This is a genomic window from Pseudomonas sp. Q11 (genome assembly GCF_024494355.1).
In the GTDB taxonomy this organism is placed as follows: domain Bacteria; phylum Pseudomonadota; class Gammaproteobacteria; order Pseudomonadales; family Pseudomonadaceae; genus Aquipseudomonas; species Aquipseudomonas hefeiensis.
In genome coordinates this window covers 1-57671 of sequence record NZ_JAKNQY010000025.1, presented here as the reverse complement: position 1 = coordinate 57671, position 57671 = coordinate 1, and the positions used below count along the sequence as shown (strand labels likewise).

Below are 57671 nucleotides of genomic sequence, written 5' to 3'. Positions count from 1 at the left end.
CATGGCCAACGAACTGGCCTTTGATCTGGACGGCGCGCGCCGGAGTTTTGCCCTGGGAATCCAGCAGATGGTCGAGCTGAGTGAGCTGCTGGCGAACCGTGCGCTGGACATCGCTGTGCCGCGCCAAGTGTTCCCCTCCCTTCAAGCCAAGTGACAAATGATGGAGAGGGAAACTTATCCCCTGTGGGAGCAAGGCTTGCCCGCGATACAGACGACACGGTTTCAGGGACCGAGGTGCCTTCATCGCGGGCAAGCCTTGCTCCCACAAATAAAACTCTCGCCACAATGGTGCCCATCCAGGCAGGAAGAGTTAAACCGGCTTGGATTTAAGATTTCGCGCATACCACGGCCGTTGCGGCACGCGGCGAAACAGCTCGGAGAGTTTTTTGTCATCGCTGCCGAAGGTGATGCGCAGCGCCAGCTTCATGGTTTCCGGGTCCATCTCCACCGAGCGTCCGGCCTGTAGCCCCGGTGTGGTGCTGCAGCCGTGGGTAACCGGGCCCAGCCAGGGGTCGGCGATTTCTACCCAGCGGCCGGGGGCGAACCAGGGCACGCCGTTGACTTCCAGGCGGCCCACTTCTCCCGGATGGAAACGTTCGTGGGCCCGGAACCAGTCTTCGAGGCGGTCGTCGATCCAGCCGTGGAAGGCCCAGAACACCGGGTTCACATGGGAGGAAAACGGGTCGCCCAAAAAGTCATTTTCCGGTTCGTACCAGCGCTTGGCGAAATCGGCCGGGTCGCGGGCGAAGGGCACCGGGTGGCCGTTGGAAGGATCGCGAGGCACCGAAGCCCAGCGCATGTGCAGCCAGTCATGCAGGCCCAGTTCCACTTCCGAACCAAACTGGCCGAGGGTCAGTTTCGACAGGTAGCGCGGGTCGCGGTAGCGCGACTCCCAGACCTGGAAGTTGCTGTGATAGGTCTCGGCAGTCTTGATGTCACTCACCCATTGGGCGTACTGCTCGTCGCCGCTGGCCAGCCAGGTGGGCGGCAACGCCGTGCCATCGTGGTTATCGAAATACCGGGCAAAGCCCAGGCGATCACGCTCCAGCTCCGGTTGCGGCAACGGGAAGCGCGGCCACGACGGCAGCGGCTGGAACGAACGGGCCGTGCCGAGCATGTGCCGGTGCATGAAAAAGAAGTCCACGCCCGAGCCGTTGCGATCCTTGCGCTTGCCGCGAGCGTCACGTTCATGGTCCCGCGGGCCAGGCTGCCAGCCGATGCCACGCAGGGCGTTGCGCTTGTCTTCGTCCAGGCTGTGCCATTTGTCCCGCGAGGCGTGCCAGAGCTGATGGAACAGCCGATGCTCCGGCGACACCAGCCAGGCCAACAACGGCGGGATCAGCGGTGTGCGTTCCCGGGCTTCGGGGAACGGCAGCTTGCGGGCGATGAACTGATGGTCGAGTTCCGGCAGCGCCAGCGGGCGATCCAGGCGCAACACGCGACCGCTGAGGGTCGCGGTGCCGGCATTGCCGAAGCCGGCCCAGACCTCGTCCAGGGTCATGATGAATTCGTAGTCCGGTGCCCCATGCAAGACACCGATCAGTCGCCAGCTCAGTTGCCTCGGGTCGGTGCCGGCCAAATCCCCCAACACCCGATAACGAGGTTCATCCCCCGCACGCAGGCGTTCGGCGGTATCGAGGAAACCCACCAGGCCACGGCCCTTGTGGCCGATGTCGAGGAACACTTGCAGATCGTCCTGGGGCAAGCCATCGAGACCGGCATCGCGCCCGGTGAAACGAATGGTCCAGATCCCCCGCAGCGTATCCGCCCGGCGCTGCCCCTCCACATCCGCCACATCGAACGAGGCCTCGCCGGGGGTGACGGTGGGGTCCGGCCGGGTCAGTTCGCGATGCCCGTAATACACCGCAGGCACGGCGGCACCGGTCAGCGCCAGGCCCGCCAAGAACCATCGTCGAGAAATCGTCATTGCCTTACCTGTGTTCGGCCCTGGGGTGGGCGTTATCCAAGCTAGAACGATGGGGGGGCTGACAAATTTATAGGCGCTGTGAGGGCCTCATCGCGAGCAGGCTCGCTCCCACAATGGTTCCGGGTACATTCGGCAGAGACGGGTCAACTGCACGGTCGCCTTCGCGAGCAAGCCCGCTCCCACATTGGAACTGGGTACATTCGTTAGAGCCTGGTCGGCTGCACGGTCGCCTCGCGAGCAAGCTTTGCTCCCACAGTGCAATTCAACACAGTCACCGCAATTCAACACGGTCACCTGTGGGAGCAAAGCTTGCTCGCGATGGGGCCATCAGGCTCAGCTAAATTTCCCCGCCGATCACTCGTTCTCCCCAGATAGCAAAGCCCCCCGCAGCGAACCTGACTGAGATCGGCAATGACAACACCACGTTCGAAAAAAGCTCTTTTCATCGGCGTGCCCCTGGCCCTTGCACTGGTGGTCGGTGGCGGCCTCGCGGCCTGGGACCATTGGTGGCGAGACAACCCCGGCTACCCGGTCAAGGTAATGAAAGAAGCCAGGGAGTTGCACGAACGCCTGCTGTCCTTCGACAGCCATATCAGCGTGCCGCTGGATTTCGGCACCGCCGGCAACGAAGCGGACAAGGACGGTAGCGGCCAGTTCGACCTGGTGAAAGCCAATCGCGGACACCTGTCCGGCGCGGCGCTGACGATCTTCGGCTGGCCGGAGCTGTGGAACGGCCCCAACGCGCCGCACAAACCCACCGCCGGCTTCGTCGAGGAAGCGCGCAACCAGCAGGAAGTGCGCTTCAAGATCATCACCGGCATGGTCCGCGACTTTCCCAACCAGGTGGCCATCGCCTATACCCCGGATGATATGCGTCGCCTGCATGGCGAAGGCAAGTTCGCGATTTTCATCAGCATGCTCAACGCCTATCCCCTGGGCCATGACCTGAGCCTGCTGGACCTGTGGACGGCGCGCGGCATGCGTATGTTCGGCTTCAGTTACATCGGCAACAACGACTGGGCCGACTCCTCCCGCCCACTGCCGTTCTTCAACGACTCACCCGATGCCCTCGGCGGCCTGTCGGAGATTGGCAAGCAAGCGGTGACGCGCCTGAACGACCTGGGCGTGATCATCGACGTGTCGCAGATGTCGACCCAGGCCCTGGAGCAAGTTGCGCAACTGAGCCGCACGCCCTTGGTGGCCTCGCATTCCGCGCCTCGGGCGATGGTGGATATCCCGCGCAACCTCAGCGACAAGGAAATGCAGCTGATCAAGGCCAGTGGCGGCGTGGTGCAGATCGTCGGTTTCTCCCAATACCTGCGCCCGCTGACGCAAAAGACCCAGGACAAACTCAACGACCTGCGCCAACGTTTCGACCTGCCACCGTTGCCCAACCTGGCCATGGCGCTGATGCCGGGCGATCCGATCATCGCCGCGTGGCCGGAACAGAAATTCGGTGAATACGCCGGCCAGCTCTACGGCATTCTGGAGGAGGAACCCAAGGCCAGCCTCAAGGACCTGGGCGACGCCATCGATTACACCGTGCGCAAGATCGGCATCGACCATGTCGGCATCAGCTCGGACTTCAACGAAGGCGGCGGCGTCAAGGGCTGGGAAGACGTGGGCGATATCCGCAACGTCACCGCCGAGTTGCTGACCCGCGGCTATTCCGAAGCCGACATTGCCAAGCTATGGGGCGGTAACTTCTTGCGAGTCTGGGAGCAGGTCCAGAAGTCGGCCCGACCGGTGGCATCGAACCACAAGGCCGCCCAGCCATGAATGAGCGCCGTACCTTTCTCAAGCAAGCCGGGATCCTCGCCGCCGGCCTGCCGCTGGCCACCCATCTTCCCGCCCCGGCCATTGCCGATCCCCTGCCGCCATTGCCCCGGGACAAATGGGCGCAGTTGCGCTCGCTGTTCAATCAGGATCCGGACTACCTGCACTTCTCCAATTTCCTGATTACCACCCACCCTCGCCCGGTGCATGACGCCATTGAAAAACACCGGGCCGCCCTGGATAAAAACCCCGGCCTGCTGATGGACTGGGACCTGGGCGTCACTGAAAAGCGCGAGGAAAACGTGCGCCTCTGGGCCGGCCGCTACCTGCAAGCAAACCCTGCGCAGATCGCCCTCACCGGCAGCACCACCGAAGGCCTGGCGATGATCTACGGCGGCGTCCATGTGCGGGCCGACCAGGAAATTCTCACCACCGCCCACGAACATTACGCCACCCATACCATCCTTGATTTGCGCAGCCAACGGGACGGCACCCGGGTGCGCAAGATCAAACTGTTCGAGAACGCCCACAACGCCAGCCACGAGGAAATCCTGAGCGCCATTGACCGCAACATCCGCCCGCAAACCCGCGTACTGGGCATGACCTGGGTGCATTCGGGCAGCGGCGTGAAGCTGCCGATCGACAAGATCGGCGCGCTGGTGGACAAGCACAACCAGGGCCGCAGCGATGAGCAGCGCATCGTCTACGTGGTAGACGGCGTGCACGGCTTCGGTGTTGAAGACCTGAGCTTCCCGGCGATGAATTGCGACTTTTTCATCGCCGGCACCCACAAATGGATGTTCGGCCCGCGGGGCACCGGCCTGGTGTGCAGCCGCAGTGAAGAGCTCAAGTACGTCACGCCGATCATCCCGACCTTCTCCGAAGCCACGGCGTTTTCCACCACCATGACGCCCGGCGGCTACCACGCCTTCGAACATCGCTGGGCGGCAGACGAAGCGTTCAAGCTGCACTTGCAACTGGGTAAGGCCGAGGTGCAGGCGCGCATTCACGCGCTCAATACCTACCTGAAAAAACAGCTGCTGGCGCTGCCGCAAATCGAGCTGGTCACGCCCATTAGTCCGGACGTGTCGGCCGGTTTCACCTTCTTCCGGGTCAAGGGTCGCAAGAGCGATGAGATCGCCGCCTACCTGATGCAAAACCGGGTGATCGCCGACGCCGTGCATCGCGATGCCGGGCCTGTCATTCGAACCGCGCCGAGCCTGCTCAACACCGAAGCCGAGATCGATCGCTTCATGGGCTTGCTGGGCAAGACACTCTGAACCTGACTTTATCGAGAGAGATGGATGAACAGTTTTCCGTTGAAGCTATTCCCGACACTGGCCCTCGCCGCCCTGCTGCCCTCTGGCGCCCAGGCGTCGCAACCGGGCCAGGTCTTTCGCGACTGCAAGGACTGCCCGGAAATGGTCGTGCTGCCCACAGGCACCTTTCAGATGGGCACCCCGGAAGATGAAGTGGGACGCGAGCCCGACGAAGGTCCGATGCACCCGGTGACCTTCGCCAAACCGCTGGCGATCAGCCGCTTCCAGGTCTTGAAGGGCGAATGGTTCGCCTACCTGCGCGACACCGGGTACTCGATGCCCGACGGCGATAAACGTCCCGGTCGCGCGTGCAAGGCCGGCATCCCGGACTACCAGGGCAGTGACCCGCGCAAGCAATACACCGACCGGCATCCAGCGGTGTGCATGAATTTCGAAGAGGCCAACGCTTACGTGGCCTGGTTGTCGAAAAAAACCGGCAAGCCATACCGCCTGGTCAGCGAGTCTTTGCGCGAGTACGCCGCACGCGGCGGCACCAACGGGCCGTTCCCCTTCCCGTTCGACGAGGGCAAGGAATACAGCATCGCCCAACACGCCAACACCTATGGCGCGGCCGACGGCTACAACTTCACCGCCCCGGCCGGCAGCTTCGCGCCCAACGCCTTCGGCGTGTACGACATGCACGGTAACGTCTACGAGTGGACGGCCGATTGCTATAACGAAAACTACGTCGGCGCCCCGAGTGACGGCAGCGCCTGGCTGACCGGCAAATGCGAGTTCAAGCGTATCCGCGGCAACGACTGGGGCGAGGCACCGGTGTTCTCCCGCTCCGGCAACCGCAACGCGCTGGTGCCGGGCAATCGCGGTGACTGGATTGGTTTTCGGGTGGCGCGGGATATGTAGGCGCCCCTGTGGGAGCAAGGCTTGCTCGCGATGAGGCCGGCACATCCACCATCTTCAACGACTTTAACCCCGCCTTCGCGAGCAGGCTCGCTCCCACATTGGATCTTCAGCAGACACAATATCCGTGTGCACCCGGAATCCTTCTGTGGGAGCAAAGCTTGCTCGCGATGACGCAGGCACATCCAACCTCCTCGCAAACTGACCCGCCGCTTTCGCGAGCAAGCCCGCTCCCACAATTGGATTGAGTCCCCCCGCAAGAACAGGTCGGCTATAAGGCCGCCTCGCGTCGGACGTTAATCTCGGCGCCCCGTTAACCACGCTGGCCGAACGCAGGCATTGCGCAGTGGGAACCTTGGCAAAGAAAACGGTGCTTTCCCGTCTCGAAAAGCGCCGTTTCCTTAAGTGAACAGCATTACCCACAAAGCAGGTCTATTTCACTCTCGCGAGGATCAGAACTGCGGTTTGTACGTCACGCTGAACATCAGGTTGCGTGGATCACCGAAGTTGTTGTTGCCATTGATCTGGTTGTAGGCGGACGTAATGTACGTCTTGTCGAACAGGTTGTTGGCGTTGACCGCCAAGGCGATTTCCGGCGTCAGTTGGTAGCCGACGCGGGCGTTCCATACGGTGTAACCCGGGACTTCACGATCGTAGTCGTAAACCATCGTGTGGCTCTGGGTGGTGAAGCCCAAGCCGGTGCTGACACGGCTCCAGTCGCCGGTGAACTGGTAGTTGCCCCACACGCGCAGCATGTGTTTCGGCGTCCAGGTGCTGAAAATACTCCCTTCATTGTCCGGGTCCTCCAGGTACTTGGTGGTGTTGTAGGTGTAACCCGCGAACAGCTGCAGGTTGTCTATCACTTCACCACTGATTTCGGCGTCGATACCCTGGCTGCGCACTTTGCCCGAGGCTACCGAGCAACCCGAGCCGCCACACCCCGAACCACCGTCGTTGATGGCACGGTTCTCATGGTCGTAGCGGAAGATTGCCAGGGAGGTATTGACCCGACCGTCCATCAATTCGCCTTTGAGGCCGACTTCGTAGTTGGTGCCGACTATCGGCTTGAGCACCGAACCGTTGGCATCGCGATTGGTCTGCGGCTGGAACACGTCGGTATAACTGGCATACACGGCCCATTCGCGGCTCAGGTCATAGATGATGCCCGCGTAGGGCGTGACCACTCCGGTTTCAGTTCCGGTGCTTGGCGCGTTGCCTGTGATACCGGCTGAGTTTTCGGTTTTCGACTTGTAGCTGTAGTCATACCAGCTGACCCGGGAACCCAGCACCAGCGTCAGATCGTCCACCGGCTTGACGCGCCAGGTACCGTACACGCCCTTCTGGCGGATATCGTATTTGCTGAGGGTGCCTTGGCCGCCCGCGGCGATCAAACTGTCGTAGCTGATGTCCGGACGGTCATTGTCAATGTCGAAGATGGAGTCGCTGGTGTTGTTGAATGTACGGGCGTAGCGGTCATCGGTTTCCAGCTGGGAATAGTTGCCGCCCAGCATGACTTCCTGCTCCATCGACAAGGCTTCGAACTTGCCGGTCAGGTTCATGTCGAGACCGACCTTCGTGGACTGGAAATCGGTCAGGAAGTCGGCATATTGCACGCCGCTGCCATCAGGCAGGAGACCACCACCCCTTTGGACGCGCTGGTTTTTCGCCTGGTTGTCTTCGCTCATGTGCACCGCGCCGACCTTGAACGCCCAGTCCTCATTGAAGCGGTGCTCCAGATCGGCGTAGAGGGTGGTGACGTCGATTTCGGAGCGGTTCCAGCGCGCCCCCGTGTAGGTCGAGCGCGACACGTCCGGCATCCTGCCATCGGCGTAGCGTGGCAGGCCGCGAATGTTGCCCCGCGATTCGCCGTTGGATTGGCTGACCGCGAAACCCAGGGTGGTGTCTTCGCTCAGGTCGACGTCCAGCGCGCCGTATAGCGAATGGGTCTTGCTCCACGCATGGTCGACGAATGAATTGCTCTGGTCTTCGTCGACGACGATGCGACCGCGGATGTTGCCGGCCTGGTTCAGCGGGCCGCCGGCGTCCAGTTGCAGACCGTAGTGATCCCAGGAGCCGGCCTTGCCGGTCAGGGTCACGGTCGGTGCGTTCTGGCCACGCTTGCGCACTAAGTTGACGGCACCACCGGGGCTGCCCGTGCCTTGCAGCAGGCCGGAGGCGCCGCGCATGATTTCCAGGCGATCGAAGAAGATCAGGTCCTGAGTCGCCCAGTTGCCCAGCGAATAGGTGTTACGCGGGATCGGCACACCGTCGTACTGCCAGTCGTCGATCTGGAACCCGCGTGACGACAGGATCATGCCTTGGCCAACGCCCTGCAGGCCGACGATGCCGGTAGTCTGGTTGACGGCGTCCTTGAGGTTGACCAGGTTCTGGTCATCCATCTGCTTGCGTGTCATTACGGTGACCGACTGAGGAATTTCCTTGATGGTATGGGTGCCCTTGCCGATGGTCACGGCGTTACTGGTGTATGACTTGCTGCCTTCGGTCGTCGCCGCCAGCTCCTGTGCTTTGACGGTGGTCGCGCCCAGCTCAAGGGACCCAGTGGCAGAACCGCGCAGCAGCATCAGGGTATTGCCCTCAATGCTGTAGCGCACGCCGGTGCCCTTGAGCAATTCGGTGAGGGCCGCCTGCGGGCTCATCTTGCCGCTGACACGGTTGCTTTTCAGCCCGGCCATATCGCCAGCGTTGTAGATCACTTGTTGGTTGGTCTGCTGACCGAACGCTTGCAGTGCCTGGGGCAGCGATTGCGCAGGAATGTCGATGCTGACGTCTTCAGCCATCACCTGAGCGCTGAGTGGCAGCAGGCAGACCAGCCCCAGACCGGTCAACACCCGGCGCGAACGCAGGCCGCGGGACATGACGAGTGCCTTGAACAGAGGTTTCAACTCATGAATGGATGACATCGTGCTCTCTATTATTGGTAGAAGTAAAAGTCCATGGGGCCGAAGGGCCCGCCGCTCGCCAGCACGAGAGAACCCGCACGGTCGATTGCCCCTGGGTAATGTGTCAGTGCGGGGCCGACCGGCCCCTCCCCGGGCACGGTCATCCGGCTGGACGACGGCGAAATCTTTGCTGAACAAACCCGGTGCCTGAGCGTCCTGCCCGACCCGATTTGTCCACATACCTAAGTAAGACGCAGCACCTGCCAAAACCGGAATGATTTTACTTATCATTCGTGAAGAGGATTCAAAAAAGACCGGCTTTGTTGGGCGCCGGCCTTTTTAATCCTGGATTCCATGAACACAGCCAATACCAGGGCTGCGAACACAACTGTGGCGAGGGAGCTTGCTCCCTCGCCACAGGTATTTTGCTCATCCGGAGCATCGCTAAATTCCCCTCCCATCCAATCGTTCTACAGGTGGGCGGGCCCCAAACCGGCGTGCCGCCGTCCTCCAGCCCATGCGGTGAATGCCCCGCGATGGCCTTCGCTCTTTTCATCTAGCAGGGAAACCTCCATGAGCCAACCAAAACGCGGGGTGATCAATGAATTGTTCACCCTGCTCAAACCCTTCCGGCTGATTGTCATCGGCGCCATCCTGCTGGGCATGGTCGGAGGCCTGAGCGTGACCGTGCTGCTGGCGACCATCAACCAAGTGCTGCACGCCGAAGGCGGGCTGAGCCACACCGTGGTGGGCGTGTTCGCCGGGTTATGCCTGCTGGCCCTGGTCAGCTCCATCTGTTCCGACATCGGCACCAACTACGTCGGCCAGAAGATCATCGCCAAGCTGCGCAAGGAGCTGGGCGAAAAAGTCCTCTCGGCCCCTATCGAGCAGATCGAACGCTACCGCAGCCATCGCCTGATCCCGGTACTGACCCACGACGTCGACACCATCAGCGACTTCGCCTTCGCCTTTGCCCCGCTGGCCATTTCTTTCACGGTCACCCTTGGCTGCATGGGGTATCTGGCAATGCTGTCGTGGCCGATGTTTCTGATGATGGTCGTGGCGATTGTGATCGGCACCGTGGTCCAGTACATCGCGCGGGGCCGCGGGATCAAAGGGTTCATGCAGGCCCGCGACGCCGAAGACGAGCTGCAAAAGCACTACAACGCCATCGCCGCAGGTGCCAAGGAGCTGCGCATCCATCGCCCGCGCCGGCATCGCATGTTCGTCTCGGGCATCGAGCACACCGCCGACAAAATCTGCGACACACAGATCCGCTCGGTAAATACCTTTGTGATCGCCAAGACCTTTGGCTCGATGTTGTTTTTCGTGGTGATCGGCCTGGCCCTGGCCCTGCAATCGCTGTGGCCGAGCGCCGATAAAGCAGTGATGAGCGGCTTCGTGCTGGTGCTGCTGTACATGAAGGGGCCGCTGGAACATCTGATCGGCACGCTGCCGATTGTCAGCCGCGCGCAGATTGCCTTCCGACGCATTGCCGAACTGTCGGAACAGTTTTCCTCCCCCGAACCGCATTTGTTGCTCAGCGACCAGGGCAACGGAACAACGCCAGTGCAGAGCCTTGAACTGAGCAATGTGTCCTACAGTTTCCCGGCGGTGGAAGGCGCCACGCCGTTCCGCCTGGGGCCGGTGAACCTGAAGATCGACCAGGGTGACATTGTGTTCATCGTCGGTGAAAACGGCTGCGGCAAAACCACCCTGATCAAGCTGCTGTTGGGCCTGTACGCGCCGCAGCAGGGCGAAATCCGCCTCAACGACCACGTGGTGACGGCCGTGACCCGCGACGACTATCGCCAGTTGTTCACTACGATTTTTGCCGATTACTACCTGTTCGACGACATCGTGCAGGGCGACACCCATATCCCGGACGACGCCAATAAATACCTGCAACGCCTGGAGATCGCCCACAAGGTCAGCGTGCGCGACGGCGCCTTCACCACCACCGACCTGTCCACCGGCCAGCGCAAGCGCCTGGCGCTGGTCAATGCGTGGCTGGAAGAACGCCCTGTGCTGGTGTTCGACGAATGGGCCGCCGACCAGGACCCGACCTTCCGGCGGATTTTCTACACCGAGCTGCTGCCGGACCTCAAGCGCCTGGGCAAGACCATCATCGTGATTTCTCATGATGACCGGTATTTCGATGTGGCGGATCAGTTGGTGCGGATGGAGGCCGGGGAGGTGATCACCGAGCTCCAACCTGCCTGATTGAGAAAAATTCGTAAAAAACACCGTTGAGCTTTTCTGGTTTTGGAAAAGCTCAACGTCTTACTTACAGCTAATGGAAATAGTTCTCATCACCACTTAAAGAGTAGAAGAACAATGCCCGCACCGCACGGACTTAACCCTCTCGCCAAGGCTCTGCTAATCCGCCGCTCATTTCGACCAAACCTTTCGACCCTCTGCGCGATGGCGCTCACCTTGCCGATGATCGGCCATGCCCACGCACAAGTCGTGGCGATCAACATTCCTGCTCAGGCGCTGGGGAGCGCCTTGCAGGAATTCGGTCGCCAGACCAACCTGCAAGTGCTTTACAGCCCGAACGATGTCAGCGGCGTGCGCAGCACGGCTGTGAGCGGCGACCTGGAACCGGCGGCGGCCATGGCCCAGTTGCTTCAAGGCACCCACATCACCTATAGCGTCCAAGGCAACAGCGTGACGTTGCAGAGCCGCAGCAACGGTGCCGGCCTGGATCTGGCGCCAATCAATATTTCAGGGACCCAGGAGTCGGCGTGGGGGGCGGTCGATGGGATCGTCGCGAAAAGAACCGGTACGGGCAGCAAAACCGATACACCGCTCAATGAAATACCGCAAACCGTAAACGTCATCACCCAGGACGAAGTCAAGCTGCGCGGCTCGCAAAGCGTGACCGAAGCCCTGCGTTACACCGCCGGCATGACCGGTGGTGGCTTCTCCGACCGCGTGACGATCTTCGACGAACCGACCTCCCGTGGCTTCATCCCCACACCGCTGTACCTCGACGGCCTGCACCTGCCCTACGGCGGTGGCAGCACCGGCGGCGCGCTGCAAATCGACCCGTACACCCTGGAGCGCATCGAAGTGCTCAAGGGCCCGGCCTCGGTGCTTTACGGCCAGAACCAGCCGGGCGGTATCGTCAATATGGTCAGCAAGCGCCCCACCGCCATGCCGTTGCATGAAGTGACCTTGGGCGCCGGCGATAACGACCGCAAGAAGCTCGGCTTTGACCTGGGCGGCCCACTGGATGATCAGGGCGAGTTTCTCTACCGCCTGACCGGCATGGTGGAAGACTCCGGTTCGGAAATCGACTACGTCGAAAGCAACCGTATGCTTTTGGCACCCAGCCTGACCTGGAACCCGAGCGACGCTACCAGCATTACAATCTTCGCCCAGTACCAGAAAGACCACGACACCCCGTCCGCCCAGGGCCTGCCCGCCTCCGGCACTGTGTTGCCAAACCCGAACGGCAAGTACAGCCGCTCGACGTTCTTTGGCGAGCCGGATGTGAACAAGTATAACCGCGAGCAATTTGTCGTCGGCTATGAGGCGTCCCACGAACTCAACGACGTCTGGACCCTCAAGCAGACCGCCCGCTATGCCCAGGTTGATGACCAGTATGTGGATACGCTGCACGGTTATGGTTTCATCGCCAACCCCACCACAGGCGTCAATGACCAGCGCTACATGCGTCGCTACGGTGTGGACTGGTCGCAAACCAACAAGGTCTACAACATCGATTCCACCGCCCAGGCCAAATTCAAGACCGGTGAGCTGGACCACACCGTGCTGCTGGGCGTGGACCACTACCATTTCGAATCCAAGTTCCTCGGACTGTATGACCGCAGCGCCGCGGCCATCGACATGTACAACCCGGTGTATGGTGGGCAGATCAACTTCACCTCGCCCCATCGTTGGGATAACACCATCCGCCAGACCGGCCTCTATGTTCAGGACCAACTCAAATGGGACAAATGGTTCTTTACCGTCGGCGGGCGCTACGACTTCGCCGACACCGATAACAAACAGCCCCTGGCGGGCACCAGCAGCAAAACCCGAGATGAGAAATTCAGCGGCCGGGCCGGTTTCGGCTACCTGTTCGACAACGGTCTCACGCCTTATGTGAGCTACTCCGAATCCTTCATGCCCGTCAGTAACACGAATATCTCCGGGCCCGCGTTTGAACCGACCACCGGCAAGCAATACGAAGCGGGTATCAAGTACGAACCCAAGGACATCGACGGTTTTATCCAACTGTCGGTCTATGACATCGTGCAGGAAAACGTCGTCACTAGCGTTTTGGGAGCCGAATACGGGGTCAGTGAGCAGTCCGGCGAAATGCGCTCCCAGGGCATCGAGCTGGAAGGCAAGATCAACCTCAATGAAAACATCCGGATGATCGGTTCGGTGTCGCGCAACGACATCGAGTACACCAAGGACAACGATGGTCGCCAAGGTCGTCACCCGGCCAGCGCCCCGCCACTGACCGCCTCGGCCTGGATCGACTACACCTTCACCGGCGCCAGCCCCCTGGCCGGTTTCGGCGCAGGCATCGGCGCCCGTTATGTGCGCCAGAGCTACGGCACCGATTATGAAGGTGCGTTCCAGATCCCGTCCTACACGGTGTACGACGCCATGATGTCCTATGACTTCGAGAAATCTCCCCTGCGCATCAAGGGCGTGAGTGTGCGGATGAACATGGAAAACCTCGAAGACAAGAAGTACGTCGCCAGCTGCCGTAGCGACTGGGACTGCTACTACGGCCAGGGCCGCACCCTGACCACGGACCTGACCTATAACTGGTAGAGCTTGCTGCCTGTCACGAGGGGTTTGTAGCAGGCACAGAACAACGGGGAGAGCGGGCTCGCGATGGTGGTTTGCCTGAGCTGGTGATGTTGGATGTGCCGCCGCCATCGCGGGCAAGCCTTGCTCCCACACCGGTTTTTTCAGGGTTAACCAATTCGGTATCCACCGAAAATCCCTTGTGGGAGCGAGCCTGCTCGCGAAAGCGCTGGATCAGCTTGCATCCATGCTGAATATGCCGCCACCATCGCAGGCAAGCCTTGCTCCCACACCGGTTTTTCAGGGTTAACCAATTCGGTATCCACCGCAAATCCCTTGTGGGAGCGGGCTTGCTCGCGAAAGCGGTGGGCAGCTTGCAAGTATGTTGGATGTGCCGCCGCCTTCGCCAGCAAGCCCGCTCCACAGGGAGTTTGTGGCAGGAAAAACCCGTGAAGCGCAGCTGCTTTCAGCAAACAAAAAACGCCGACCTTTCTGTCGACGTTTTTTGTTATGCATCATTCACCAGCGTTCACGTCACCCGGCAAACACCGCCACCAACCGCTGGGCAATATGCTGCTGAGCCTCTTCAGCATCGTCGACAATGGCGCCCATGCGGATGAAGTCATGGGTCATACCTGCGTATACCTTGAGCTCTACCGCCACCCCGGCCTGCTGCAAGCGCTCGGCGTAGGCCATGCCTTCGTCGTGCAACGGATCGCACTCGGCGAGGACCAGCAGCGTCGGCGGCATGTGAGCTGGAATGTCGGCCAACAGCGGCGAGAAGCGCGGGTCATGGCGGTCATCCGCAGCGCGCTGGTAATGCTCATAAAACCAACTCAACGAATCCTTTTCCAGCAGATGCCCTTCGCCATACCGCGCGATGGACGCCGTGCTGCGACTGGCGTCGGTGACCGGGTAAATCAGCACTTGCAACAACGGTGGCGTGTCCAGCGGTTGCGCCGCCAGCACCGTAGCGAGGCTGCCTCCAACGCTGTCGCCAGCCACGGCCAGACGCCGCGCATCAATGCCCAACCGCCCCGACTCGGCCACCAACCATGCCCAGGCGTTCAGGGCATCGTCGGCGGCGGTGGGGAAACGAAACTCCGGCGCCAGTCGATAGGCCACAGACACCACCACACAATCGGCCATGGCTGCCAGATTACGGCACAGCGAATCATGGGAGTCGAGGCTGCCGACCACATAGCCGCCACCATGAAAATACAACAGCGCCGGCCGGGCCAAGCCTGCATCCAGCAAAGCGTTGCTGTACAGGCGAGCCGACAGATGTGCGCCGTCGCGGGTCGGAATTCGCAACGCTTGGACCACTTCCAGCGCCTCGCCGCCGGCATCCATCAACAGCGAGGACTGATCAAACTGTTCACGAGCCTCGGCCGGGCTCATCCGGTGCATGGGCACGCGTTTGCCGCTGGCGCGGCCATTGCCGACCAATTCCAGGAACGCGGCGATATCAGGGTTCAACGACATTAGACACACTCTCCAAGCCGGCCAGGCACCAGGCCCGACCGGCTACAGGTTCAGGAAAAGACTTCTGATTCAACGATCTCGGCAAGGATTTCTTCAGCCCCGGCCAGGAAAGTTTCGTCTCGAGGGATCTGGAAATGCCCACAGTCGAGCTGTTCGCCTTGCACCGATTGCTGCAACTGCGCGGCCAGTTCAAGGGCTTCGGCCTCGCGACCCGGTGTCCACCAGCACGTCGGTTCCACCGCCACGGCCGGGCACCGGTCCAGTTGCAGCGAAAGCTGCTTGAGACGGCGGGCGACGCTGAAGACATGAGCCAACTCATCGACCCCCAAGGCGACGTAGGTCGATGCCACGCCTTCGCCCGCCATCGCCGTCGACAACAGCGCACGCAGGTTCGTCGGTGTCTCCTCGCCCTCGATCGACAGCGCCAGCCTGGCCTCGGGCAACGTCACCCGCACGAAGTCCCGCAGGTCAGCGCGCCAATCATCCACGGCGTGGCGGTTGACCGCGACCGAAGGCACGAAGCTGTCCACCAAACCGACAAACTCGACCCGCTGCCCGTCCCGTTCCAGTTGCGCAGCCATCAGCAAAGCCAGAGTGCCCCCCAAGGACCAACCCAGCAGGTAGTACGGCCCTTGAGGCTGGCGCTGACGAATCTGCGCCACATAGGCGCTGGCCATCGCTGGCAGCGACTCATCGCGCCACGTCGGATCCAGCAGCATGGACGACTGCACCGCCAGCACCTGACGAATGCCGCTCAGGCGCCGGGCCAGGGGTTCGTAGTCGAACACCGTGCCGAAGCCGGCGTGAATGCAGAACAGCGGCGCGGTATTGCGGACCTCTGCGCTCATCGCCAGCAACGTCGACGGCACCGATGCCTCGCCCTGCAGGCCGGCCACCAATTGCGCGATGGTCGGCTTTTGCATCAGGTCGCGTAGTTTCAGACTCAAGCCTTGGGCCTTGAGCGGTCGGCTGCGCGCCACCACTTGCAGGCTGAGGATCGAGTCACCGCCCAGTTCGAAGAAGTGGTCGGTCACACCGATGCGCTCGATTTTCAGCACATCCTGCCAGACCTGCACCAAGGCTTTCTCAAGCTCGGTGCGTGGCGCGACGTAGGCCTGCCGTGATTGATCGGTGCCAGGATCCGGCAGGGCCTTACGGTCGAGTTTGCCGTTGGGGGTCAACGGCATGCGTTCAAGCAACATCAGATGCGCCGGCACCATGTAGTCCGGCAGGCTCGCTTTGAGTTGCTCACGCAAACGTTCGCACAGATTCCTGGCCGACGTCTCGTCGCCGGGCAGCACATAGCCGATCAATTGCTTGCCGCTGGCGCCGTCGCGAGCGACCACCGCTGCGTCGCGCACACCGGGTTGCTGCTTGAGACGGGCTTCGATTTCCCCTGGCTCGATGCGGAAACCGCGGATCTTCACTTGCTGATCGATGCGGCCCAGATAGTCGATGGTGCCGTCCTCACGCTGGCGCACCAGATCGCCCGTGCGGTACAGACGGCCGCCATCAGCACTGAACGGGTCGGCGACAAAACGCTCGGCCGTGTTCCCCGTCCGGCCCAGGTAACCCCGGGCCAACGCGCCGCCCAGGTAGAGCTCACCGGCAACACCGGACGGCAGGCGATTGAGGTCGCTGTCCAGCACGTAGCCGCTGCGCTGGCCCACCAGGCTGCCGATGGGCGCATAGGCCGCACCGCATTCATCCTCGGCACCGGCCTTCCAGATCAGCGGCGTGACAACGGTTTCCGTCGGGCCGTAGCCGTTGATGATGTAGCGAGGCTTGAGCGCGCGCCTGGCCAGTTCGAAACTCGCCGCCGGCACCGCATCACCGCCGAAGCAATAGACGCGCACCGCCGGCGGGTTGCCCTGCTGCTCGGCGTGTTCGGCCAACTGCTGCAGGTACACCGGCGGGAACGCCGCCACGGTCACGCAGTGTTCATGCAAGGCGTTGAAGGTCTGTTCGGCGGTCCAGAGGCTGTCATCACGGATCAGCAAGCGCCCGCCGTGGGTCAGGGTGGTCAGCCAACGCTCATGGGCGCCGTCGAAGGCGAAGGACATGAAGTGCAATTCGCAATCGGCCGCGCTCATTTCATAGCGTTGGCCGATGGCCTGGCAATGCATCGCCAGGGCGCCATGGGCCACGCCGACACCCTTGGGCAGGCCGGTGGAACCGGAGGTGTAGATCACGTAAGCGAGGTTATCGGGGTGCACCGTCACCTGGGGCACCGTGCCCGGTTGGGCGTCGAGGTCCAGACGGTCCAGCGCGATGACGTGCACATTGTCCTGTGTCGGCAACACGGTATTCAGGCTCGAATCGCTGAGCAGCAAGGCGATGTCCGAATCACGCATCAGGTAGCTCAACCGTTCACGCGGATAGGTCGCATCCAGCGGCACGTAGGCGCCACCGGCCTTGAGCACCGCCAGCAGCGCGACAATCATCTGCTCGCTGCGAGGCAGGGCGACGCCAACCCGCACATCCGGGCCGACGCCCTCGGCCATCAACGCATGGGCCAGGCGATTGGCCTGGGCATCGATCTGCCCGTAGCTGAACCGCCGGCCATCGAAGATAACCGCTGTCTGTTCGCTGCATTGTGCCGCCCATTGGCCGATGCGCTGGTGCACCGGCAACGTCGCTGGCAATTGCTCGCCTGGCACGGAGACCAGCGCCTGGCCGGTGACCAGGCCAATGCCGCCCAAGGGTCGCGCCGCGTCCTCGCACAGGGCCGCCAGCAAACCTTCCAGATTGGTGCGGATACCTTCCACCGTGGCCCGGTCGAAATGCTCGCGCAGGAACATGTATTCGATCACCAGCCCTTCTTCCAGGGTGACCATCAGGTCCATCGGGAAGTTGGTCAGGCCGGCGCTGCTGCTTTCGCCAAAGCTCAGCGAGTCGTCGCGCCATTCACGCAGCGCCTGGTCGATGGGATGGTTTTCGAACACGATGATGCTGTCGAACAGCGACTGTCCGGCACGACCGGCCCAGCGCTGGACATCGGTCAACGGCGTGTATTCGCGTTCGCGCATGTCCAGGTTGTAATCCTGCAAGTCCCGCAGCCATTGGCCAACCGGTTGCTCGCAGCGCACTTCCTGGATCACCGGCAAGGTGTTGATGAACAGGCCCAGAATCGACTCCGACGCCGGCAGACTGGCCGGTCGGCCCGCCACCGTGGCGCCAAACACCACGCAGCGCTGGCCACTGTAGCGACTGAGCAGCACCAGCCACGCGCCTTGCACCAAGGTGTTGAGGGTGACTTGCTGGGAGCGGGCGAAGGCTTTGAGCTGTTCGGTCCGGGCTTGACCCAGGCGACTGTACAGCGCCTCATGTCCGCTGCCCTGCCCCACTTTCCTCGGCACGCTATCGGCCAGGTAGGTCGGCTCGTCAAGGTCGGCCAGGTGCCGGCGCCAGAAACTTTCCCCGGCGGCGGTATCCTGCTGGGCAAGCCAGTTGATGTAGTGGCGGTACGGCACCGCCTCGGGCACATCGCGGCCCGAGTAGTGACTGAGCACTTCACCGATCAGTTGGGAACTGCTCCAGCCGTCGATCAGGATGTGGTGATAGGTCCAGATCAGTTGATGGCTGTCCTCACCGACGCGCACCAACACCAGACGCTGCAACGGTGGGCAATCCAGGTCGAAGCCCTTGGCCCGCTCGCGGTCGGCCAGTTGTTGCAGGGCATAGTCAGGAACGTCCTGGTCGCGCCAGTCCAGCAAGCTGATCGGCAACGCCGCATCGGCCAGCACGAATTGCAACGGCTCGGCCATGTCCTGCCAGAGAAAGCCCGTGCGCATGATGTCATGACGCCGGCTCACCGCTTCCCATGCGGCCTTGAAGCGCGCCGGGTCCAGGCCCTGGACCGGAATGCTCAACTGGTTGATGTACAGGTCTGCTTCCGGCGCATTCAAGCCCAGGAACAACATCCCCTGCTGCATCGGTGACAGTCGATACAGCCCGTCCAGTTGGCCTTGGGGCAGCGGCAGCTCGCGTACCTGCTCGTCCGTCAGCCCGTGCAACGGCATTTCCACCAGCGCGGCGGCGGGCGGCGTGGAGCCTTCACCCGCCAGCACCCGCTCCGCCAGTTGCCGGATGCTGGGTAACTGGAAGATGTCTTTCGGGCTCAGGTCGATGCCTTGTTCACGGGCACGACTGACCACCTGGATCGAAATGATCGAATCGGCGCCCAGGGCAAAGAAGTTGTCGGTGGTGGAAATCAGCTCCAGGCCCAGCACGGCCTGCCAGATATCCACCAGCGCATGCTCCGTGGCGTTGGCTGGCGCGACGTACTGCCCGACCGCCAGGTCCAGTGCCGGCAGGCGCTTGCGGTCAAGCTTACCGTTGGGGCTCAACGGCATCTGTTCAATCCACACGTGGTGGGACGGCACCATGTAGTCCGGCAGGCTTTCAGCCAGCCACGCGCCCAGTTGCTCGTTCAGCGAGTCGTTCGCGCCGGGCTCGGCCGGCACCAGGTAGGCCACCAGTTGCTGACTGCCCGCCACGTTCTGAGCCACAACCACCGCTTCACGCACGGCGGCATGCGCCATCAGGCGCGCCTCGATCTCACCCAACTCGATGCGCAGCCCGCGCAACTTGACTTGATGGTCGATACGGCCCACGTACTCGATCACACCATCGGCGCGATACCGCGCCAGGTCACCGGTGCGGTACAGGCGCTGCCCATCGCCGAACGGGCTAGCCACGAAACGCTCGGCGCTCAAGCCCGGACGACGATGGTAACCACGGGCCAGGCCCACGCCCCCCAGGTACAACTCGCCAGCCACACCAACGGGCAACGGGTTCAGGCCGCTGTCGAGGATGTAGGTGGACAGGTTGGCAATCGGCTGGCCGATGGGCACGCTGTCACGGCCTTCTTCACGACAGGTCCAATGGGTGACGTCGATAGCCGCTTCAGTCGGGCCGTACAAGTTGTACAACCCGGCGCCTGGCAGCTTGGCGAACACCTGCAACTGCGCCTCCACAGGTAGCGCCTCGCCGCTACACACGATGCGCGTCAGGCTGGTGCAGCAGTGGACATTGGCGTCCTGCAAAAATGCCTGGAGCATCGACGGCACAAAGTGCAGCGTGCTGACCTGCTCGCGGTTGATCAGTTCGATCAGCCGGGCCGGATCCCGATGGTCCCCCGGTGCCGCTACCACCAGGCGTGCGCCGACCATCAGCGGCCAGAAGAACTCCCATACCGAGACGTCGAAGCTGAACGGCGTCTTCTGCAAGACCGTGTCCGCTGGCGTCAGCTCATAGGCCTGTTGCATCCACAACAAACGGTTGGTCAAGGCCCGATGGGCGTTACCGGCGCCCTTGGGCTGGCCGGTGGAACCGGAGGTGTAGATCACATAGGCCAGGTTCGCCGGGCTGCAAGCCACCTGCGGGTCAACGCTCGGATACGCGGCAAACGCCGCGCCCGAAGGTTCCAGGCACAGGCGCGGCAGGTCTTCGGGCAGCGGCAGATCGCCCAGCAGACGCTCCTGGGTCAGCAGCAGGCCGATGCCACTGTCGGCAATCATGTAGCTGAGGCGTTCGCGAGGGTATTCCGGGTCCAGTGGCACGTAGGCGCCGCCGGCCTTGAGGATCGCCAGCAGACCGACCACCATTTCCAGGCTGCGCTCCACCGCGATGCCCACCAGCGTGTCCGGCCCGACCTGCCGCTCGATCAGGGCATGGGCCAGTTGATTGGCTCGGGCGTTGAGCTGGCCGTAGCTCAACGATTGCTCGCCGAACACCAATGCCGTGGCGTGGGGGGTGCGTTGGGCCTGGACTTCGATCAGGCTGTGCACGCCCTGTTCCAGGGCGAACGGCACGGCGGTGGCGTTCCACTGCTCGATCACTTGCGCTTGCGAGGCATCCAGCAACACCAGCTCGCCCAGGGTCGTATCGGCCGATTGCGTCATCTGTCCCAGCAGGTTGCCCAACAGGGTGCTCAATTGCTCGACCACGCCATCGGCAAACGCCTCGCGCCGATAACTGTATTGCAACGACAGCGTGTCACCGGCATTGACCACCACGGTCAACGGATAGTTGGTCTGCTCGTGATTATTGATGTGGCTGAAGCGCAGTTGCCCGGGGGCACCCTGCTCCAGCGCCTGGGACACCGGGTAGTTCTCGAACACCAGGATGTTATCGAACAGCGCTTCGCCGTTCTGGCCGGCCCAACGCTGGATATCGAACAGCGGCGTGTGTTCATGCTCGCGCAGCGCCAGGTTCTGCGCCTGGACACTTTGCAGCCACTGGCCGACGGTCTGCGCGGGGGTTGGGCTGGCGATCACCGGCAGCGTGTTGATAAACAGGCCGATCTGCTGTTCGACGCCGACAAGTTCGGTCGGGCGTCCAGCCACCGTGGCACCGAAGACCACCGTCTGCTGGCCGGTCAGGCGTTGCAGCAACAGCAGCCAGGCGGCCTGGATCAAAGTGTTGAGGGTGATTTTCTGCTGCCGGGCGAATTCACCCAGCAGGCGCGTCTGCCCTGCTTCGATCAATTGATAACGCTCGCCATGACCCTCCCGCGCCTGATCGCCGGCCGGTCGCTGGATGGCGTGGGCCAGTCGCGTCGGTTCTTGCAGGTTCGCCAGTTGTGTTGACCACCACGCCTGGCTGACCAGCGTATCCTGGCGCTGCAGCCAGTCGATGTAGTCGCGATAGCGCCCGGCCGTGGCCGGCACCGGCTGGTCAGCGTAGCGCTGGAGCACTTCGCCCAGCAGCTGCGAATTGCTCCAGCCGTCCATCAGGATGTGATGGTTGGTGTAGATCAGGTGGCAGCGCAGGTCGTCCAGTTGCACCACGGTCATGCGCAGCAGTGGCCCTTGGGTCAGGTCGAAGCCCCGGGCCTGTTCGGCCTGGGCCAGCGCGTCGAGGGCCGCACGGGTGTCACCGCGCTCACGCCAGTCGAGCACGGTGAACGGCATGTCGAGCTGTTTATGCACCACTTGCACCGCCCGCTCCAGCCCTTGCCAGACGAAGCCGGTGCGCAGGATATCGTGGCGGTCCACGGCGCCCTGCCAGGCACGCTGGAAGCGTTGCGGGTCCAGGCCTTCGACATCGAGGCGAACCTGGTTGATGTAGTCGCCGGCCGCCTGCTCATAAAGGCTGTGGAACAGTATGCCTTGCTGCATCGCTGACAACGGATAAACATCGATGATCTGCTGCGCCGGCATCGGCAAGCCGTCAATCTGCGCCTGGGTCAGGCCCGCCAGCGGGAAGTCCGACGGTGTCAGACCCAAGCTGTCGGGCTGGACACAATGAGCGATCAACGCAGCCAGCTCGTCAGCATATTCCCGGGCAAGGCGCTCGATGACCTGTGGGTGGAAGCGTTCGCAGCTGAAATTCCAGCCGACACTCAATTCGCCGCCATACACCTGGCCGTTGAGGGTCAGCCAATTGCCCATCGGCGCGTCGGCGCTCTGGTCGAGACCGGCGTTTTCGTGGGCCGGGGTGAACAGCGCCCCGTCGTCACCTTCGAAGCTGCCGTCGAACTGGCCCAAATAGTTGAAGGTGATTCGCGGGGTCGGCAGGCCAGCGAGGGTTTGCCGCACCTGCTCGTCACCGCAGTAGCGCAAGGCGCCAAAACCAATGCCCTTGTTCGGGATCGAGCGCAGCTGTTCCTTGATCCGCTTGATCGAATCGCCTGACCCGAGCAATGGCGTCAGCCGAACCGGGAATACACTCGTGAACCAGCCCACGGTGCGGGTCAGGTCGATGTCATCAAACAGCTCTTCGCGGCCATGGCCTTCCAGCTGGATCAGCACCGAAGGCTGCCCGGTCCAGCGCCCGATGACCCGCGCCAGGGCGGTCAGCAACAGGTCGTTGACCTGGGTCCGATAGGCACTCGGGGCCTCTTGCAGCAATTGTCGGGTCAGGGTCGCATCGAGCCGCGTCATGACCGTGGCTTGCAGATGATTCTGCTGGCCGGCGTCGATCCGCTCGCAGGGCAGATCGGTGCTGATGTCCTTCAGGCAGTCCTGCCAGTACGTCAGCTCCTGCTGCAATACCGGGCTCGCGGCGTAGCGCTGAAGGTGTTCGCTCCAGTCCTTGAAAGCGCTGGTCTTGGCCGGCAGTTTCAACGGCTGTCCGTCGAGTAACTGCTGATAAGCGTTCTGCAAGTCTTCCAGCAGAATGCGCCAGGACACGCCGTCCACTGCCAGGTGATGAATCACCAGCAACAGACGCTGGCTGCCGTCAGCCAGGTTCGCCAGCACCGCCCGCAGCAGCGGGCCGTTTTGCAAATCAAGACTGCGCTGCGCCCGGTTGCCCAGGGCTTCGAGTTCGGCGGTGTCGCTGAGATCGGCCTGCCACAAGCATTCGTGGGACAACCGCTCGACATCTCGATACTCGGCCACCCAGCCGGCGTCCCGGGCGGTGAAGCCCAGGCGCAGCACGTCGTGGTGAGTCACCAGCGCTCGCAGCACCTGCTCAAGTTTGTCCGCCTCGAGGGCCACGCGCGGCTTGAGCAGCACCGATTGGTTCCAGTGGTGACGCTCGGGAATGTCGTCCTCGAAGAACTGCTGCTGGATCGGCAACATCAATGCCTGGCCCTGCACCGGTTGCTGGTCCACCCGGGCCTGGTCATCCTCGAGCTGCGCCACCAGGGCCAGACGCTGGACGGTCTGGTGCTGGAACAGGTCCTTGGGGCTCAGGCGAATACCGGCCTGACGGGCGCGGCTGACCACCTGGATCGAGATGATGGAGTCGCCGCCCAGCTCGAAGAAGTTGTCGTCCAGCCCCACTTGCGGACGTTTCAACACCTCTTGCCAGATAGCCGCCAGGCGCTGTTCCAGCTCGCTTTGGGGGGGCTGATAGGTCTGTTGCACGGCGCTTGCGTCCGGCGCTGGCAAGGCGTTGCGGTTGAGCTTGCCGTTGGCAGTGAGTGGCAGGCGCTCCAGCAGCAACAGGTGCGCCGGCAGCATGTGGTCAGGCAAGGTGGCCTTGAGCTGGGCCCGCACGTCGTCGCGCCATTGGTTTTGCGACGCCGGGTCGCTGAGCAAATCGGCGTCAGTTGGCACCAGGTAGGCGACCAATTGCGGCCCGCTCAGGCCCGGCACCGCCAGCACAGCGGCTGCGCGGATTGACGCCTGTTCCAGCAGCCGGGCTTCGATTTCACCCAACTCGATGCGGAAGCCGCGGATCTTCACTTGATGGTCAATACGACCGACGTATTCGATGATGCCATCGGCCCGATACCGCGCCAGGTCGCCGGTGCGATAGAGCCGGCCACCCTCGCCGCCAAACGGGTCCGGGATAAAGCGCAGGCAGGTCAGGTCGGCACGGTTCAAATACCCCCGCGCAAGACCGGCACGGCCGATGTACAACTCGCCGATGCAACCGGCGGCCACCGGGTTCAGGCCGCCGTCGAGCAAGTACCACGACAGGTCGGCAATCGGTTCGCCAATAGGGCTGCTGACCTCGCCCTGCAAATCGGCCTCGGTCAGCGGACGGTAGGTCACGTGGACCGTGGTCTCGGTAATGCCATACATGTTGATCAACTGCGGCGTGCGCTCGTCGAAACGTTCGAACCATGGCCGCAGACTCTTGACCTCCAGCGCCTCGCCACCGAACACCACGTAGCGCAGCGACAGTTGTGGCGCGTCCGGGGGCGCCACGCAGGCCACTTGCATCAGCGGTTTGAAGGCGGATGGGGTCTGGTTCAGCACCGTGACTTTTTCACGGCAAAGCAAGGCATAAAAATCTTCCGGCGAGCGGCTGGTGTCATACGGCACCACCACCAATCGGCCGCCGTACAGCAGCGCCCCAAAAATTTCCCAGACCGAGAAGTCGAACGCAAAGGAATGGAACAGGCTCCAGACGTCGTCCGCACCAAAGCCGAACCAGCCTTCGGTGGCCTCGAACAGGCGCAGCACGTTGTGATGAGCGAGCAAGGTGCCCTTCGGCTGCCCGGTGGAACCGGAGGTGTAGATCACGTAGGCCAGGTTGTCCGCGCTCATCGCCACGGCCGGATTGGCATCGCTATAGCCGGCCCGGTCTTCATCAATCAACAGGCTTCGCACGGTGTCCGGCACCGGCAGGCGACCGAGCAGATAACGCTGGGTCAACAGCAGCCCGATGCCGCTGTCGGCGATCATGTAGGCCAGGCGATCTTCGGGATAGCTCGGATCCAGCGGCACATAGGCGCCACCGGCCTTGAGAATCGCCAGCAGCCCCACCAGCATCTCCAGGCTGCGCTCCATGCCCAGGCCCACACGTACGTCCGGCCCGACGCCGGCTTCGATCAACTGATGAGCCAGGCGGTTGGCCTGCTCGTTGAGCTGGCCGTAGCTCAGGTGTTGGTCCAGATAACTGACCGCCACCGCTTCGGGCGAATGCAACGCCTGGGCTTCGATCCGCTGATGCAGACACTGCTGACTCGGGAAGTTCGCCACCTGTGGGTTCCAGAGACAGAGCGTGGCTGCCTGTTCGGCGCTGTCCAGCAATGGCACCTGGCTGATGCGCTGCCCGCAATCGGTGATCAGGGCCTGTAGCAGGTTCGTCCAGTGCTGCCCCATACGCTCGATGGTGGCAGCGTCGAATAGATCGGTGGCGTAGGTCATTTCAGCCCAGACCTGATCCGCCGACTCAAAGGTATCCAGGGTCAGGTCGAATTTGGCTGTATCAGTGGCCCAGGTCAGGGCCTGCACATCGACATGCGCGAGTTGTGCCACGCCCTGCCCTTGACGCGGATGACGGGTCTGGTGGTTATGCATCACCTGGAACAGCGGGCTGTGGCTGAGACTGCGCTCCGGTTGCAGGGCGTCCACCAATTGTTCGAATGGCAGATCCTGATGGGCCTGGGCACCGAGCACAGTCTCGCGCACCTGTTGCAACAGGCTGCGCAGGTTTTGCTGGCTGTCGATGTCGGCCTTGAGCACCTGGGTGTTGACGAAGAAACCGATCAGCCCTTCGGTCTCGACCCGATTGCGGTTGGCCACCGGCACGCCGACACGAATGTCGGCCTGCCCGCTGTAGCGGTGCAGCAAGGCCTGGAACGACGCCAGCAACAGCACGAACAGGGTGACGTTTTCACGCTGGGCCAGTTGCTTGAGGCCGTCGGTCAAGGAGGCACTCAAGGGGATTTCATGGCGCGCGCCCCGATAGTTTTGTTCGGACGGACGTGCACGGTCGGTGGGCAGCTCCAGTAATGGTTGGTGGCCACCCAACTGCGCTGTCCAGTAATTCAATTGACGATCACGCTCGCCGGCCTCCATCCATTGCCGCTGCCAGGCGGCATAGTCAGCGTACTGCACCGGCAATGCCGGCCAGATGCGTGGCTGCCCGGCACTGAAGCCCGCGTACGCATCCATCAGCTCATCGATCATCACCTGCATCGACCAGCCATCGGAGACGATGTGGTGTTGGGTCAGCACCAGCACATGGTCATCGGCGGCCAGGCGTAACAGCCGGACCCGCATCAGCGGCCCCTGTTGCAGGTCGAACAGGCGTCGGGTTTGCTCGACGACCAAGGCCTTGAGCGCGTCCTCGTCGAGGTTCGCCGGCACGGCTTGTACGGCGATTTCCAGCGCAGCCGCCGGGTCGATGACCTGCCATGCCTGCCCGTCTTGCTGGACGATGCGCGTGCGCAAGGATTCGTGGCGCGCCACCAGCGCGTCGAAGCTGCGCTGCAACGCCGTCAGGTCCAGCGCGCCGCGCAGGCGCAACGCCGCTGGAATGTGGTACGCGCTGCTGGTCGGTTCCAACTGCCAGAGGAACCATTGGCGTTCCTGGGCGTAGGACAACGGCATCAATCGCTGGCGCGGCAACGCCACCAGCGGCGGCTCCTGATGGGCCTGCTCCACTCCCAGGGCCGCGACGAAATCCTCCAGCACACTGTGTTCGAACAGGGTGCGCAACGGTACCTGGACCTTTAACGCCTGGCGTACCCGGGTCACCACTTGGGTCACCAGCAGTGAATGGCCGCCCAGCTCGAAGAAATGATCGTTCAGGCCCACTTGTTCAAGCTTGAGCACGTCCTGCCAGATCCCCGCCACGATGTGTTGGGTGGCGGTGCGCGCAGCCACGTAGTCGCTTTGCGATTGGCTGGCCTCAGGCGCCGGCAACCCCTTGCGATCGACCTTGCCATTGGGCGTCAGCGGCAGTTGCGCCAGGAACACCAGGTGCGCCGGAACCATGTACTCGGGCAATTGCGCCTTGAGCGCGGCCTTGAGCGAAGCACGTAACGACGCCTCGTCCGCTACTTCACCGGTCGCGGGCACCACGTAACCCACCAGTTGCGCACCGGTAGGCGCTTCATGGGCCACCACCACGGTTTCCCGCACACTGTCCTGGGCCAGCAGCGCGGCTTCGATTTCACCCAGCTCGATGCGCAAGCCGCGAATCTTGACCTGATGGTCGATGCGTCCGATGTACTCGACCACGCCTTCGGCTCGATAGCGGCACAGGTCGCCGGTGCGGTACAGCCGCTCGCCGCTAGTGGAGAACGGGTCCGGCACAAACCGTTCGGCGGTCAGGGCCGGGCGTTGAAAGTAACCGCGGGCCAGGCCGTCGCCACCGATCAACAGTTCACCCGGCGCGCCCGCAGGGTTGAGCGTCAGGTCACTGCCAACGATATACAGGGCGGTGTTGTCCAGCGGCTTGCCCAGGAACGGACGGCTGTTTTCCAGACTCAACGGATGCACCGCCGACCAGATCGTGGTTTCGGTCGGGCCATAGAGATTCCAGACCTTCGGCGAAAGCGCCAGCAGTCGTTGCGCCAACTCCAGGGGCAACGCCTCGCCGCCGCAGAGGAACGTGCGACCGGCCAGCGACGCCGAGTGTTCATGATCCAGCAACATACGCCAGCTCGAAGGCGTGGCTTGCAACACCGTCACATCGTGTTGTTCGATCAGCGCCAGCACCGCTTGCGGATCCTGGTGCACGTTCTGGCCGGTCAGCACCACGCTGGCTCCGGCCGACAGCGGCCCGTAGATTTCCAGGCCAAAAATATCGAAGGAAAACGTCGTCAACGACAGCATGCGATCGCTGGCCGTGATGCCTGGCCGGGCGATCATGCTCGTGACGAAGTTGCTCAGCGCGCCATGGCGGACCATGACGCCCTTGGGTTTGCCGGTGGAACCGGAGGTGTAGATGACGTAGGCCAGGTGCTCGGCGCTCAGTGGCACCGTCGGGCACGTGGGCGGTGCGGCTTGCCAAGCGGCGTCCGGCTGGTCCAGCAACAGGGTACGCAGGCTCGCCGGGATCGGCAGTTCGGCCTGCAAGCGGGTTTGGGTCAGCAGCAACTCGATGCCGCTGTCCTGGATCATGTAGGCCAGACGATCCTCGGGGTATGCCGGGTCCAGCGGCACATAAGCGCCGCCGGCCTTGAGAATCGCCAGCAGGCCGACAATCATCTCGGCGCCGCGCTGCACCGCGATCCCCACTGGCTGGTCCGGCGTCACGCCCAGGCCAATCAAGCGGTGGGCGAGCTGGTTGGCGCGTGCCTCCAGTTGCCCGTAGCTCAAGGCCTGTCCATCAATGGTCAACGCCAGTGCATCAGGCGTTATCCGCGCCTGTTCGGCGATGCGCTGGTGCACGCACAGGGCGTCGCTGCCATGCTCGACCACGCGGTGCCAGTCTTGCTGCGTGAGGCGCTGCTGGGTGGTGTCGAGCAGCGGCAACTCACCGATGCGCTGCTGCGGCGCATCGACGATGCCTTGCAACAGGTTCTGCCAGTGGCGAGCCAGACGTTCGATGGTGTGGGGTTCGAACAGGTCGGTGGCGTAAGTCAGCTCCGCCGCGACACCCTGCCCGGTTTCATAAGTGCCCAGGGTCAGATCGAACTGGGCGGTGCGCCCTTCCCACACCAGGTCTTCGACGCTCAAGTGCGGCAGTTGCAGTTGCCGGTCCTGGGTGTCGCTGGCGGTCTGGTGGTTGAACATGACCTGGAAGATCGGACTGTGGCTGAGGCTGCGCTCAGGTTGCAGGGCCTCGATCAACTGCTCGAACGGCAAGTCCTGATGAGCCTGGGCCGCCATGGCCGACTGCTTGACCTGCGCGAGCAAACGGTCGAACGGCAGTTGTCCATCCACATGGGCGTTGAGCACCTGGGTGTTGACGAAAAAGCCGATCAGGCCCTCGGTCTCGACCCGATTGCGGTTAGCCACCGGCACGCCGACGCGGATCTGCGGCTGACCGCTGTAGCGATGCAGCAAGGCCTGGAACGAGGCCAGCAAGACCATGAACAGACTGGCGCCTTCGCGCTGGGCCAACTGTTTGAGCGCCGCGCCCAGTTCCGCCGGCAGGTTCAGGTCCAGGCGCGTACCGCGAAAGCTCTGTACGGGCGGGCGCGGATGATCGAGGGGCAACTCCAATACCGGTTGTTCGTCGCCCAGGGTCTGCACCCAGTAGGCTAATTGCCGCTCACGCTCACCGGCCTCGAGCCAGTGACGCTGCCAGATCGCATAGTCGGCGTATTGCACGCTCAGCGCTGGCAACGCCAACGGCTGACCGGCGGTGTCGGCCGCGTAGTGACGCACCAGTTCATCCACCAGCACCTGCATCGACCAGCCATCGGCAATGATGTGGTGCTGGATCAGCGCCAGCACGTGGTCGTCCTCGGCGATTTTCAACAGCGAAACCCGCAGCAACGGCCCCCGACGCAAATCGAACGGGCGTGCGGTTTCAGCCTCGACGAACGCCTTGATGTCGTCGTCCTGGCTGGCCGACGGACCGGCGGTCAAGGCCTGGACCGCGATGCCCAGGGGCATATGCCGGTGGATGACCTGCACGGTCTGTTCGCCGTTCTCGCTGAAGGTGGTGCGCAAGCTTTCGTGGCGCTCGAGCAGTGCGTTGAAACTGCGCTCCAGGGCCGGCACGTCCAGTTGCCCTTTGAGGCGCAGGGCACTGGGGATGTGGTAAGCCGAGCTGTGGGGATCCATTTGCCAGAGGAACCATTGACGTTCCTGGGCGTAGGAGAGCGGGATGTGTTCGAACCCGAGACGTACCTGGGGAATCGGCAGATTGGCCGGCGAGACGCCCTCTTCGAGCATCTTCTCCAGGTACAGCTTACGTTTGTCCAGCGGCAGAGTGATAAAGCGCTTGGCAATCGTCAAAGCAACACTCTTGTCCATCAGACTTCCTCCATTTCATCAAGCAGGGCTTGCAGCTTGTTGAGTTTCTGTTCATTGATTGGCGCGTCCCCGCTGTGCAGTTGCGCGACAAAATCCCTCAGGACGGGGTGCTGGAAAATCAGCTGTGGGGTCAGGGTCAACCCCAGTTCGAGTGCCATGCGCGAGACGGCATTGACCGCCAGCAGCGAATGACCGCCCAGCTCGAAAAAGTGATCGTTCAGGCCCACGCGCTGCACCGTGAGCACCTGTGCCCAGATCGCCGCGACCTGCTGCTCAAGCTCGCTGACCGGAGCGACATAACCGGCCTGCAACCAGCCAGCGTCCACAGCCGGCAGGGCCTTGCGGTCGAGCTTGCCGTTGGGGGTCAGCGGCAATTGATCGAGGAACAGCAGATGGGCCGGGATCATGTAGTCGGGCAGGTGGTCCTTGAGCCTGACCTTGAGTTCATCGCGCAGTGCACGTTGCTCCTCGGTGACCTCCAGGTTCAGGGACGGCGCAACCACGTAGGCCACCAGTTGCTGACCGCCCGACACGTCCTGGGCCAGCGCCGCCACTTCACGCACCTGGGGTTGTTGCAGCAGCCGTGCTTCGATTTCTCCCAACTCGATACGGAAACCGCGGATCTTCACCTGATGGTCGATGCGGCCCTGATATTCGAGTACGCCATTGGTGCGATAACGGCTCAAGTCACCCGTGCGATACAAGCGTTCGCCATTTGTGGAAAACGGATTGGGCACGTATTTCTCGGCGGTCATCGCGGCGCGGCCGAGGTAGCCACGGGTGATGCCCGCACCGCTCAGGTACAGCTCGGCCGAGACACCTTGGGGCACCGCTTGCAGGTCGGCATCCAGCAGGTAACTGGCGGTGTGCTTGAGCGGCCGGCCGATGTTCGCCGTGCCGCCGGCAGTGCGGCGGGTCCAGGTGGAATAGGTGGTGTCTTCCGAGGGGCCGTAAAGGTCGTAGACGTGTTGAATCCCATGAGGGAGTGCGCCTGTGGAAGCACAGTCTGAGGAAGCACAGCCTGTGAGTGCTAATTCTGTGGGAGCCAAGTCTGTGCAAGCCAAGTCTGTGAGAGCAAAGTCTGTGGAAGCTGAGCCTGTGCAAGCCAAGTCTGTGGGAGCAAAGTCTGTGGGAGCAAAGCTTGCTCGCGATGGCAGTGGGTCAGCTACACATGGGCCAGCCGATAGGACGCTATCGCGAGCAAGCTTTGCTCCCACAGGCTCTGTTCCCATAGGCTCTGCTTCTACTGGCTCTGTTCCTATTGGCTCTGCTTCTACTGGTTCTGCTCCTACTGGCTTTGCTTCCACAGGTTCGGCTTGCACAGGCTCTCTCCCACCGATGGGCTGTTGATACAGCGCATCCACCAGGCTTTGCTTCAGCGGTTCCCCGGCCAGGTTGATGATGCGCACGCTGGCCGGAATCTCACCGCTGCGCTGCAACGCGGCGATGGCCGACGGCACGCTGTTGATCAGCCGCACCTGGTCGCGGGCCGGCAGTTGCGGCAGCTCCAGGGCGTTGCGGGCGATGATCAGCGAACCGCCGTTGGCCAGGGTCACGAACAGCTCCCACACCGACAGGTCGAAGCACACCGAGGTCGAAGCGAGCACGCCCTGGATGTCGTCACGGCCGTAGACCGATCTGGACCAGTCGATCAGCGCCAGCACGTTGCGATGGGCAATCGCCACGCCCTTGGGTTGGCCGGTAGAACCGGAGGTGTAGATCACGTAGGCGAGGTTGTCGGGCGTCACGGCTGTGGGCGGCGCGCTCAATGGATAGTGCGCCAGGTCGAGCTGATCCAGCATCAGCACAGCGGTTTCGGTCGGCACGGTCAGCGTCGCCGCCACGGATTGTTCAGTCAGCAATACCCGCGCGCGGCTGTCGTCGAGCATGTAGGCCACGCGCTCGGCCGGGTAATCCGGGTCCAGCGGCACGTAGGCGCCGCCAGCCTTGAGCACCGCCAGCAAGGCAATCAACAACTGCTCGGAGCGCGGCATCGCCACGCCCACCCGTACTTCCGGGCCGACGCCCATTTCGATGAGCTTGTGAGCCAGGCGATTGGCGCGGCCATCGAGTTCGCTGTAGCTCAGTCGGGTGTTGGCGAAGGTCACCGCCAGGGCGTCCGGCGTGGCCTCAACTTGCCGAGCAATCATCTGGTGGATGCACAGGTTTTGTTCGAACGGCGCGTCCAGCGGATTCCAGTCGTGGGTCAGGCGCTGATGCTCATCAAACTCCAGCATCGACAGTTCACCCAGGCAGCGTTCGCCATGGGCAGTCATCTGGCCTAACAGTTGCGTCAGATGCGCCGCCAGTCGCGCCACGGTGGCGGGCTCAAAACTAGCCCGTTGGTAGCTCATGTGCACCGACAGCTGCCGATCAAGGCCCACCAACAGCGTCAATGGGTAGTTGGTCTGCTCCTGAGTGGCCACCGCGCCGAAGCGCAAACCGTCCGGCGCACCTTGCTCCAGGGCCTCGGAAATCGGGTAGTTTTCGAACACCAGCAAACTGTCGAACAGCGCTTCACCGCCCTGCCCGGCCCAACGCTGGATATCCAGCAACGCGGTGTGCTCGAACTCGCGCAGCGCCAGGTTTTGCCCTTGCACCGCTTGCAGCCAACTGTCCAGGGACTGCTCGGCCCGGGGGCTGGCGATCACCGGCAGGGTGTTGATGAACAGGCCGATCTGCTGCTCGATACCGGGCAAGTCCGCCGGGCGACCGGCCACCGTCGCACCGAAGGCCACGGTGTCTTTACCGGTGTAGCGCTGCAACAGCAGCAGCCACGCGGCTTGCACCAGCGTGTTGACGGTGACTTTCGAGGCGCGGGCGAAAGCTTCCAGGCGTCGGGTCAACGTCTCGTCCAGGACCTGCACGTGATCGCCATAGCCCGTGTCGGCCTCCCCGGACTTCGCAATGGCATCGGCCAGACGCGTCGGCGTCTCCAGGCGCAGCAGCGCAGGTTTCCAGAACGCTTCGCTGGCGGCACCATCCTGGCGTTGCAGCCAGGCGATGTAATCGCGGTAACGACTGCCGTGCACCGTGACGCTCTGGCCGCTGTAGCGCTGCAACACTTCCCCCAGCAACTGGGAATTGCTCCAGCCGTCCATCAGGATGTGGTGGTGGGTATAGATCAACTGGTAGCGCTGCTCATCGAGCCGCACGATCAGCAGTCGCAACAGGGCCGGCGCGCTCAGGTCCAGCTGCCGGCGCTCGGCTTCGGCCAGGGCCTGCAAGGTTTCATCGCGCTGCGCATCGTCCCGCAAATCATGTAAGCGGTAAGGCAAGTCCAATTGTTTGCTGACGATCTGCACCGGATCGGGCAGGTCACCCTGCCAGACAAACCGCGTGCGCAGGATGTCATGGGCGTCCACCGCCGCCTGCCAGGCTTGACGGAAACGTTGCGGCTCCAGGCCTTCAACATCCAGGCGCAATTGGTTGATGTAGTCGCCCGTGGCGTCGCCGTAGACGCTATGGAACAGCATCCCTTGTTGCATCGGCGACAACGGATACAGGTCGGCGATCTGCGCCGTCGCCACCGGCAATCCATCGAGTTGCTGCTGGTTCAGGTGGGCCAGGGGGAAGTCCGACGGCGTCACGCCGCCATGCTCGCCATGGCAGCAATGTTCGATCAAGCCTTGCAGCTCGCGGGCGTAATCGTCGGCCAGGGCCTGGACCGTGGTTTCGTTGAACTGCTCGCGGCTGAAGGTCCAGCCCAGGTTCAGTTCGCCGCCAAACACTTGGCCGTTAAGCGCCAGGACGTTGGACAGCGGCGCCTGGGCGTTCAATTCATCGCCGGCGCCTTCGCTGGCCGGTACGAACAAGGCACCTTGCGTTTCGCTGAAGCTGGCATCGAACTGCCCGAGGTAATTGAAGGTCAGCTGCGGTACCGGCAGCCGGGCCAGGAGCGCCTGCGTCGGGCTATCCGCCAGATGGGCCAAGGCACCAAAACCCAGGCCTTTGTTGGGGATCGAGCGCAACTGCTCCTTGATCTGCTTGAGGGAGCTCCCCAGGTCCGTCGACGGAGTCAGTCTGGCCGGGTACAGGCTGGTGAACCAACCGACGGTGCGGGTCAGGTCCACGTCATCGAACAACGCTTCGCGGCCATGGCCTTCGAGCTGGATCAACGCGCTGTCGCTGCCGGTCCAGCGCACCATGACCCGGGCCAACGCGGTGAGCAGCAGATCATTGACCTGGGTGCGATAGGCCTTGGGCGCGTCTTGCAGCAGTTGGCGGGTCAATGAAGCATCGAGCCGGGTACGTACCGTCAGCGCGAGGTGGTTCTGCTGGCCGCCTTGGGGATTGTCCAGCGGCAACTGCCCATCGACACCCTCCAGTTGGGCCTGCCAGTAGGCCAGTTCGTCCTGCAACGGCGCGCTACGGGCATAACCTTGCAAACGTTCGGCCCACACCTGTGCCGAGGTGGTTTTCGCTGGCAACTGCAGCATCCCGCCGTCGGCCAGTTGCCGGTAGGCGCTTTGCAGATCGTCGAACAGAATCCGCCACGACACGCCATCCACCACCAGGTGATGGATCACCAGCAACAGCCGCTGACTGCCATCGGCCAACGTCGCCAGCACCGCCCGCAGCAGCGGCCCGTCTTGCAGGTCCAGGCTGCGTTGCGCGCGGTTGGCAATGTTTTCCAGCGCCTGAGTGTCAGGCACGTCCACAGTCCAAAGCAGGTCTGCGCAGTGGCTGGCCGGGGACCGGTAAGCGGCCCGCGAGCCCTCGCTGCGTTCGCTGAAGCTCAAGCGCAGACCATCGTGATGCACCACCAGCGCGCTCAAGGCTTGCGCCAGTACACGGGCATCCAGAGCGTGCGCGGGCTTGAGCATCACCGCCTGGTTCCAGTGCTGACGCTCAGGGATCGCCTGCTCGAAGAACAGCCGTTGCACCGGTAGCAGGGTCAGCTCACCGCTCACCGGCCCTTGATCGATGACATGCGTGGTTTCACCCAGACGCGCCACCGCCGCCAACGCTTCGATGGTCTGGTGCTGGAACAAGTCTTTGGGGGTGAAATGAATACCGGCCTGACGAGCGCGACTGACCACCTGGATCGAGACGATGGAATCGCCCCCCAGTTCGAAGAAGTTATCCCGCAGGCCGACTTGCCCGAGCTTGAGCACGTCCTGCCAGATGGACACCAGTTGCTGCTCCAGGGTGCTGCGCGGTGCCACGTAGCTTTGCTGCAATTGACTGACGTCAGGCTTGGGCAGGTTCCTGCGGTCGAGCTTGCCGTTGGGGGTCAGCGGCAGGCGTTCGAGCAGCAGCAGATAGGCCGGGACCATGTGCGCCGGCAGGGTGGCCTTGAGTTGGTCGCGCAGGTGCTCGGTGAAATCGGCACGCGGGGTCATTGATTCATCGGCCACCACATAGGCCACCAGACGCTTGCCGCTGCCGGCACTGCCTTCCTGGGCGACCACCACCGCTTCACGCACGCCATCAAGGGCTTGCAGGCTGGCTTCGACTTCTCCCAGTTCGATGCGGAAACCTCGAATCTTCACCTGGTTGTCGATGCGGTCCAGGTAATCGAACGTGCCGTCGGCGCGCTGGCGCACCAGGTCGCCGGTGCGGTACAGCAAGCCACCGTCAGCACTGAACGGGTCGGCGATAAACCGCTCGGCCGTCAAACCTGGACGGTTGAGGTAACCCCGGGCCAGACCGCTGCCGCCCAGGTACAGCTCACCGGCCATGCCTTGAGGCAGCAGGTTCAGGTCGGCGTCCAGCACGTAGGCGCTACGGTCGCCGATGCGGCTGCCGATGGGCGCATACGCAGCCCCGCAGACCATGTCACGACCCGCTTTCCAGATCAGCGGCGTGACCACGGTTTCGGTCGGGCCGTAGCCGTTGATGATGAAGTCTGGATTCAGGGCGCGCTTGACCCGTTCGAAACTGGCGTTGGCCACCGCATCGCCGCCAAAGCAATAGATCCGCACCTTCGGCGGGTTGCCTTCGCGCTCGGCGTGTTCGGCCAGTTGTTGCAGGTACACCGGCGGGAACGCCACCACCGTCACAGCGTGCTCGCGCATGGCGTTGCAGGTTTGTTCCGGGGTCCACAGGCTGTCATCGCGAATCAGCAACGAAGCACCGTGGGTCAGGCTGGTGAGCCAGCGTTCATGGGCGCCGTCGAAGGCGAAGGACATGAAATGGAATTCGCAATCGCCGCTGTGCATTTCATAGCGTTCGCCGATGGCCTGGCAGTGCATCGCCAGCGGACCATGGGCCACACTCACACCCTTGGGATGACCGGTGGAACCGGAGGTGTAGATCACGTAGGCGAGGTTCTGCGGGTCGATCTGGACGGACGGTGCGCTCAGCGGTTGCAGACTCAGGTCCAGGCGATCGAGTTCCAGCACCTGGGCGGCGCCTTCCAACGGCAACTGCGCTGACACCCTGGAGTCGGTGAGCAACAACGCCAGCCCTGAATCCTCGATCAGGTACGCCAGGCGTTCACGGGGATAGCCGGTGTCCAGCGGCACATAAGCTCCGCCGGCCTTGAGCACCGCCAGCAACGCGACAATCACCCCTTCGCTGCGCGGCAAGGCCACGCCGACCCGGGTTTCCGGGCCCACACCATGGGCCATCAGTGCGTGGGCCAATTGGTTCGCTCGCCGCTCGATGTCGCCATAGCTGAAACGCTGACCGTCAAAGATCACCGCCGTGCTGTGCGGGTTTAGCGCCGCCAGATGGGCGATGCGCTGGTGTACGGCAATGTCGGTCGGGTATGGCTGCGGGTGGTTGGCCGCCTGTTGCCGGGCCTGCTCCTCGGCGCCGGCCAAGGCGATTTCCCCCAGGTTGCGCAGCGCCGATTCGGCGAAGCGTTCCAGCAGTTGCAACAGATGCTCGCTGATGCCGGCGATGGTCGCCGCGCTGAAATGCGCCCGGTCAAAGCTGTAGTGCAGCGCCAGACTCTGGCCCATGGTCACCGCAACGCTCAACGGGTAATGGGTTTGCTCCTGGTGAGTGACCTCACCGAACACCACGCCATGCCCGGCCCCTTCTTGCAGGGCCTGGGCGACGGGATAGTTCTCAAACACCAGGATGTTGTCGAACAGTGCTTCGCCGCCCTGCCCGGCCCAGCGCTGGATGTCAGCCAGCGGCGTGTGCTCGAAATCGCGCAGGCTCAGGTTCTGCGCCTGCACCGCTTGCAGCCAGGCAGCGACCGATTGATCCGGGCGCGGCGCGGCGATTACCGGCAAGGTGTTGATGAACAGGCCGACCTGTTGCTCGATGCCCGGCAAGTCCGCCGGACGCCCGGCCACGGTGGCGCCAAAGGCGACGCAGTCGTGCCCGGTATAGCGTTGCAACAACAACAGCCACGCCGCTTGCACCAGGGTGTTGAGGGTGACTTTCTGCTGGCGGGCAAACTGTTCCAGGACCTGGGTGCGCGGGACGTCCAGGGTCTGGAAGTGATCGCCATGACCGCTGTGGATTTCGCTGGCGGAGATCACGCGCGCCAAGCGGGTCGGCTCCTGCAAAGTCGCCAGTTGAGCGTTCCAGAACGCCTCGCTCAATTGCCCGTCCTGCCGTTGCAGCCAGGCGATGTAATCGCGATAACGCCCGACGGCGCTGGCCGACGTGCGGCCGCTGTAGCGTTGCATCACCTCACCGAGCAGCTGCGAATTGCTCCAGCCGTCCATCAAGATGTGGTGATAGGTGTAGATCAAATGCCATTGCCCGGCGCCGGTCTGCACCAGCACCAGGCGCAACAGCGGCGCCTGGCTCAGATCGAAACCTTGTGCGCGCTCGGTGTCGGCCAGCGCGGCAAGGGCCTGCGACGGGTCACTACGCTCGCGCCAGTCCAGCACCGTGAACGGCAATTGCACCTTCTTGTGGACGAGCTGCAGCGGCTGCTGCAATTCTCCCTGCCAGACGAAGCCGCTGCGCAAGATGTCCTGCGCATCGACGGTGGCCTGCCAAGCCGCGCGGAAACGCTCGACGTCTAGGCCTTGCACGTCCACCCGCAACTGGTTGACGTACTCGCCGTCGGCCTGCTCGTAGAGGGTGTGGAACAACAGTCCCTGTTGCATCGGCGACAGTGGATAGAGATCGTCGAGCTGGCCGGCCGGCACCGGCAGCCCGTCGAGTTGCGCCTGAGTGACAGGCGCCATCGGGAAATCCGACGGCGTGGCTTGCGGCGTGACCAGGTTAGCGCAATGTTCGATCAGCGCCTTGAGCTCAATGGCGTATCGATCGACCAATTGCTGCACGGTCGCGCGGTCGAACATCTCACGGCTGAAACCCCAGCTCATCGCCAGTTCGCCGCCATAGACCTGACCTTCCACGGTCAGCCAGTTGGCCAGGGGTGCCGTCGGGTCCTGGGCGACGCCACTGCCTTCGCTGGAGGGCACGAACAACGCCGCCTCATCGAACTGCCGGTCGAACTGGCCGAGATAGTTGAACGTGATGCGCGGTGGCGCCAGGTCCGCCAGTTCGGCGCGCACCGAAGGTGCCGCCAAATGACGCAGCACGCCATAACCCAAACCTTTGTCCGGGACACCGCGCAGTTGCTCCTTGATCGCCTTGATCGAACCGTCGAGATCGTCGGTGGCCGTCAGCTTCACCGCGAACAGGCTGGTGAACCAACCCACCGTCCGGGTCAGGTCGACGTCATCGAACAGCGCTTCACGGCCATGACCTTCCAGTTCGATCAGCGTGCCCGGCTGCCCGCTCCAGCGACTGAGGGTGCGGGCCAGCGCGGTCAGCAGCAGATCGTTGACCTGGGTGCGATACGCCGCAGGCGCCCGTTGCAGCAATTGTCGGGTCAGTTCGGCATCCAGACGCCATTCGATCTTCGCGCCGTGGACATTTTCCAGGCTGCCCTGGGGCCGCTCGCACGGCAGGTCCAGCGCGCCCTGGTGCTGGGCTTTCCAGTAGGCCAATTGATCGTCAAAGCGCGACGCTTCGGCGTGCAGGCGCGCGGTCCAGCTCTGGAACGCACTGGTCTTGGCCGGCAAGGTCACGCCGCCACCCGCCGCCAGTTGTTCGTAAGCCCGCTGCAAATCCTCCAGCAACACCCGCCACGACACACCGTCTACCACCAGGTGGTGGATAACCAGCGCCAGCCGCTGGCTGCCGTCGGTCAGATTCACCAGCATGGCACGCAACAGCGGCCCCTCTTGCAGGGAGAGACTGCGCTGCGCCTCGTCGCACAGCGCCTTCAATTGCTCGGCGGATTGGGCAGCGCGCAGCCACAGACCAGCGCTTTGCTGCAACGGTCCGTGGCTCTGCTGCCAGCCGTCCGCACCTGGCACAAAGCGCAGGCGCAAGGCATCGTGATGATTGATCACGCAGGTCAGCGCCGCGTCGAGCCATTGCTCATTCAATGGCTCGCGAGCGGTCAGCAACAGCGACTGGTTCCAGTGCTCACGGGCGTTCATCGGTCGCGAGAAAAACTGCTGCTGGATCGGTCCAAGGAGGGCATCGCCGGTGAGGGGTCCCTGATCCACCGCACTGTGATGGTCAAGGCTGGCAACCAAGGCCAGGCTGCGCACGGTCTGGTACTGGAACAGATCACGCGGATTGATGCCGATACCGACCTGTCGCGCACGGCTCACCACTTGAATGGAGATGATCGAATCACCGCCCAGCTCGAAGAAATTGTCTTCGAGGCCGACCCGCTCCAGCCCGAGGACGTCCTGCCAGATTTCAGCCAGCGCGATCTGCAGCGCATCCTGCGGCGCGACGAATGCTTGCTGCGGCGCGGCGTCCGGTTGCGGCAGGGCCTTGCGGTCCAGTTTGCCGTTGGCGGTGACCGGTAATCTGGCCAATGGCATCAGGTAGGTCGGCACCATGTATTCCGGCAGACTGCCCAGCAGCCAGGCTTTGACGTCCTGCTGCCACTGCTCGTGCGGATGGGTGTTCTCCAGCACCAGATAACCCACCAGATGCTTGCCGTCCTGCACCAACACCACCGCCTCGCGCACCAGCGGGTGCTGCATCAGGCGGGTTTCGATTTCACCCAGTTCGATGCGCAGGCCGCGCAGCTTGACCTGATGGTCGAGGCGGCCAAGGTATTCGATCACCCCGTCGGCACGCTGGCGCACCCGGTCGCCGGTGCGGTACAGGCGCGCGCCGCCATGGAAGGGGCACGGCACAAAACGCTCGGCGGTCAGCGCCGGGCGCTGGTGATAACTGCGCGCCAGCCCCGCCCCGCCCAGGTACAACTCGCCAGACACGCCGTACGGCACCGGCGCCAATTGGGCGTCGAGCACGTGGGTGCGCAGGTTGGCGATCGGCCGACCGATCGGTATGCAATCGGCACCTTCGTCGACGCATGTCCAGTGGGTCACGTCGATGGCCGCTTCGGTCGGCCCGTACAGGTTGTAGAGGCTGGCGTTCGGCAGTTTGGCAAAGACCTGTTTCTGCGCGTCCAGCGGCAAGGCTTCGCCGCTGCAGACGATGCGCCTTAACCCTTCACAGGTTCCCACGCCCGGCTCATGGATAAACGCCTGCAGCATCGACGGCACGAAATGCAGCGTGCTGATGCCGTAACGGTTGATGATATCGATCAGTTGCAGCGGGTCGCGGTGCGCGCCCGGCGCGGCCACCACCAGACACGCACCGGCCATCAGCGGCCAAAAGAACTCCCACACCGACACGTCGAAGCTGAACGGGGTTTTTTGCAACACCGCATCGCTGTCATCCAGGCCGTAAGCCTGCTGCATCCAGCACAAGCGGTTGACCAGTGCCGCATGACTGTTGCCCGCGCCCTTGGGTCTGCCAGTGGAGCCGGAGGTGTAGATCACATAGGCCAGACTCAACGGATCAACCGTCACCTCGGGGCGATGCTCGCTGTAGCCGTCGAGCCAGCCTGCCGGCTGATCGAGCAAAATCACGCTGACACCAGCGGTTGGCAGCCCCGCCGCCAGCGAGCGCTGGGTCAGCAGCAAGGCGATGCCGCTGTCTTCGATCATGTAGGCCAGACGATCCTGCGGGTACTCCGGGTCCAGCGGCACATAGGCGCCGCCGGCCTTGTGAATCGCCAGCAGGCCGACCACCATTTCCACCGAACGCTCGACGCAGATCCCCACCAGACTGTCCGGCCGCACACCGCGCTCACGCAACAGATGGGCCAGGCGGTTGGCGCGGGCATCGAGTTGGGCGTAGCTCAGGCTTTGTTCGCCAAACAACAACGCCGGAGCATCCGGGGTGCGCGCCACTTGGGCTTCAATCAGTTGATGCATGCAGCGATCGGTCGGATAGCGTTGGGCCGTGGCATTGCCACCGTGCACCAGGGTGTTGTGCTCGTCGGCGTCGAGCAGCGGCAATTCGCCGATGCGTTGCGACGGATCGGCGACCATCGCCGCCAGCAAACGCAACCAATGCCGGGCCATGCGCGCGATGGTTGGCGTTTCGAACAGGTCGTTGGCGTACGTCAGCGCGGCGTGCAGCTTGCCGGCCTTTTCGTAGGTGTCCAGGGTCAGGTCGAACTGGGTGGTGCGACCCTGCCAGTCGAGCATGCCGAGTTCCAGCCCGGACGCGGTGCTGACCGTGGTGAGGTCGGCTACGTGTGGCTGATGGTTGTACATCACTTGGAACAGCGGCGTATGGCTGAGGCTGCGTTCCAGCTTCAAGGCTTCGACCAGACGCTCGAATGGCAGGTCCTGATGGGCCTGGGCACCGAGCGCGGTCTCTTTGACTGCGCGCAGCAAATCGGCAACCCGCGTCTGCCCATCCAGTTCGGTGCGCAGCACCTGGGTGTTGACGAAGAAGCCGATCAGGCCTTCGATTTCATCGCGATTGCGGTTGGCGATCGGCACACCGACGCGGATATCGGACTGGCCGCTGTAGCGATGCAACAACACGTTGAACGCGCCGAGCAACAGCATGAACAGCGTGATGCCATGCTGCTGGGCGGTGCTGCGCAGTTGCTCCGCCAAAGCGGCATCGATGGCAAATTCATGACGGCTGCCGCGATAGCTCGGCATCGCCGGGCGCGAGTGATCGGTCGGCAGTTCGAGCACCGGATGCTCGCTGCCCAGTAGCGCCTGCCAATACTCGAGTTGCCGCGCCTGCTCGCCCGCTTCGAGCCAGCGGCGCTGCCACAGGGCGTAGTCGCTGTACTGGATCGGCAGCGGCGCGAGTTGCGGCGACTGCCCCGCTTCATGGGCGTCGTAGCAGCGAATGAACTCGTCGATCAGCACGTTCATCGACCAGCCGTCGGAGACGATGTGGTGCAAGGTCAGCAACAGCACGTGTTCCTGCTCGTCGAGCTTGAGCAGCTTGACCCGCAGCAGCGGCCCGACCGCCAGATCGAACGGCAGCAGAGACTGTTGCTGCGCCGCCTCGGCCACCGCCCGTTCGCGCTCGGCGACCGGCAAGGCACTGAAATCCTGTTGCTCGATCAGCAGCGGCGCGCAGGTCGGCACTTGCAACAGGCTATCGTCCGCCTGACGCTGGAACACCGTACGCAGGGTTTCGTGACGCGCGACGAGGCTGGCGAAGGCCTGCTCCAGCGCCGGCAGACTCAGCGCGCCCTTGAGCCGCACCGCCCCCGGCAGGTTGTAGGCCGCGCTGCCGGGCTCCAGTTGCCAGAGAAACCACATGCGCTGCTGGGCGTAGGACAAGGCCTGGCGATCTTCGGCTTCGACGCCCTGGGGGATGGGGAAACCGCTGAACTCGACGCCCTCCTTGTCCAGCGCCGCCAGGAACATCCGGCGCTTGTCCAGGGGCAACCCGATAAACCGGCGAGCAAGTTTCAAGGCGTCTTCAGCATTCATTTCTGGGTATCCGGAATCAGTGGGCACAAGGCACAAAGGCATGTCGTCCCTATAAAACGAATGCAGACCGGAAAAATTAGCGTTTGGGAACAGAGGTCAGGAAGGAGGGAAATCCATGGCGAGGAAGCTTGCTCCCGCTCGACTCTGTAGGAGCTGGCGTAGCCTGCGATCTTTTGATCTTGATCTTTCGCTTGAGACCTAAACTGTCCGGGACAAGATCGCAGCCTCGTTACACTCGTCAGCTCCTACACGGGGCACAACCCAGCGGGAGCAAGCTCCCTCGCCACAACAGCAGATTGTTTGTGAATCAGTGCATCAGGCGCTGACCGCCAGCCCATGCCGTCGATGATGCACGCTCAACTGATCCTTGATCAGGCGCAGTACCCTGGCCTCGTGCTCATGGATAAAAAAGTGCCCGCCTGCCAGCATGTCCACCGAAAAGCTGCCCGATGTCTCGCGACGCCAGCCGATCAGTTGCTCGGTACTGGCCTTGTCAGTGGTGCCGCCGAGCACGTGCACCGGGCATTCGAGCGGCGATCGGGTTCGCGGCTGGAAGCGTCCGCACAGCAGAAAATCCGCCCGCAGCACAGGCAAGGTCAGGGCCATCAGTTCTTCATTGGCCAGTACTTCTTCGCTGGTGCCATTGAGGGTGCGCAGTTGCTCGATCAATTGGGTGTCGGTTTTCGGCGTGGCAAAATCGCGGTCGTAATCGGCGCGCATCGTCGGCGCCGCGGTGCCCGAGGCAAACAGCGCGACCGGTTCCGGGCAACCCAGCTCGCGCAAGGCATGGGCGATTTCGCAGGCCAGCAATGCGCCCAGGCTGTGGCCGAACAGCGCATAAGGGGCCTGGAGCGTGGGGCGCAGTTCCCGGGCCAGTTGCATCGCCAACGGGCCCATGTCGGTGTGCAGCGGCTCGCCGAAACGCGCCCCGCGTCCCGGCAGCTCAACCGGCTGCACCTGCAGCCATTGCGGCACCTTGCGCCGCCAGCGGCTGTAAACCATGGCGCTGGCGCCGGAATACGGCAGGCATAGCAAGGTCAGTTGGGTCACTGCGGTTTTCTCCGATCCGTTGTGTATGGAAGATAACGAAGTGGCGACAGCCTGAATTAGTCAGCGTCGCCGTACCTGCCCCATGGGCTCTCACGCCCCCTATACTGGCGACGTCTCAGCTCGGCCCATCGCAAAGGAGAACGCCATGACCTGGTCTGCCAAGCAATACGTCACGTTTGAACAGGAACGCACCCGTCCGGCCCGGGACCTGCTTGCCGCCATCCCGCCGGGGCAGGCACGCTCGGTGATCGACCTGGGGTGCGGCCCCGGCAATTCTACAGAACTGTTGGTGGAGCACTTTCCCGGGGCCGCGGTGCGCGGCCTGGACAGTTCCAGCGACATGATCCAGGCCGCCCGCCAGCGCCTGCCCGAAGTGACATTCGACACCGCGGACATCGGCCAATGGGACGAACCCGGCCCCTTCGATGTGATCTTCGCCAACGCGGTGCTGCAATGGCTGCCCGACCACGCGACTCTGCTGCCGTCACTGGTCAGCAAACTGGCCCAGGGTGGCAGCCTGGCCATCCAGATGCCCGACACGCTGCACCAGCCGTCCCACCGCCTGATGCGGGAGATCGCCGCCAATGGGCCCTGGGCCAGCCAGTTGACCGGAGCCGCCGATACGCGCACGGAAGTGGCCGACGCCAGCCTGTACTACTCGATCCTCAAGCCCCATTGCACCCGCGTCGATGTGTGGCGCACCACCTACCATCACCCGCTGGCCGGGGGCGCCGCCGGCGTGGTGGAGTGGTTCAAGGGCAGCGGCTTGCGGCCGTTTCTCGAGCCGCTGGATGAGGTGCAACGCGGGCAGTACCTGGAGCAGTATCTCAACGCCGTCGAACAGGCTTATCCGGCCATGGACGATGGAACGGTGCTACTGCCCTTCCCCCGAGTGTTCATGGTCGCGACCCGCTAGGGTTAAATTTTCGCTCCCGGCCCTCGTTACCTGCTCAGACCAAAACCGACAAGAGTGACCGCCGTGGACCTGCAAACCATCCTGGGCAAACTGTTCGCCAACGCTGGCGCCGTTGGTATCGAAGGTGTTTTCCAATTCGTGTTCGGCCCCCAGCAGGCGTACTGGTCCGAGGTCAAGACCAGCAGCCACACCCAGGCCGGTCGCCACAGCAGCCCCGACGTGACCATCGAAGTGGCGGAGAAGGACTTTCTCGGGATCATGGCCGGCCTGGCCAATGTCGAGGAGCTGTTCGCCAGCGGACGCCTGAAGATCGGCGGCAACATGGGGCTGGCGACGTTGTTGCCGCAGATCATCGAGCATGCCCGCCACGGTGCTGGCGCGGTGGAAAAGGTCGACATGAACAAGCGCTATCCCACCCCGCCGCGCTTCAGCGAAAAACTCACCGCCAGCCTGCCGCCCCAACGCAGCGTGGAGCGTCGGCCGCGTAGCGAGCTGACGGTGCAAGCGTTTCAAGCGCGCTACCTGCCCCATGGCATTCCGGTGGTCATCAGCAATGCCTTGCAGGACTGGCCGTTGTTCAAGCTCAGTCGCGAAGAATCCCTGGTGCATTTTGCCGAGCTGCAAGGCATCACCCGCCACGGCGACTACGTGAAGAAAACCTTCTCCACCGAGCGGGACTTCCGCTCCACGTCCATGGCCGATTTCATTGCTTCGCTGGACAACCCGGCGGTCAAGGGCGCCGATGGCGAACCGCCGGCCTACATGGGCAACAACATTCTGCCGGCGCAGTTGATGGAGCTGATCAACTACCCGTCCTATTTCGACCCGTCGCTGTTCATTCCACCGCGCATCTGGATCGGCCCAAAGGGCACCCTCACCCCGCTGCACCGCGACGACACCGACAACCTGTTCGCCCAGGTCTGGGGCCAGAAAACCTTCACTCTCGCCGCGCCCCATCACCGCGAAGCCCTCGGCACCTGGTCCACGGCACCCCAAGGCGGCCTGGACGGTTGCGATTTCAACCCGGACGCGCCGGACTACCAGCGCTTCCCCCGCGCCCGTGACGTGACCTTCCTGCGGGTGACGCTGGAGGCCGGGGATCTGCTGTTCCTGCCTGAAGGCTGGTTCCATCAGGTGGAGTCGGTGTCCACTTCGTTGTCAGTGAATTTCTGGGTGAATTCGGGGCGGGGTTGGTGAGAGCTGATTTGAGGCGAGCGGCCTTTGTGAAGATCGCTTCACCCAAGTGAACTCCACGCACCTCACACCAGTCAGCAGGTAAAGCCCTCAACTCAAGGTGCTAGACCATGCAGATATCCCTCGCCCGACAGGTTGCCCTGGTCACCGGCGCCAGTTCCGGCATTGGTGCAGGCGCGGCCAGGGCATTGGCGGACGCCGGTGCCGCGGTGGTGCTCAACTACCACTCCAGCGCCGGCCCCGCGCAGGACCTGGCCCGTGAAATCAACGCCAACGGTGGACGCGCCATCGCCGTCGGTGCCGATGTGTCGAAGGAGCCGGATGTCGAGCGACTGTTCGCCCAGACTGTCGAAACCTTTGGCGCGCTGGACATCCTGGTCGCCAACTCCGGCCTGCAAAAAGACGCCGCCGCCGTCGACATGAGCCTGGAGGACTGGAACACCGTGATCGGCGTCAACCTCACCGGCCAGTTCCTCTGCGCCCGCGCCGCCCTGCGGATTTTCAACCGGCAAGGTATTCGCCAGGGCGTGTCCCGGGCCGCCGGTAAAATCATCCACATGAGTTCGGTGCACCAGCGCATCCCCTGGGCCGGTCACGTCAATTACGCTGCGTCCAAGGGCGGCGTCGATCTGCTGATGCAGAGTCTGGCCCAGGAAACCAGCCACCAACGCATCCGCATCAACAGCATCGCGCCCGGTGCGATCCGCACGGCCATCAACCGCGAGGTCACCGAAGGGGAACAGGAGAAAAAATTGCTGGAGCTGATACCTTACGGTCGTGTCGGCGATGTGGAAGATGTCGCCAACGCGGTGGTCTGGCTGGCGTCAGACTTGTCCGATTATGTGGTGGGCACCACATTGTTCATCGATGGCGGGATGAGCCTTTATCCGGGGTTTCGCGGCAATGGCTAACTATCACGAAACACAAAGCCCTATCGAAAACCACGGCATCATCGGCGACATGCGCAGTGCTGCGCTGGTGAATGACCGAGGCAGTGTCGACTTTTTCTGCTGGCCGGAATTCGACAGCCCCTCGATTTTCTGCTCACTGTTGGACACGCCCGACGCGGGGATCTTTCAACTGGCCCCGGACCTGCCCCACGCCCGTCGCCAGCAAATCTACCTGCCTGACACCAACGTACTGCAAACCCGCTGGCTGAGTGATGGCGTGGTGGTGGAGATCACCGACATGCTACCCATCGGCGACAGCGAGGACGACTTGCCGGTGCTGATGCGCAAGGTGCATATGACCGTCGGCCGCGCAACGTTTCGCATGCGCTGCGCGGTACGCCACGACTATGCGCGAGCCGCCACCACGGCGCGTCAGGACGGTGATCACGTCCTCTTCGAAGCAGGGCAACAACCGACCTTGCGCTTGTGTTCGGATCAGGCCATGACCCTGGACGGTCATGCCGCCATGGCTGAATTCACCCTGGAACAAGGCCAGACCGCCGAGTTCCTGCTGGGTGGCATCGACGACCCGCGCCTCACGAACGACGCCAGCGCAATATGCCTGGCACGAACCCTGGGGTTCTGGCGCGGCTGGATTGGCCAGTCCACCTATCGCGGGCGCTGGCGAGAAATGGTCAACCGCTCGGCCTTGGCCCTGAAATTGCTGACCTCACGCAAACACGGCGCCATCCTCGCCGCCGCGACCTTCGGCCTGCCGGAAACCCGTGGCGGCGAGCGCAACTGGGATTACCGCTACACCTGGATCCGCGACGCTTCCTTCACCGTTTACGCGTTCATGCGCCTGGGCTTCGTTGAAGAAGCCAACGCCTACATGCGTTTTCTGCGGGGCCGGGTCAGCGACTGCTGCGATCAGCCGATCAAACTCAACATCCTGTACGGCCTGGACGGTAGGTTGGATCTACCAGAAGTCGAGCTGCCACACCTCAGCGGCTTTGGTCATGCGCAGCCGGTGCACATCGGCAACCTGGCCTACAAACAAGTGCAGCTGGATATCTTCGGCGAATTGATGGACGCGGTGTACCTGGTCAACAAGTACGGGGAAGCCATTTCCCATCAGGGCTGGAAACACGCCGTCAACGTGGTCGATCAGGTATGCGATATCTGGCAGGACAAAGACGTCGGCATCTGGGAAATGCGCGGCGAGAAGCACCACTTTCTGCATTCGCGACTGATGTGCTGGGTCGCCGTCGACCGCGCCATCCGCCTGGCGGTCAAACGCTCCTTGCCCGCGCCTTTCGCCCGCTGGGACCAGACTCGCCAGGCCATCTATGAAGACATCTGGACCAATTTCTGGAACGAGGAACAGCAGCATTTCGTCCAGCGCCTGGGCAGCACCGCTCTCGACGGTTCGATGTTGTTGATGCCGCTTGTGCGCTTCGTCAGCGCCCGCGACCCACGCTGGCTCTCGACCCTCGATGCCATTGAAAAAGACCTGGTGCGCGATGGCATGGTGTACCGCTACCGTAACGACGAAAGCGCCGTCGACGGCCTCAGCGGCATCGAAGGCTCGTTCGCCGCGTGTTCGTTCTGGTACGTCGAATGCCTGGCCCGCGCCGGCCGCGTGGAAAAAGCCCAGCTGGAGTTCGAACAACTGCTGCGCTACGCCAACCCGCTGGGTTTGTACGCCGAGGAGTTCGACAGCCACGGCTACCACCTAGGCAACACCCCCCAGGCCTTGACCCACCTGGCGCTGATCAGCGCCGCCAGTTTCCTGGACCGTAAATTGAGTGGGGACAAAACGCATTGGCAGCCGTGAGCCGGGCTTGCGAGTGAACGCAATTCCCGCTTTTGTGGGAGCAAGGCTTGCCCGCGATGAAGGCGACTCGATTTCAGGACCGCGCCGCCTTCATCGCGGGCAAGCCTTGCTCCCACCCTGCACCACCAAAGCTCAGTGCAACAAGTGGTGGATCTGCTACCGCGTAGGCTCTGCCACTTCGAGATCATCCAGCGCTCGATTGGCCAGCAACGTAGCCAGTTCAATCAACTGCTGAATCCCCAGCGCAACATGCCGCCGGGAACCTTCCAGCTCGAATGCCAGGTCACTGACCATGGCATTGGCCGCTGCCAGGGTTTCGCTGAGACTGGCCAGCACGGACTCGGTGTTAAGGCCCGGGACCACTGAAAATACCTGTCCGTCCTGGGTGTCGGGTTTGGCCGGGGGAGACAAGTGAACATTCAACGCCCGATCGGCTGCTTCGCGGAGTTTTTTGGTGTCGAGGGTGGTGTAGGCAGAGAGGTTTTCGGCTTTTGGGGAGGTGATCTTATCCATCGTGAAACTCCTAGCTTGAAATTGAGCTCACCGACCTCGCGACTTAAAGCGCTGAGGTTGGCGCGTGTGCGCCTGACATTGGACGGGCGACCAAACCCGGTCGCTGATTTTGCAGCGACCGGCAAAGCCTAGCCCCGCCGTTTCCGAACCGGCAACCGCCACGACTCGTCGGAAAATTCCGGTTCACCAGATTTTTTGTAGGAACCCCATCCCCTGTAGGAGCTGCCGAAGGCTGCGATCTCTTCCTTGGCGCTTGAGTCCCAAAATCAAGATCAAAAGATCGCAGCCTTCGGCAGCTCCTACAGGGTGTCATCAGCGGAAATAATCTGCTTGCTACAAAAAAGCATCACAGGCATTCCTCCCATTTATCGCCACGCCCCACTACAGGTTGCCAGCCCCGCAAACCCCTCCTAAGATCGATCCACTCAAGGGTGCAGCGGAGCTGCCCGATAAAACCCGATTCAAGGACCTGACATGACCCATGTAAAACGCTCTATCACCACTGCGCCCCGAACAGGCCTGACCCGGGAAGACCTCTGGGAAGGCCAGGACAAGGGCCTGATCAAGTGCTGGGAAATCGGCCGCGACCGGGCCCTGAAGTTTCCCGAACTGGCGCAGCGTTGCCTGGCCGGTGAATTGCCAGTGCTCGGCTGGAAAGGCGGTGTCAGCCGCAGCCTGAAGAAAAACGAAAAGTTCGGCTGCCTCAAGTACCTCGCCCAATGGCAGGGCCTGCGCGGTGAAGACCTGGACATCGACCTGTCCCAGGACCGCACCCTGACCTGCTCCAGCACGAACATGATCGTGACCTTCACACCGGATCGGGCCAAATACGTGAATCAGGAACCGGCATAACGGCAACCGAGCCGTGCAGGAGGCCGACATGAACCAGGCGCCCAGAATCAACTTCGCGGTGACGCCTCTGCTGCGCATCGCCTACGAAGAGCACGGCCCCGCCAGCGGCGCCCCGGTCATTCTGCTGCACGGTTTCCCTTACGACCCCAGGGCCTTTGATGAAATCGCACCGGCCCTGGCCCAGCGCGGCTATTGGGTCATCGTCCCGTACCTGCGCGGCTACGGCCCGACCCGGTTCAATAACCCGAGCATCCTGCGTTCCGGCCAGCAAGCGGCGCTGGCCCAGGATTTGCTGGACCTGATGCAGGCCCTCGCCATCCCTCAAGCCGCGTTGTGCGGCTACGACTGGGGTGGTCGGGCCGCGTGTATCGTGGCGGCGCTGTGGCCCGAACGGGTTCGCTGTCTGGTGACCGGTGATGGCTATAACGTGCAGGACATTCCCCGCTCGACTCAGCCGCTGGACCCTGAGACCGAGCACAGATTGTGGTACCAGTATTACTTCCACAGCGCCCGCGGCGTCGAGGGCCTGACGCAAAACCGGCGCGAACTGTGCCAGTTGCTCTGGCGCCTGTGGTCACCGACCTGGAAGCGCGGCACGGCGCTGTATTCCCTCAGTGCCCCGTCTTTCGACAACCCGGACTTCGTCGAGGTGGTGATTCATTCCTACCGCCATCGTTTCATGTACGCACCGGGCGACCCGACGCTGGAGTGGATGGAGGAACGACTGACTGCGCAACCGGCGATCAGCGTGCCGAGCCTCTCCCTGTGCGGTGCCGACGACGGCGTTGGGCCTGCACCTGAGTTCGACGAAGACGCCGAACATTTCAGCGGTTTCTATGAGCGCCGGCTGCTCAGCGGCGTCGGCCACAACATTCCCCAGGAAGCCCCCCAGGCCACGCTCAGGGCATTACTGGATCTGCTTGAAGGCTGACCGCGAAACGCTCGCGATACGCCTGGGGCGTCACGCCCATGGCCCGCAGGAAGCAGCGGCGCAGGGTTTCTTCGCTGCCAAAGCCGCATTGCAGCGCTACCCGTTTGATCGGCAGCACTGTGTCGGCCAGCAGCCGGCGCGCGGTTTCCACGCGAATCAGCTCCACCGCCCGTGCCGGCGTCTGGCCGGTGTCGGCGCGGTAGTGACGCACGAAACTGCGCTCGCTCATCCCCGCCTCAGCCGCCAGATTCGGTAAGCCTAAGTCCCGGGTGAGGTTTTCCGCGATCCAGGCGTGCAGATCGTCAAAACGGCTGCCCTGATTCTGCAGTGACAAGGTCACGCTGAACTGTGATTGACCGCCCGGACGCTTGAGGAACACCACCAGTTGCCGGGCGACTTCCAGGGCGATGGCGCGACCTAAATCGTCTTCCACCAGGGCCAACGCCAGGTCGATGCCGGCCGTAACCCCGGCTGAAGTCCAGACCGGGCCGTCGTTGATAAAAATCGGGTTGGGTTCGACCCGCAGTTGCGGATGCTGCCTGGCCAGTTGTTCGCAACGGGTCCAGTGTGTGACCACTCGGCGTCCGTCCAGCCAACCGCTGGCGGCCAGCAGGAACGCCCCGGTGCACACCGACGCCACGCGCCGCGAACGCAGGCCATGGTCCCTGACCCAGGCCACCAGCGCCGCATCCTTCGCCGCCTCGTACACCCCCCAACCGCCGGCAATGAGCAATGTGTCGCTGCCTTCGATCGGCAGCGGCTCGGCCAGTAGCGCCAGCCCCGCCGATGACATCACCGCCCCGCCACCGGCAGCAATCACGGTCGGTGCGTAAGGCAATGGCAAACCTTGCTGGCGTGCCAGGTCGTTGGCCGAAGCAAAGACCTGCAAGGGCCCGGTGACATCCAGCACCTGCACGTTGGCGAAGGCCAATACATGAACGGTTTTCGGTGGATTTTGCATATTGGCGTGATTCGTGGGCTTATTGGCGTATACGCCAGAGCCTACGGGCCTAAAGTCAAACCGTCCACCCTCAGGCATCACTTCAGGAGAAAGCGCCATGGCGTTGCAGATCGGTTTTCTGTTATTCCCTCAGGTTCAACAACTGGACCTCACCGGCCCTTATGACGTGCTGGCCTCGCTGCCAGACGTGAAGGTGCACCTGATCTGGAAAGACCTGGCCCCGGTCACCGCCAGCACCGGGCTGGTGTTACTACCGACCACCACGTTCCAGGACTGTCCGAAGCTCGATGTGATCTGCATCCCAGGCGGTAGCGGCGTCGGGCCGTTAATGGAAGACGAACAAACGTTGGCGTTCATCAAGCAACAGGCGGCCCACGCGCAGTACATCACCTCTGTGTGCACCGGTTCGCTGGTGCTTGGCGCGGCGGGTTTATTGCGGGGTAAACGGGCCACCACCCACTGGGCCTATCACAGTTTGCTGCAACCCCTGGGCGCCATACCGGTCAAGGAGCGCGTGGTACGCGACGGTAACCTGTTCACCGGGGGTGGCATCACCGCCGGGATCGATTTTGCCTTGACCCTGGCGGCCGAACTGTTCGACCAGGACACCGCCGAACTGGTCCAGCTACAGCTTGAATACGCCCCGGCCCCGCCGTTCACCGCTGGTTGCCCGAACACCGCGCCGACCCAGGTGCTGGAAGAAGCCAAACGGCGCGCAGCGGAGTCGTTTCAAGTGCGCTCGCAGATTACTGAACGGGCAGCGGCGCGATTGGCGCTGCAATAACGATTAACGCCAATCAGGCCCAAAAAAACGGTGGGGAGGGGTTTTAGCCCCTCGCCACACGAGACAGGGCGCATCTCCTGCCGCATCGATTCAATTCAGAACGGGCTGGCCGTCGGACGCACCACCAGTTCGCTGACGTCCACATCGGCCGGCTGCTCAATGGCGTAGGCAATCGCCCGGGCAATCGCCTCGGCGGGAATGGCGATCCGGCGAAACTCGCGCATCTCGGCGCGCCCGCCTTCATCGGAAATGCTTTCGGCCAACTCTGACTCGGTTACGCCAGGGGAAATCACCGTCACCCGCACGTCACCACCAACCTCCTGGCGCAAACCCTCGGAAATCGCCCGCACGGCGAACTTGGTGGCGCAATACACCGCCGCCGTCGGGCTGACGGTGTAGGCACCAATGGAAGCGATGTTGATGAACTGGCCACTGCGCTGGCGCTGCATCAAGGGCAAACCGGCGGCGATGCCGTGGAGTACGCCACGAATGTTGACGTCAATCATCCGATCCCACTCGTCAACTTTCAGCGCCTCGAGTTTGGAAAGCGGCATGACCCCGGCGTTGTTGACGATCACATCGACCTTGCCAAATCGCTCGACAGCGAAGTCGATCAGGCTCTGGACATTATCACGACGCGTCACGTCCACGGCTTTGCAAGCAGCCTGCTGGCCCTTGGCTTCGAGTTCCTGCACCAGCGCCTGCAAGCGATCGACGCGCCGTGCACCCAGCACCACTCGGGCGCCCTGGGCAGCCAACAACCGTGCGGCGGCTTCGCCAATACCGCTGCTGGCGCCGGTGATGACCACAACTTTGTTTTGAATAGCGGACATGATGATTTCCTCGTCTGGATGTATTGCTCCCGGTGGGAGCGTTTTGACAGGTCCAGATTAGGGAACCGACCGGGGCCCGGGTTAGCCGGATCCTCCTGCGCCCTTGCACGATCCTGTAGCAATAAAACCGACGCTGGTCGCTGGGCGTACAATCGGTTTTACTAGCGCGGTCCACGTATTTGGCCAGGGAGATAGATCGGCATGTCGGTATCCACGTCCTTACACGTAGCGCCTGACGACGGCGTCAACCAGCGCCGTGCCGAACTGGCGGAACTGATGAAGCGCTTCGCCCCGGGATTCGGCGTTCATCCCACGGCCATCGAGGCCTTGCACCTGATCCGTAGCGACCAGCCAACTGAAGCCCTGCACACGGTCCACAAACCCGGTTTGTGCGTGATCGTCCAGGGGCGCAAAGAGGTTCGGCTGGCGGATGAATGCTACGTCTATGATTCGCTCAACTACCTGGTGGTCTCGGTCACCTTGCCGTTGGCCGGTCAGGTGATCGAAGCCAGCCCCGAGCGCCCCTACCTGTGCATTCGCCTGGATATCGACCCGGCACAGATCTGCCGTCTGATCGCCGACGCCAGCCCCATTGGGGTACCGACCCAACGGACCGGTCGAGGATTATTCCTGGACCGCATCGATGTACCGCTGCTCGATGCAGTGTTGCGTTTGCTGCGGCTGTTGGAGAGTCCGGACGATATCGCCACTCTCGCGCCCTTGGCCCAACAGGAGATTTTCTACCGCCTGCTACGGGGTGCCCAGGGCCAGCGCTTGCACGAAATTGCCATCCCCGACACGCAAACCCACCGCATCAGTCGCGCAATCGAATGGCTCAACACCCATTATGCCGAACCGCTGAGCATCGATAGCCTGGCACAAATGATCAACCTCAGTCCTTCGGCACTGCATCATCGCTTCAAAGCCGTGACCGCCATGAGCCCGCTGCAATACCAGAAACAGCTGCGCCTGCAGGAAGCCCGACGTCTGCTGCTGGCGGAGAACAGCGACGTTTCGTCAATCGGCTACAAAATGGGCTATGAAAGCCCCTCGCAGTTCAGCCGTGAATACAGCCGTCTATTCGGCGCCTCGCCGAGCAAGGACATCGCCCGGCTGCGTGCCCTTGCCTTGCAGGCGAGTCGCACCTGATCCTGTGCACAAACAGGATCAGGCAAATCAGGGGCAGTATCTGTCTAACGGCACCTCCCTTCTCGCCCTTACTCTGAACCCATGCAGCAAGACAACCGTCCGGGCTGCAGCGGGTTCAGCAGATCGCGACATCTGAACGACCCGGCACTCAACCCCTTTGATACGACCGGAGTCATCGCCATGAAAACTTTCAGTTCCTTGATCGCCGTTACCACCTTCGTATTGAGCGTCAGTGCCTTTGCCCTGCCGAGCCAGCAGCAGGACCGTTTCTTTACCCAAACGTTGGGATATCAGCAGCCTGTGGCCGCTGATGGCTCGGACCGCACCATGGCGCGACGCCTGGCTTAGGGAGGCCGGCTTTTCTGCAGACGAAAAAAAACCCGCCGAGGCGGGTTTTTCCAAGACCATTACGACTCCCTGTCGATAGCCATCCTTGCAAGGTCGATCGTCCCTGATCCTGAAGCACTCCCTGTGCTTCAGTGGATGAGTACAGATTACGCATCGGATCCAAACCGCAACAGACGATATAGCAACCATGGCGTGTAAGACATTCGCTATAGCAGCCCTTCCGTAAACCCTTAGATTGCGCGGGCGCTGAGGATCAGGCCTTGGCCAGAAATGCTTCGATATTCGCCATCTGCTCGTCCCAGCCACGGCTGTCCATACGAAAAGCCTTAAGCCGGCGCGCCTCCGGGATACCGTTGAAGCCCGACTCCACCACTTTGAGCAAAGTGCCGCCATCCATGTCTTCAAGTTCGAACTGAACCCTCGTTTCGGGTTCCTGAGAGTAGTCCACCTGCGGCTCAATGGCGTACGGATGCCAGCGAAATGAAAAAACCCGCTCCGGCTCGACCCGTTCTACCGCAACGTCCCAGATGAGGTGTTCATAGCCTGGATAGGTGATCTGCCCCTGGGTACGGTCGCCCGCGACAAATCGCTTGCCCTCAAGCGCGACGCCGAACCACTGACCGAAGGCTTCGGCATTGGCCAAGGCCCGCCAGACCTGAGAGCGCGGCGCCTTGAGCAGAATTTTTCTTTCGATGCGATCGGATGAATGCATGAGTCACCTCCTGTGTTTAACAGTAGGCCTGTAAGACCACCAGGCCAACCAGAAAGTTGTATCGACGCAGCGTTTGGGTACACTCCTTCGGCATTTGTAACCCCATCAAGGAGAGATCGACCATGTCCCCACGCTTGTTTCTTAGCCTGACACCGCTGCTTTTTATCAGCGTCGTCCAAGCCAATGACTGCGCCAATGCGACCACTCAGGGAGCGATGAACCAGTGCGCAGCCCAAGAGAACAAAGCCGCTGACGACGAGCTGAACAGTCTGTACAAGCAGATCACTGCACGCCTGAAAGATGACCCGCAGGCCAAGCAGTTACTGGTCAAGGCACAGCGGGCCTGGATCAGCTTCCGTGACGCCGAATGCAATTTTTCTGCGTCTGGAGTCGAAGGGGGCAGCGTCTATCCGCTGATTCACAGCAATTGCACCACAGCCGTAACCAAGACCCGAGTCGAGGCGTTCAAGACCTACCTCAAGTGCGAAGAAGGCGACCTGAGCTGCCCAGTCCCTGGGGCTTGACCACCTGATGCCTGATGCAAAAAAGGTAAGCGTCTGGAAGCGGAGTTTACTGGGTGTAAATGAGCATTCCGAGCTTGGTTTTAACCCGGCGTGGCCGAGCGCAGCCACCTTTCGTACAGCATCAGGCCGCCCGGCGCGGTCTTTGAATTTCTCCTAGCGCGGGCAGTCATTAGGGTTAGACAAGCCTGCATGGAGAAGTTAAAGATGACCGCGTCCCACAAACGCGCCGTGCTCTACCGCATGGTCATGCCAGAACACCTATGCCCCTTCGGGCTCAAGTCCCGTGACCTACTCAAGCGCGAGGGTTATAGCGTCGATGACCACTGGCTGCGCACGCGCGAACAAACCGATGACTTCAAGCGTCGGGAAGGCGTGGAGACCACCCCGCAGGCCTACATCGACGGCAAGCGCATCGGTGGCTACGACGACGTTCGGCGCTTCTTCGGCAAGCCGGTCGTCGACCCCAAGGCCACTCGATACCGCCCGGTGTTGGCGGTGTTCGCTGTGGCGCTATTGATAGCATTGGCCTGCGCTTATGCCGCCTTCGGCACGCTGTTCAGCGGGCGAATAATCGAATGGTTCCTAGCCATGAGCATGACCCTGCTAGGCATGCTCAAACTGCGCGACGTAGAAGGTTTTTCCAACATGTTCCTGGGCTACGACCTGCTGGCGCAGCGGGTGGTGCCCTATGCCTACACCTACCCTTACGGAGAAACTCTTGCCGGGCTGCTGATGGTCGCCGGCGCCCTCACCTGGCTGGCGGCACCGGTGGCGCTGGTGCTCGGCACGGTGGGCGCGGTGTCGGTATTCAAGGCAGTGTACATCGATAAACGCGAACTCAAATGCGCCTGCGTGGGCGGCGACAGCAACGTGCCGCTGGGCTTCGTTTCTCTGACTGAAAACCTAGTGATGGTGGGGATGGGGGTTTGGATGTTGCTCAAGCCTTGACGTATAAAGGGCTGTAAGCGTCTGCCCACTTACCTTGCGTAACTCAGGTCTGCATCCACTGATGCGGCAGCAATTGATCAATCTCACTGGCACGTTGTGTTGACAGCCGAGTCAGCACATCTTTGAGATAGGCATATGGATCATGCCCATTCATGCGCGCCGACTGGATCAAACTCATGACACCCAACGCAGTACCCAGTGCCTGTCCGGAATGGAAGCGGCCATCCTTCAGAAGTTTTAGCAACGTGAGCATGCGGACTGCGCCTGATAATGAGGCCCGCATGATAGCGATGCGTAAGACAGTTGCATAGAAACACAAAAGGTCTTTCCTGCGGGCAAAACAAAACCCCTACCTGCATCAGCAGATAGGGGTTTCGGAATTTAATCTTGACGATGACCTACTCTCACATGGG

General features: G+C 62.5%; 27 protein-coding genes and 1 pseudogene (1 of these 28 running past the window's edge). 17 read left to right on the top strand and 11 right to left on the bottom strand.

Features of this window, described 5'->3' with window-relative positions; genetic code table 11:
• Nucleotides 1-154 carry the 3' portion of a DUF6124 family protein gene (locus MA884_RS22200; protein WP_256232526.1) on the top strand. 200 nt of this gene lie to the left of the window's left edge, so only the last 154 of its 354 coding nucleotides appear in the window; its start codon lies beyond the left edge, outside the window; it ends in the stop codon at nt 152-154.
• A 156-nt stretch (nt 155-310) separates the two neighbouring features.
• On the opposite strand, the gene MA884_RS22195 is transcribed toward MA884_RS22200, so the two are convergent.
• The gene (locus tag MA884_RS22195; RefSeq protein WP_256232525.1) at nt 311-1927 is read right to left on the bottom strand and encodes a PvdJ/PvdD/PvdP-like protein; all 1617 of its coding nucleotides are present in this window, start codon (nt 1925-1927) and stop codon (nt 311-313) included.
• 411 nt (nt 1928-2338) lie between these two features.
• On the opposite strand from MA884_RS22195, the gene pvdM reads away from it, so the two are divergent.
• Genes pvdM through MA884_RS22180 form a run of 3 tightly spaced genes read left to right on the top strand, consistent with a single transcriptional unit; the run spans nt 2339 to nt 5883 of the window.
• Nucleotides 2339-3706 (top strand): pyoverdine-tailoring dipeptidase-like protein PvdM, encoded by a 1368-nt coding sequence (pvdM, locus tag MA884_RS22190; RefSeq protein ID WP_256232524.1) that lies wholly within the window; start codon nt 2339-2341, stop codon nt 3704-3706.
• Nucleotides 3703-4983 (top strand): aminotransferase class V-fold PLP-dependent enzyme, encoded by a 1281-nt coding sequence (locus tag MA884_RS22185; RefSeq protein ID WP_256232523.1) that lies wholly within the window; start codon nt 3703-3705, stop codon nt 4981-4983. Before pvdM ends, MA884_RS22185 begins: the two co-directional genes overlap by 4 nt.
• A 24-nt stretch (nt 4984-5007) precedes the next feature.
• Nucleotides 5008-5883 (top strand): formylglycine-generating enzyme family protein, encoded by an 876-nt coding sequence (locus MA884_RS22180; protein WP_256232522.1) that lies wholly within the window; start codon nt 5008-5010, stop codon nt 5881-5883.
• 449 nt (nt 5884-6332) lie between these two features.
• On the opposite strand, the gene MA884_RS22175 is transcribed toward MA884_RS22180, so the two are convergent.
• Nucleotides 6333-8801 carry a TonB-dependent receptor gene (locus MA884_RS22175; RefSeq protein ID WP_256232521.1) on the bottom strand — a complete coding sequence of 823 codons (2469 nt, stop codon included), beginning with the start codon at nt 8799-8801 and terminating at the stop codon, nt 6333-6335.
• Nucleotides 8802-9353: 552 nt separating this feature from the next.
• Here MA884_RS22175 and MA884_RS22170 point away from each other — a divergent pair.
• Entirely contained in the window at nt 9354-11003 is a 1650-nt protein-coding gene (locus tag MA884_RS22170; RefSeq protein WP_256232520.1) for a cyclic peptide export ABC transporter, read from the top strand.
• A 114-nt stretch (nt 11004-11117) separates the two neighbouring features.
• The gene (locus MA884_RS22165) at nt 11118-13577 is read left to right on the top strand and encodes a TonB-dependent siderophore receptor (protein WP_256232519.1); all 2460 of its coding nucleotides are present in this window, start codon (nt 11118-11120) and stop codon (nt 13575-13577) included.
• Nucleotides 13578-14087: 510 nt separating this feature from the next.
• On the opposite strand, the gene MA884_RS22160 is transcribed toward MA884_RS22165, so the two are convergent.
• The 4 genes from MA884_RS22160 to MA884_RS22145 all read right to left on the bottom strand — a co-directional run bounded on the left by MA884_RS22160 (nt 14088) and on the right by MA884_RS22145 (nt 43866).
• A complete protein-coding gene (locus MA884_RS22160) occupies nt 14088-15038 on the bottom strand; it encodes an alpha/beta hydrolase (protein ID WP_256232518.1) in 951 nt (316 codons plus the stop codon).
• Between the two features lie 50 nt (nt 15039-15088).
• Entirely contained in the window at nt 15089-30103 is a 15015-nt protein-coding gene (locus MA884_RS22155; protein ID WP_256232517.1) for a non-ribosomal peptide synthase/polyketide synthase, read from the bottom strand.
• On the bottom strand, nt 30103-42816 hold the full coding sequence (locus MA884_RS22150) for a non-ribosomal peptide synthase/polyketide synthase (protein WP_256232516.1): 12714 nt from the start codon (nt 42814-42816) through the stop codon (nt 30103-30105). Before MA884_RS22150 ends, MA884_RS22155 begins: the two co-directional genes overlap by 1 nt.
• A 315-nt stretch (nt 42817-43131) precedes the next feature.
• Nucleotides 43132-43866, bottom strand: coding sequence for an alpha/beta fold hydrolase (locus tag MA884_RS22145; protein WP_256232515.1), 735 nt, complete (start codon nt 43864-43866; stop codon nt 43132-43134).
• 145 nt (nt 43867-44011) lie between these two features.
• Between MA884_RS22145 and tam the strand changes: the two genes are divergently transcribed.
• From tam to MA884_RS22125, 4 genes are all read left to right on the top strand, one after another.
• The gene (gene tam, locus MA884_RS22140; protein WP_256232514.1) at nt 44012-44782 is read left to right on the top strand and encodes a trans-aconitate 2-methyltransferase; all 771 of its coding nucleotides are present in this window, start codon (nt 44012-44014) and stop codon (nt 44780-44782) included.
• A 63-nt stretch (nt 44783-44845) separates the two neighbouring features.
• A complete protein-coding gene (locus tag MA884_RS22135) occupies nt 44846-45979 on the top strand; it encodes a cupin-like domain-containing protein (protein ID WP_256232513.1) in 1134 nt (377 codons plus the stop codon).
• Between the two features lie 107 nt (nt 45980-46086).
• Nucleotides 46087-46887 (top strand): SDR family oxidoreductase, encoded by an 801-nt coding sequence (locus MA884_RS22130; RefSeq protein ID WP_256232512.1) that lies wholly within the window; start codon nt 46087-46089, stop codon nt 46885-46887.
• Nucleotides 46880-48703: a glycoside hydrolase family 15 protein gene (locus MA884_RS22125; protein WP_256232511.1), complete on the top strand. Its 1824-nt coding sequence runs from the start codon at nt 46880-46882 to the stop codon at nt 48701-48703. The genes MA884_RS22130 and MA884_RS22125 overlap by 8 nt, the downstream gene beginning before the upstream one ends.
• A 156-nt stretch (nt 48704-48859) precedes the next feature.
• Here the strand turns inward: MA884_RS22125 and MA884_RS22120 are convergent, their stop codons facing one another.
• On the bottom strand, nt 48860-49216 hold the full coding sequence (locus MA884_RS22120) for a DUF6124 family protein (RefSeq protein WP_256232510.1): 357 nt from the start codon (nt 49214-49216) through the stop codon (nt 48860-48862).
• A 474-nt stretch (nt 49217-49690) separates the two neighbouring features.
• On the opposite strand from MA884_RS22120, the gene MA884_RS22115 reads away from it, so the two are divergent.
• Both MA884_RS22115 and MA884_RS22110 read left to right on the top strand, forming a co-directional pair.
• Complete coding sequence (locus MA884_RS22115) at nt 49691-50068, top strand: hypothetical protein (RefSeq protein WP_256232509.1); 378 nt, start codon at nt 49691-49693, stop codon at nt 50066-50068.
• 28 nt (nt 50069-50096) lie between these two features.
• Complete coding sequence (locus tag MA884_RS22110; RefSeq protein WP_256232508.1) at nt 50097-50999, top strand: alpha/beta fold hydrolase; 903 nt, start codon at nt 50097-50099, stop codon at nt 50997-50999.
• On the opposite strand, the gene MA884_RS22105 is transcribed toward MA884_RS22110, so the two are convergent.
• Nucleotides 50968-51960 (bottom strand): GlxA family transcriptional regulator, encoded by a 993-nt coding sequence (locus MA884_RS22105; protein WP_256232507.1) that lies wholly within the window; start codon nt 51958-51960, stop codon nt 50968-50970. The genes MA884_RS22110 and MA884_RS22105 overlap by 32 nt on opposite strands.
• 97 nt (nt 51961-52057) lie before the next feature.
• On the opposite strand from MA884_RS22105, the gene inhA reads away from it, so the two are divergent.
• Complete coding sequence (gene inhA, locus MA884_RS22100) at nt 52058-52744, top strand: isonitrile hydratase (protein ID WP_256232506.1); 687 nt, start codon at nt 52058-52060, stop codon at nt 52742-52744.
• 95 nt (nt 52745-52839) lie between these two features.
• On the opposite strand, the gene MA884_RS22095 is transcribed toward inhA, so the two are convergent.
• Nucleotides 52840-53577 (bottom strand): SDR family oxidoreductase, encoded by a 738-nt coding sequence (locus tag MA884_RS22095; protein ID WP_256232505.1) that lies wholly within the window; start codon nt 53575-53577, stop codon nt 52840-52842.
• 201 nt (nt 53578-53778) lie between these two features.
• Between MA884_RS22095 and MA884_RS22090 the strand changes: the two genes are divergently transcribed.
• Together MA884_RS22090 and MA884_RS22085 are read left to right on the top strand one after the other, a co-directional pair.
• Entirely contained in the window at nt 53779-54726 is a 948-nt protein-coding gene (locus MA884_RS22090; RefSeq protein WP_256232504.1) for an AraC family transcriptional regulator, read from the top strand.
• Nucleotides 54727-54906: 180 nt separating this feature from the next.
• Complete coding sequence (locus MA884_RS22085; protein WP_256232503.1) at nt 54907-55074, top strand: hypothetical protein; 168 nt, start codon at nt 54907-54909, stop codon at nt 55072-55074.
• Nucleotides 55075-55327: 253 nt separating this feature from the next.
• Here the strand turns inward: MA884_RS22085 and MA884_RS22080 are convergent, their stop codons facing one another.
• Complete coding sequence (locus MA884_RS22080; protein WP_256232502.1) at nt 55328-55786, bottom strand: SRPBCC family protein; 459 nt, start codon at nt 55784-55786, stop codon at nt 55328-55330.
• A gap of 122 nt (nt 55787-55908) precedes the next feature.
• Between MA884_RS22080 and MA884_RS22075 the strand changes: the two genes are divergently transcribed.
• The gene (locus MA884_RS22075; RefSeq protein ID WP_256232501.1) at nt 55909-56310 is read left to right on the top strand and encodes a lysozyme inhibitor LprI family protein; all 402 of its coding nucleotides are present in this window, start codon (nt 55909-55911) and stop codon (nt 56308-56310) included.
• A gap of 204 nt (nt 56311-56514) precedes the next feature.
• A complete protein-coding gene (locus MA884_RS22070; protein WP_256232500.1) occupies nt 56515-57258 on the top strand; it encodes a MauE/DoxX family redox-associated membrane protein in 744 nt (247 codons plus the stop codon).
• A 43-nt stretch (nt 57259-57301) separates the two neighbouring features.
• Here MA884_RS22070 and MA884_RS22065 read toward each other — a convergent pair.
• Nucleotides 57302-57442: pseudogene (locus MA884_RS22065) on the bottom strand (transposase domain-containing protein); the annotation flags it as partial.
• Nucleotides 57443-57671 lie beyond the last annotated feature (229 nt).

Coding starts and splice junctions, on each gene's coding strand:
- tam (WP_256232514.1), top strand. CDS start 44,012: ATGACCTGGTCTGCCAAGCAATACGTCACGTTTGAACAGGAACGCACC.
- pvdM (WP_256232524.1), top strand. CDS start 2,339: ATGACAACACCACGTTCGAAAAAAGCTCTTTTCATCGGCGTGCCCCTG.
- MA884_RS22180 (WP_256232522.1), top strand. CDS start 5,008: ATGAACAGTTTTCCGTTGAAGCTATTCCCGACACTGGCCCTCGCCGCC.
- MA884_RS22070 (WP_256232500.1), top strand. CDS start 56,515: ATGACCGCGTCCCACAAACGCGCCGTGCTCTACCGCATGGTCATGCCA.
- MA884_RS22175 (WP_256232521.1), bottom strand. CDS start 8,801: ATGTCATCCATTCATGAGTTGAAACCTCTGTTCAAGGCACTCGTCATG.
- MA884_RS22085 (WP_256232503.1), top strand. CDS start 54,907: ATGAAAACTTTCAGTTCCTTGATCGCCGTTACCACCTTCGTATTGAGC.
- MA884_RS22155 (WP_256232517.1), bottom strand. CDS start 30,103: ATGGACAAGAGTGTTGCTTTGACGATTGCCAAGCGCTTTATCACTCTG.
- MA884_RS22105 (WP_256232507.1), bottom strand. CDS start 51,960: ATGCAAAATCCACCGAAAACCGTTCATGTATTGGCCTTCGCCAACGTG.
- MA884_RS22170 (WP_256232520.1), top strand. CDS start 9,354: ATGAGCCAACCAAAACGCGGGGTGATCAATGAATTGTTCACCCTGCTC.
- MA884_RS22195 (WP_256232525.1), bottom strand. CDS start 1,927: ATGACGATTTCTCGACGATGGTTCTTGGCGGGCCTGGCGCTGACCGGT.
- MA884_RS22130 (WP_256232512.1), top strand. CDS start 46,087: ATGCAGATATCCCTCGCCCGACAGGTTGCCCTGGTCACCGGCGCCAGT.
- MA884_RS22160 (WP_256232518.1), bottom strand. CDS start 15,038: ATGTCGTTGAACCCTGATATCGCCGCGTTCCTGGAATTGGTCGGCAAT.
- MA884_RS22080 (WP_256232502.1), bottom strand. CDS start 55,786: ATGCATTCATCCGATCGCATCGAAAGAAAAATTCTGCTCAAGGCGCCG.
- MA884_RS22110 (WP_256232508.1), top strand. CDS start 50,097: ATGAACCAGGCGCCCAGAATCAACTTCGCGGTGACGCCTCTGCTGCGC.
- MA884_RS22120 (WP_256232510.1), bottom strand. CDS start 49,216: ATGGATAAGATCACCTCCCCAAAAGCCGAAAACCTCTCTGCCTACACC.
- MA884_RS22090 (WP_256232504.1), top strand. CDS start 53,779: ATGTCGGTATCCACGTCCTTACACGTAGCGCCTGACGACGGCGTCAAC.
- MA884_RS22165 (WP_256232519.1), top strand. CDS start 11,118: ATGCCCGCACCGCACGGACTTAACCCTCTCGCCAAGGCTCTGCTAATC.
- MA884_RS22185 (WP_256232523.1), top strand. CDS start 3,703: ATGAATGAGCGCCGTACCTTTCTCAAGCAAGCCGGGATCCTCGCCGCC.
- MA884_RS22095 (WP_256232505.1), bottom strand. CDS start 53,577: ATGTCCGCTATTCAAAACAAAGTTGTGGTCATCACCGGCGCCAGCAGC.
- MA884_RS22150 (WP_256232516.1), bottom strand. CDS start 42,816: ATGAATGCTGAAGACGCCTTGAAACTTGCTCGCCGGTTTATCGGGTTG.
- inhA (WP_256232506.1), top strand. CDS start 52,058: ATGGCGTTGCAGATCGGTTTTCTGTTATTCCCTCAGGTTCAACAACTG.
- MA884_RS22075 (WP_256232501.1), top strand. CDS start 55,909: ATGTCCCCACGCTTGTTTCTTAGCCTGACACCGCTGCTTTTTATCAGC.
- MA884_RS22125 (WP_256232511.1), top strand. CDS start 46,880: ATGGCTAACTATCACGAAACACAAAGCCCTATCGAAAACCACGGCATC.
- MA884_RS22115 (WP_256232509.1), top strand. CDS start 49,691: ATGACCCATGTAAAACGCTCTATCACCACTGCGCCCCGAACAGGCCTG.